Consider the following 57671-nt stretch of genomic DNA (forward strand, 5'->3'; position numbering starts at 1 on the left):
TATTAGCGTTAGTTAAACAGTCTTTAGCCAAAACTCAGCATTGGCAGGCTTGTTTTGAAAAAATAGTCACACGTGACAAGATTGATTTAGCCAAAGCGTGGCAGCAGTGTGATCGCTCGGATTTAATGGAAGGGCTGTATTTAAAAATCGAAAGCGAACATCACACAATCGATCGTTTAAAATGGGTGAGACAAGATTTTGTACAAGCTATTTTAGACGCTGGTCAACACCATTTAGAGCAGCCGTTTATTGCCAATCAACTGGCTGATAATGTCGATTTATACGCACCACAGTTAACCGTCAATTGGAATCAGCAAGTTGGCGTAGGGAGATAAATAATGGACTATTTACAATTACAACAGCAAGTGGCTAACAGTATTGCTAAAGATAATTTCGATGACTGGTTAACGTGTATTCCAGCATTAACTGCGCTTATTACCACACCACAAGACCCGTTGCATCATGGTGAAGGTAATGTTTGGATACATACACAAATGGTATTGCGTGCATTAATTGAACAAACTGAGTTTGCAAAAGCCACCGAGGAGCAACAATTTGTATCCTTTATGACAGCGTTGTTACATGATATTGCTAAACCAGAAACCACCGTGATTGATGAGGTCACGGGTAAAATCAGTCAACCAAGACACTCCCAAAAGGGGGAAATTCGTAGCAGAGTATTGTTGTGGCAAATGGCCGTCCCTTTTGAACTACGTGAACAGATATGTCGTATTATCGCTGTTCATCAAGTTCCGTTTTTTGCGTTAAGTGATACGCATCAGCGCTATTCACCCCAATACCTTGTGCATCGTCTGTCATGGCAATTACCGGTTTGGATGCTTTGCCTGCAAGCGAAAGCGGATATGCTGGGGCGTATATGTGCTGATAAAGCTAGAACTTTGGATGAAGTGGAGTTATTTAAACAACTCGCGCTAGAAGAAGAGTGTCTGTATCAACCTCGCCAATTTGTTGATGATCATACGCGAGTACACTATTTTCGCGGCAGTAATGTCTTGCCTGATTATGCACTATATCCACAACAAGGATCAAAAGTGATATTGATGTCTGGTTTACCGGCTTCGGGCAAAAATAGTTGGGTGAGTAAGCATTATCCAACATGGCCGGTTGCTTCTTATGATGATGCGCGCAGTGAACTCAAATTAAAGCATGGCGAAAATGAAGGATTAGTGATTCAATTTGTATTAGCTAAGGTGAAACAATGGTTACGAGATAAGCAGCCTTTTATTTGGAATGCTACCCATTTGTCACAGGATATGCGGCAAAAAGCACTCGATTTACTCTATGCTTATCACGCCGAGGTTGAAATCGTTTATATAGAACAACCGGAACAAGAGTTATATCGGCGTAATTTAAAACGCGATACAAGCTTAGCGAATAAAAAAATTCAGCGCATGTTTAGTAAATGGCAAGTTCCCTTACCGACCGAAGCACATCAGGTTAGCTATGTGATAAATCAGTAATTAACACAATTTTCAGCAATAGAATGGGGCTTTATTTAGCCCCATATTTGTCAATTGATAGCTATGAAAGGGTTAAACTCCATTATTTTTAATCACTTTTTGATACCAATAGAAGCTATCTTTTTTGATACGATTTAGTGTTTTTAAGTCATGATCATCTCGATCAACATAAACAAAGCCATAACGTTTTTTAAATCCTTGATGAGAACTTAATAAATCAATGACTGACCATGGGCAATAACCAAATAACTCAACACCATCTTCAATCGCATCATGACAAGCTGAAATATGAGCTTTAATATAATCAATGCGATAATCATCATGCACTTTATTATCTGGAGTTAATTCGTCTGGAGTACCTAAGCCATTTTCAGTAATGATTAGGGGTAAGCGGTATTGTCGATAATATTCATTGAGGACTAAACGTAAACCCATTGGATCAATTTGTGCACCGTAAGTGCTTGCTGTTAAATTCGGGTTTTTTTCAATTTTAAAGTAACCATACAGATCAAAATCGATATCATTATGTTTAGTGCCAAATGGATGCTTTGCATCTTCCGGCAAATAGCTTGCGACTAATGTTCGATAGTAATTGACCGCAATAAAATCCGGTTTAGCTTGTTTTAAAATGTCGGCATCTTCCGGCTGGGTTTGTGGATAGATACCACAACGTTGTAAATAGTGTTTGTAATAACCTGGGTAATCACCGAAACAATACATTTCTAGGGCATAATTAGTTTTAAAATTATCATTCATTTTAGCTGCCCAAACATCCATTGGTTTGTTACTTGCAGGGTAGGTCATGGTGGATGATACCGCCGGTCCCACTTTGCTTCCCGCAATTAGCTCATGACAATCATTAGTTGCCATCGCATGCGCAACAAACATGTGGTAATCCATTTGTGCTCTCACTTTTTCAGTATCTGCTGGTGCGACTTTATACATGTTCATTCGTTCATTAACTCGAATCATCAAATTTTGTTCATTATTGATTTGCCAATGTTTTACCCGATCGCCAAATGCTTTATAGCAGACCTGAGCATAGCGTCTAAACGCATCGACACAACGGCGGTCTTGCCAACCATTATATTTATCAACTAATGCAAAAGGTAAATCAAAATGATAAAGGGTGATAAATGGAATGATATCGTTTTTGATTAATTCGTTTATTACTCGATTATAAAAATCGATCCCAGCTTGATTTATTTCACCATCGCCATCAGGAATAATACGTGCCCAAGATATGGAAAAACGATAAGTTTTTAAGCCCAACTCTTTAAACAACGCAATATCACTCTCTACATGGTGATAAAAATCACTGGCAACTTTGCTATCGGCTTGTACTGCTGAGCGTTGAAATGAATTATAATCAGCAACTGTCATTCCCTTGCCATCGGCATCCCATCCACCTTCAATTTGAAATGCAGAAGAGGATGCACCCCACCAAAAATCCTTAGCAAATGTTTTCATATTTTTACCTCTAAACTTGAATAAATAATAATTGGTCTTGATAACTAACGTCGATATCTTTGGTGTAATCGACATTTTTATATTGTTCTGAATTAACGACAATTATTGATGTTGTTAAATCATATTGTTGTTGTTTAATCTTATCGATGTCAAAAGATACAATTTTAGTCCCTTGTTTAATGTGTTGCCCCACTTCAACATAAGATTGAAAATAGTTGCCTTGCAGGTTTACCGTATCGATACCAATATGGATTAGTAACTCTAATCCATTATCTAATTTTAAACCTATGGCATGTAAAGTGGGATAAAGTACTGTAACTGTGCAATCTGCTGGCGCAATGACTTCACCGATTTCTGGATATATAGCGACACCTTTACCCATCGCGCCAGATGCAAACACTTCATCTTTAACTTCACTAAGTGCAATAACATGCCCTTTGATAGGCGAGGTAATAGTCTGATCGGAAAGTAATAAATCTGGGCTATGCGTTTGGTTTGATGTAGACATTTCCTCGCTTGGTAGATCTTGAAATCCAACAATCATCGTTAAAATGCATGAACCGAAAAAAGCAAAAGATATGCCAATTAAATAGCATAAAAATGCAGTTGTACCGGCTTCAGCGTAAACAGGAATGGTTAATACCCCTTGATTGGCAAAAGCAGTACCGTACGATCCTCCCCAGCCCATTAGCCCTCCGGCGATAGCGCCACAAATAACCGCACAAATCATCGGTTTTTTTAATCTTAAATTCGCACCATAAATTGCGGGTTCAGTAATCCCAAATAAAGCGGTAATGGTTGCCGATGCCGCAACTGTTTTTAAATTTTTATTTTTGGTTTTGAAAAATACACCTAATGCCGCGCCAGCTTGTGAAAAGTTTGCCGCTCCAGCGAAAGCAAGTAAGTTCTGGCGACCAGTTTGCGCTACGTCATTAATGCCGATTGGCACAATTGCCCGATGTGCACCAAAGATGACTAATATACACCAGATACCACCAATAAATGCCCCTAATAAAATAGGGCTAACACCCATAATGTAGTAATAGATCCAGTTTATAAATTCGCCAATGTAGATGCCAATAGGACCGAAAATTAGTAATGTAGCTGGTATCATAATCAGTAATGAAAAGGTTGGTACCATGATAATTTTCAATACTTCAGGGATGATAAATTCTAAAAATCTTTGTACGTAACTTAAAATGAATATGGCTAAAATAATTGGAATAACGCTAGAGGTGTAACTTGCTTTGGTTAATTCAATAGTAAACAGAGTGACTTCTGTTTTACTTGCCATTAACGTGACAATTGATGGATAGCACAGCGTTGCCCCTATGATCATCGATATAAATTCGTGGGCTTTAAATACTTTTGCAGCGGTATAGCCTAGTATTATTGGCATGAAGTAGAAAACTGCATCTGATGCAGCATGTAAAATCGTATAGGTGTTGTAAGTTTTGATATCTGTTTGATAGTAATAATTACCAATCATAACAGCAATCGCTAAAATTCCTTTTAACATACCAGATGCGGCAATTGCCGGAATCACGGGCGTAAAAATAGCAGCAAAAGCGTTAAGAATTTTTACGCCAATTGATACTTTAGGTGGCGTTTGTTCGCTGGTCTCTAATTTTCCGAGTAATGGTATGATTTCTTGATAAATTTTGGTGACTTTATTTCCTAGTACCACTTGATATTGTCCACTGCTTTCTACAACCGAAATAACGCCCTCTGTTTGTAATAATTTTTCACGATTCGCTTTGTTGCTATCAACTAATTGAAATCTTAAACGAGTAAAGCAATGCGTTAAGCTAACAACATTAGCTTTACCGCCGACTAATTGTAAAATTTGTTGTGCAATACTTTGATAATCCATTATTTTCTCCATTACATTACCGAATGGTTACACACTGATAAAAACTAAAATCCGCCAAATAAGGTATAGGGAATATCGGTTATAAAAATTTATAGAAGATATTTTCTGCTAATTTGTAAAATTATTTTTATCGTTGTTTGACTTACTTCAAGCTAACATAGTTTAAAAATTTAGACAAGATGGATTTGTTTGTTGCTAAATATCTAATTTAGATATATTTTTACATAAAGTAATTATAAGAAATAAAATGTTGTTCCAATGAAAGTGGCAAAAAAAAGATCGTATTTGTTGTTGTGTATTGTGTTTTTTTTCTGGTATGCACAATATATTTATATTCCTTATCAAACCCCTTATTTAACTGCAATCCATATGACGACCAATTTTATTGGTATGGTGGTTAGCGCTTATGGTGTTTCACAGTTATTTTTACGCATACCGGTTGGGTTATTAGCCAATGTTAAAGAAAAGCATAAGATATTTATTGTATTAGGATCATTTTTAGCTGGATTTGCTTCAATTATTCGTCTTATACAGCCTACAGGTTGGGGATTTTTGATTGGTAATATTATTTCAGGATTTGCCAGCGCCATGTGGATATCATTTATGGTGTTGTTTATGGGGTTTTATCCTAAATCGAAAAAAAGTTATGCCACTAGTTTAATTATTATGGTGAATAATCTTGGTATTTTTTTAGCATTTTTATCAAGTACCTTGCTATTTGAATATTTTGGGATGCAATTTATCTGTTTACTTAGTTGTTTAAGCGGATTTATTGCTTTTATCTTAGCTATCAGACTGAAATACCCTGAAAGAATTCATCACAATTTTGAATATCATAATTTGCTTAACGTGTTTTTTGATCGCAAATTACTGTTTTTTTCTTTGTTGGCTTTGATTCAGCAGGGGATACAAATGTCGACAACCATGTCATTTACTAATCAGATATTAAGTGGATTAGGTGCAAGTTCAAGCTTAATTGGTTTATCTTCAATAATTTATATGTTGGCATCAGTCTTGTTTGGTAAAGTGGGGGCAAGTAACTTGGTTAATAAATTAAGTATATCTACTTGGATTATTCTGTCTTTTATGTTGCTGGCGTTATATTGCATTTTGATACCGCAGAGTTCATCACCTTATGCCATTTTATTACTACAAATTATTCCTGGAATGGGTACAGGAATATTATTTTCTTTTTTAACGTTTGAAGCAACATCTACTATTCCAGCTTATGCGCGATCGGCAGCGATGGGATTATTTCAAGCGATTTACGCATTAGGTATGACATTGTTTCCTGTTATTGTTGGATACGTAAGTTTACGATATTCAATGCGTATCGCTTATTTAATTTTAGCGATTATGGCTATCTTGGGGGCTGTTGTGTATGGGATTTATCATTTAAAAATAAATAAAAAACAGGATTGATGTTTTTTGTTACAGCCTTGATATATATGAATTTAAACAAAAGAGGTGAATGTTATCAGTTAAAGTAATATAACACCTGCTTGCATAGGGTTGAGTTAACCAAAGCCCATCAATGGTATTGATGTGATGAATCCATCTGATTATTGTTGTACAGATGAATTAGTACTGTGATAAGAACCAAGTAATGGCGATAAGATCAGCTGAGCCACCGGGACTTAAATTACGTTTTATCAACTCGTTATCAAGCTGATTTAATTTTTGTTGGCCATGAGTATGAATCACACCACCGTGTAAAATCAGTTTTTTAGCTTGTTGTTGGACAAAGGCTAATCCATCAAGTCCCCCTCTTGCAACCAAATTGGTATCTTGGTTAAATGCGAGCAGATATAATAAGGTTTGTAATAAGCAAGTTTCCTCATCGTAACCACTTTGCTGCATATTTTTTAAAATAGGTAATGAAATGTTTTTAACTGTTGCGTAACCTGACTCCGCTTCACCCCGTGCCCCAGGAAGATTATGCAGTTTATACAGCTTTTCGCCAATTGAATGAGATCGATTATGTTGTTTTAATTCCTTATTGACGATACCTTGGCATATTATTGATACTTGCTCGCAAATTGTTTGCATTTGACATGCTAAGCCGAGTTGTTCAAGTTTGCCTATAGCGCCAAGTAATAAACCGAAAGCAAATATACCACCTTTATGGGTATTGATTTGATTAGTTGCATTAAACATGGCTTGTTCACATTGTATGCCTATGGGTCTAATACCGTCTAAAAAAACAGTGGGGTCTTGATGAGCCGATTGTTTACCATATTGATAAAACTGTTCAAACCAAGTTGAAATAGCTGAAATGCTTTGGATAAATGTTTGAAAATCCATATCACGGTGTGCGCCATTATTGTTCATATCAACTAGCCCAGGCTTAGGCGATAAGCAAATTTCCTTAATTAATGCCTTAATAGCTAGTTGCGCAGGTAAACTAAAGTTGTTAGGGTTGATGAGTTGCGATTCTAATAATGTCACTTGCTGTGAATATTTACTCATTATTGTCTAATACCTATCATACGGTTACTGTATTTTGGTTGTATTAACGAGATGCTTAGGGTGTGCTAAGTTGATCTCGTTTAATGTATTTTAAGTCTATTATCTAAAGCTCTGTAATAGGTGTTAACCATTTATACTCAAATCGGCGGATTGCACTCCTATTTCATCCACCTAATTATTTAGCAACTAGATGGATTTATTATCACGACTAAAAATCACCATGTGAATGTGGCACAATCACTTCTCGAGTACCATTATGACTTGGTGCACTAATAATACCTTCAATCTCCATTTGTTCAACTATCCGCGCTGCTCGGTTATAACCAATTCTAAATTTTCGTTGTACACTAGAGATAGAAGCCCTACGCGTTTCAACCACAAACTCTACAACTTGATCAAATAGCGGATCGAGATCTTCATCAATGTTATCAGCATGACTGCTATCATTATCATCGGTTGATACCGTCACATTTTCAATATATTTTGGTTTGCCGCGAGCTTTCCAGTCTTGCACAACTGCATGAACTTCTTCATCACGTACAAAAGCGCCATGTACACGAATAGGAATCGAACTATTCGGCGCTAAATACAGCATGTCCCCCATGCCAAGTAGTGATTCGGCACCCATTTGATCTAAAATAGTACGTGAATCAATTTTACTTGATACAGTAAAAGCAATACGGGTTGGAATATTGGCTTTAATCAATCCTGTGATAACATCAACCGATGGGCGCTGGGTGGCTAACACAAGGTGAATGCCCGCAGCTCTCGCTTTTTGAGCTAGGCGCGCAATTAATTCTTCCACTTTTTTACCAACAGCCATAATTAAATCGGCAAATTCATCGACCATAACCACAATGTAAGGCAATTTTTCCAATGTTGGCATGTTAAGATCCATGCTATCGGTAGGTTTCCACAGTGGATCAGGAATAGGTCTACCCATCTCTTGTGCTTGTTTTATTTTTTCATTATAGCCGGCAATGTTGCGGACACCTAAAGCTGACATTAATCGGTAACGTCTTTCCATTTCGTTTACACACCAATTAAGTGCGTTCGCCGCATCTTTCATGTCGGTAACCACTTGCGTTAATAAGTGCGGTATACCTTCATAGATAGAGAGTTCAAGCATTTTTGGGTCGATCATAATAAACCTGACATCTTCAGGTTGTGATTTGTATAAGATGCTTAAAATCATCGCATTAACCCCCACAGATTTACCAGAACCTGTGGTGCCTGCAACTAATAAATGTGGCATTTTAGCTAAATCTGCAACAACCGATTGCCCTGAAATATCTTTTCCTAATACGATAGTCAATGGTGATTGTGCATTGCGAAATTGTGGGCTGTCTAATACTTCTCTAAAGTAGACGGTCTGTCGGTTTTTATTAGGTAACTCGATACCGACATAAGGTTTACCCGGAATAACTTCAACAACTCGCACTGAAGGCATTGATAGTGAACGAGCAAGATCGCGATCGAGTGTTGAAATTCGCGCAGCTTTAATACCGGGAGCTAGTTCAATTTCAAAGCGGGTGATCACAGGTCCTGGCATATAATCAACAACTTTGGCTTTAACACGATAGTCGGCTAAACTTTTTTCAATCAGTTCAGACATTGCATTTAATGCAGCATGATCGACTTCAATTCGCGTTGTCGGCGGTGCAGTTAATAAATCCAATGACGGTAGTGGCGTTGTTGGTTTTGGTAGTGGTTTATCATCACGTCTTAATAATGGGTGAATTAAGCTATCGTTTTCATCATCAATGGTAATTGGGGTATTGTGACTTTGTTCAACCTCTGTATCGTCTAGATAGATGTCATCTATGACAGGATTTTCATTTTTTAACGATTCAAGATCGACATCTTCGGGGATGTGCCTTTCAATCTCGGGTGTAGGATGTTCAATCTGAGTTTCGGGTTCTTGATGTGTTACTTGCTCAACGTCTTGAGTCGATGATTCTGGCTCGTTCGATATAAATTGGTTTGAATCGATTGTATTGTTCGCTAAGGTAGATTCGTTATTATTTAACGTAAATAACGGTTTGCTAGGCGCATCTGAAATGGTGTATTTATTTTCATCAAAAGGCTGCACTTTTTCTAAGTCTTTTGTTGTTTGATTTGCTGTTGCTTGTGGATCATTGGCTAAATTTGATTGTGGCAACGTAGCATTAGTTTGATCTTGTGAGAGCGCTAACTTTCGTTCATTCATATTTTTTATAATCACTTCCATACGCGCTAAAATATCGTTTGGATCCAGATCTTTTTTAGGTTCATCATTAACTGGTGTGCTAGATAAATCAGGTTGATTGTTAGTCGTTTGCTCAAGTGACTGTAACAATTGCTCTGCGGTTTGGATTAATGCTTCATCATCCTTATTGAGTGTTATAGGATTGTTTTGTTCAAGCTGATTAGTGGCATCTACATGATTAATCACTTTTTCTTCATTGGCTGTTATAGATAAAGGTTGCTCTGTATCTAAATTGACTTTATTGCTCTCTAATGGAATAACAACAGGCTGCTCTTTTGTTTGCGTTGTTAGTGCAATGTCTTTATCCCGCTGTTTGGTAACAGTGTGAGTGCTTGCACTGGCTTTATGTGATGAAAATAACCAGGTAATCGGCGTTAAAAGCAGCATGACTAACGCCCCAAGTTTTTCCATCAGTAGTAACCATGATAATCCGGTTAATAGGGTTATACAGGCAAGGCTAACAATGAGTAATATAATCGATGCGGTAAAGCCATTCATTATAGGTAATAGGCTTTCGATAACAATTGAACCTAGGTATCCCCCAGCTTGAAATTGTTCTGCATCACGAATATTTAAGGTAAAAAAACCAGTACTGCTAAAGATAAACGCTAAAATACCAATGATTCTGAATGATATACTAAAATAGTTAATAGGCGCATTAGCATGACGATAAAAATAGCTCACTAATTGCAAACTAAAAAATAGTGCAAAAAAAGGAACACTGTAAGCAATAAAGCCTAAAAATTGGAATAGTATATCCGATGCATATGCACCAATATAGCCGCAATAATTGCTGATAGGGGTATGCCAAGCAGTACGAGACCAGCCGGGATCTGATGCATTGTAAGAAAATAGTGATAAAAATAAGCAGGCAGATAACGCTATTATTATTAATAAAATGAATTGGCTAAATATCTGTCTTCTGGTTGTTTTTGGCTTTTTCAAGTACGTACCTAAAAACGATTGCAATTAAAATTGGTGGCATTTTATCATAAATTACTTTTGCTCACAGAGTGAATAAAATATAAAACGTAATTTATTGTGACTGTGAGCGATTAATTGCCATTAGATTTTTATTAAACCTTTGCCCATTTTTGACATAATTTTGGGCATTTTTAATATTTGCTGCAATTTCGGCTTCGGTAAGTTGCCGAATTATTTTCGCTGGTGATCCCATAATTAAGCAGCCTTCTTGATAAGGTAAACTATGAGTAACTAAAGAATTAGCACCAACCAGACAGTTTTTAGCAATTTTGGCATGATTTAAAATCGTACTTCCCATTCCGATTAAGACATTATCTTCAATTGTGCAGCTATGAAGAATCACATTATGGCCAATTGTAACATTTTCACCAACAATACACGGTATGTTAGTCTCGATATGCACAGTACAATTATCTTGAATGTTGCTGTTTTTGCCAATATGAATACTTGCAATATCACCTCGTAATACCGCGTTAAACCAGATGGATACCCCTTGCTCAAGCGTCACATTACCAATAATATCAGCCGATTTGGCAATAAAACAATCTGGGTGAATTTGTGGGCATAAATCATCTAATTGATAAATCATGGTTATTTCCTTTTAATATTTTTGACACTCAAAAATAAGCCAACCGCAAGAAAATTGCACAACACCATAGAACCAACCATTAACCACTCTGTGGTATTATCATTAATTGGTGTTACCGTTTTATGAATCGAGACTAGCATTGATAATGATATACCAATTGCTCCTGCTATGGCGAATCGAATGGTACCAGCAAGTGACGATGCTGTACCGGCAATATGCGGATAGAAGTCTAATACCACAGCCATACTATTACCACCAACTGTTGACATGCATCCAATGTAACCTGCAATACACACGACCAAATAGATAAATCCAAAATTAAATAATGTTCCAATCAAAAGTCCTATCGCCATGATAAATTGGATTAACAGCCCTAATTGCATCATTTTGATAGAACCAACAAGTTTAACAAAGCGGCTATTTAAGGTATTCATCAATACCATTACCACAATATTAAGTGCAAAATAGTAACCAAAATTGGTGGATGCAACGCCATGTAAGTTCATGTAAACAAAAGGCCCTAAACTTAAAAATGAAAATAATCCAGCACCAGCAAATGCGCCTATTAGCATGTAAGTTAAGGCTTGGCGATGTCGAAATAGCGTAATGAAATTACTTAATATTCGAATGATACTAAATTTATCACGTTTAGCTTTGGCAAGTGTTTCTGGAATATAACTTACCACCAAACCAAAGCAAATGATTGCCATTAGGCAAATGGTATAAAAGTTTGCTTGCCAATTAAACCAATACAAAATAAAACCACCAATGATCGGCGCTAATAATGGTGCTACGTTAGAGATTAACATCACAAAGGACATCATTTTTGAAAACTCATCACGGTCACGATAAATATCTTTCATTAAAGCATTAATCACTATTGTGGTTGCAGCAGCTGCAATCCCATGGAAAAAACGTGCAGTTATCAATTGATTAATATTGCCAGCAATAGCACAACCAAAGGCGGCAAAAACAAAAATAATCAGACCAATAATAAGAATATTTCGCCGGCCATAACTGTCTGTAAGTGGTCCAAATAAGAGTTGGCCAAAGGAAAACCCTAATAAATAGCAGCTAATGGTCAGTTGAACCGTTGCATCAGCTACATTAAAGTCGTGAGCAATTGTTGGCATACTTGGTAAATACATATCAATGGATAAAGGCATTAACATAGATAGCAATCCAAGGATAAAGATCAGTGCTTTTTTAGAAATTTTAAATTCTACTTGAGTATTTGAGTTTTGCACGTTTGGGTTCCTATAAAGTTCTTCAACTAAAAGTGCATGATGATGTGGCAACATAATCGATAATACCGTTAATTATGACTTAACGGTATTTATTGACTTTAAGAGGCAATCATTTATTCACTTTTATTGTTACGATAAAATTTGAAGCTAACTAAAAGAGTTGATTTCTTCTTCAGTAAGTGGACGGTATTCGCCCTCAGGAATATCTAGCATAATGGTGCCAATTTGTTTTCGATGTAACTGAACAACATGATTGTTGACTGCGGCAAACATACGTTTAACTTGATGATATCGACCTTCACTTATGGTTAGCTCTGCGTGATATGGGTCAATAATATTTAGTTTAGCCGGCTTTGTGAGTGACTTCTCACTTTTTAGTTGAATGCCTTTGGCAAATATCTCGATGAGTTCGATGCTTAGGGGATGTTCAACTGTGACTTGATAGACTTTTTCACAATGATGTTTAGGTGAAGTAATACGATGTGACCACTTACCATCGTCTGTTAATAGTACTAAACCTGTTGTATCAAGATCTAATCTGCCGGCTGCGTGCAACTTTTCAGCCATTGGTTCGTCGATAAAATATAGAATAGTTGGATGATCGGGATCATCGGTTGAGCAAACATAACCTTGTGGTTTATTAAGCATAAAATAACGATGTTCGGTGACTGGCACAATTTCGACGCCATCGTACTCAACAACTTGTGCAGGTGATATTTGGTGGGCGCCTGATTTTATTATTTCGCCATCAACAGTCACTTTTTGTGCTCTAAGTTCTTTATTCACGATTGTTCTGCTTATACCTAAGTGATGAGCTAGAAATTTATCTAATCGCATAATCTGAGTAATCTTCCTCTGTTTTAAAAAGGTGTATAAATATCAAAACGGTGATTTTTAGTTTTAATTTCGGCTGTTGGTTTTTGCTCGGCTAAAAATGGCGCATAATCAGGTCGTTTAACGACTACGCGTTTTTTAGCTAATTGTCGTGCCGGTTCAAGCAAGTTATCTGAATCTAAGTCACTACCCACTAACTGTTGAAAAATGCGCATCTCTTTTTTGACTAGTGCACTTTTTTGTCGATGTGGAAACATTGGATCGAGATACACCACATCGGGTTTTTCGTGCAATGACAATAGACCTGTTTGGCTTGAATTATAAAACATGTTTAACCGTTGCGGTAACCAATTGCCTATTATTGGATCTTGGTAACCTCGCTGTAAACCATCAGCTAATAATGCAGCCACAACGGGATGCCTTTCAAACATTGTGACATGACAACCGATTGCTGCTAATACGAATGCATCACGACCGAGTCCAGCTGTTGCGTCCACAACTGTTGGTAAATACTCACCTTTTACACCTACTGCTTTGGCAATGGCTTCACCACGCCCACCGCCAAATTGGCGGCGATGCGCCATTGCCCCTGATACAAAATCGACTTTTATCGCACCAAGTTTTGGCTCATCAGTTTTTTGTAATACGAGTTGATGGTTATCTGTTACTAATGCAAAGGGAATAGTTGGGTTTAAGGTTAACCACTGCTCAGCTAATAATTTTAGCTGAGCTAGGTTGGCGTTAGTGGATACCATAGTGACGAAGCAGAGCCTCAAGTTGGGGTTCACGTCCACGGAAATTTTTAAATAATGTCATGGGTTCATCACTGCCACCTTGCGACAAAATATTATCCAAAAAGGCATTACCCGTTTTAGCATTGAAAATGCCTTCTTCTTCGAAGCGTGAAAAGGCATCGGCTGATAACACTTCGGCCCATAAATAACTGTAATACCCAGCGGCATATCCGCCTGCAAAAATATGACTAAAAGCGTGAGGGAATCGTCCCCATTCAACTGTTGGTACGACAGCAACTTGTTTTCTAACCTCTGCCAGAGTGGTTAAGATATCAGGGTTTTTCTGGCTATGAAGTTTAAAATCAAATAAGCCAAACTCTAATTGACGTAAAATAAATAGAGCGGCTTGATAATTTTTCGCATCGAGCATTTTTTCTAGCATTTCTGGTGGTAAAGGCTCACCGGTTTGATAGTGTCCTGAAATGAAGGCTAATGCTTCAGGTTGCCAGCACCAGTTTTCTAAAAATTGACTTGGTAATTCAACCGCATCCCAAGCTACGCCATTAATACCTGCAACTGATGATACATCAATTTCGGTTAACATATGATGCAAGCCATGACCAAACTCATGGAATAGGGTGGTTACTTCGTCATGCGTAAATAACGCGGGTTTATCACCAATTGGTCGATTAAAGTTACAAGTTAAATAAGCAACGGGTTTTTGTATGTGACCATCGGCAAAACGCATGCGACCAATACAATCATCCATCCATGCACCACCACGTTTATGTTCACGAGCATACAAATCAAGATAAAAACTGCCTTTTAGCTCGCCACTAGTATTATATAAATCATAAAATTTGACATCAGGGTGCCACACTTCAACACCTTGTCGTTCTTTAGCGGTAATACCAAAAATACGATGGACAACTTCAAATAAGCCATTTATCACTCGTTGTTCAGGAAAATAAGGTCGGAGTTCTTCGTTATTAATGGTATAAAGGTATTGTTTTTGTTTTTCACTGTAATAGGCAATATCCCACGGTTTGATATCGCTGGCACCAAAAAATTCATAGGCATAGCGTTTCAACTCCGCTAATTCTTTTTCGCCTTGTGGTTTGGCTTTATTAGCTAAATCAGTCAAGAACTCAGTAACTTGATGGACTGATTGCGCCATTTTAGTGGCTAAAGATTTGTCAGCATAAGTATCAAAGCCAAGTAATTTAGCGAGTTCATCTCTTAACGTTAAAATTTGCTCGATGATTTGTGTATTATCCCATTTACCCGCGTTCGGACCTTGATCTGAAGCCCGGGTATTATAAGCTTGATAGAGCTCAAAACGTAACTCACGGTTATCACAATAAGTCATAACAGGTTGGTAACTTGGAATATCTAAAGTAATTAGCCAGCCGTCTTGTCCTTTTGATTTGGCTTGTTCTTTTGCTGCAGCAAGCGCACTTTCAGGCATACCAGACAACTGTTTTTCATCTGTTATTAGTTTTGTCCAGCCCATCGTTGCATCCAATACATTGTTGCTATATTGTGATGATAATTCTGATAATTTGGCAACAATTTCACCATAACGTTTTTGTTTATCATCAGGCAAGCCTATTCCTGACAATTCAAAATCACGTAACGCGTTATCAATTACTTTTTTTTGTGCTTTGCAAAGCTTATTGTAATTGTCGCTTTGTTTTAGTTGTTTGTAAGCTTGATAGAGAGGTTTATGTTGTCCAACCCATGTGCTGTATTCTGATAATAATGGTAAACATGCTTCATAAGCTTTACGTAATTCAGGGCTATTTTTTACAGAATTAAGGTGGCTGACCGGTGACCAAACTCGCCCAAATTTTTCATCCATTTCATCAATAGGTTGAATTAAGTTGTCCCAAGTATATTCACTATTTTGTTTTAGCACTGTTTCAATTGTGTTGCGACAATTGTTTAAAGCTTGCTTTACAGCAGGTAGAACGTGCTCAGGCTTGATTTGAGAAAATAGCGGTAATGGAGCATTGGTTAATAATGGGTTGGTCATGTTTCGATACCTTTCTACAAAGATTTTATCTAATGAGTGAACATTATGTGCGGGTAAAAAAACGCAAGTCAAGTATTTTGTGTTAAGGAATAGTTTATAATCCCATTAATTTGCGTTCACGCTGCCATTCAGTTGGTGTATAGGTTTTGATAGATAATGCGTGGATACGATTGTCATTAATGAATTCGGCTAAAGGTGCATAAATCAATTGCTGTTTTTTGACTCGGCTCAAATCTGCAAATAGTTCACTGACTGCAATAACCTGAAAATGACTACCATCGTCAGTCATAACATATACATTGTCAAGGTTAAGGGAACTATTTAATTTGTCTATAATTTGTTGTTTGTCCATGATTGTAACTCAGTATGAATATTCTAACTTTATATTAAGTTGTTTAAGCTAATATTTATGTTTGGTAATAACACAACAATATGAATTAAGCCATAATAACTGGCTGTAAGTCATACAGTGCAATTAGAGTTTGTAATTGCGGATTAATGCCCATTAATTTGGTTTGATATTTAGTACAAAAATAAACTAATGTTGCTAGTCCAGAAGAGTCAACTCGAGTTAACTGAGCAACATCAATCGTTGTAACGCCATTTAAAATACTACGCTGAGTTGACCATATTTCATTAAGGGAGTGAGCATCTAGCTCACCCTTTAAATATAAGACATTGTGTTGTTTGTCTGCTTTAATTCGCGACATCATAGGCTAGCCTTTTGGTTTAGCGTTAGGATCAATATTACGATTTGAAAGATCAGTTAATTGTTTGGTTAATGCATCAATACCATCTTGACGTAATATAGTCGACCACTCATTTTGTTTAGTGGTAATCATACTCACACCTTCAGCAATTAAGTCGTATGCTTTCCATTCCCCTGTGACAGAATTTTTACGCCATTGAAAATCGATACGTAATGGTTGCTGGCTTTTATCGGGTTGGATTAATAATACACGAATTGAAACTAAAGTTTTACCCGTTAGATCTTTTGCTGCTTCGACTTGATAAGTTTGACCGTTATACATCGATAGTGCTTGGGCAAAAGCTTGAACTAAATAGTTTTCAAATGCATTGAAATAAGCGGTACGTTGCGCCTCAGAAGCACTCTTGTAGTAATTACCTAAAATTAATGCACCAGCATATTTAACTTGCACATAAGGTAATAAATCAGTTCTAACTATTTCCTTCAATTTATTGGGATTGGTTTTGATTGTAGCTGATTGAGATTTAATGGTATTAAAAATCTTATCGGCTGCAACTTGCATATCTTTGTATGGATCGTTATCAGCAAGCGCAAATGTGCTGAATGCTAATGCGAATACGAAAAAAATTACTTGTTTAAATCTGATTAACATAATTACTCCTTACTTTCATTGGTATCTGGTGTAGTTTGTTTTTTGTCCTTATCGGAAGAACCGCCAGCACTATAAAGGAATTGCCCAATTAAATCCTCTATGACCATAGCTGGTTTAGTATTGTTAATAACTAAACCTTCTTGAAAATAAGCAGGCTTATTATCTTTTGCTATTGGCGTACTACTTGCACTATCCGCATCTAATGCATCAAGTTCATGTTCCGTACTTTGATCAAGTCCAAAGTTAATATCAATAAATTGTTCGCCTAATAAACCAGAGGTTTTAATCGATAAAGAACTGGAACTTGGGATCTTGTTATATTGTGTATCAATATCCATGGTGACATAGGGTTTATACACATCGTTGTCTGATGATTGTAAGGTAATATTACTGACTCGACCAATGACAACACCCCCAATTTTTATTGGCGAGCGTACTTTTAATCCACCAATATTATCAAATACAGCATAAACACGATAAGTGTTATGACTGCTAAATGATGTGGGGTCAGTCACTCTAAAGCATAAAAATAGTACTGAAAGAATAACCAGCACCATAAATAATCCAACGGTAATTTCGACTTTACGACTCATGTTTAATGACCTCAATGACTAAACATTAATGCGGTTAGGATAAAATCTAACCCCAAAATAACTAATGATGAATAGACAACGGTGTTTGTTGTTGCCCGACTAATTCCTTCAGATGTTGGTACACAATCGTAACCATTAAATAGTGCAATCCAAGTACTGGCGATTGCAAAGGCGAAGCTTTTAATAAAACAATTGCCTAAATCATGCCACCAATCAACATTACTTTGAATGGAGGACCAAAAAAAGCCAGCGTCAATTCCTTTCCAGTCTACGCCAACTAAAACACCACCCAAAATGCCAACAGTGACAAAAATAGCCGTTAAAAAAGGCATACTAAAAAAACCCGCCCAAAAGCGTGGTGCAATGATTCGTCGTAGCGGGTCGATTGCCATCATTTCCATGCTTGATAACTGTTCTGTTGCTTTCATAAGACCTATTTCTGCTGTTAAGGCAGAACCCGCACGTCCAGCAAATAATAAGCCTGCAACGACTGGACCTAATTCTCTGAGTAGAGCAAGCGCAACCATCATTCCTAAACTTGCTTCAGCACCAAAGGTGGTTAAAATAAAGTAGCCTTGAAGAGCAAGTACCATACCAATAAACAGACCTGATACAATAATAATAGTCAGTGATTGTACACCGACAAAATAAAATTGTTTGATAAGTAAGGGGAATTGTTTACCAAATTGCGGTTGGCCAATCAGTGCGCCAAATAGCATCATTCCCGAACGCCCAACCATTGCAATGGTATTAATGGTTGCTTGTCCCAGTTTTGCCAGTAAATTCAACATTATTTTATACCTCTGCTTAGGTCTAATTTGTAATCATCAGCAGGATAATGAAATGGAACCGGACCATCAGCCAGTCCTTCCAGAAATTGTTTTACACGCAAATCATCATTGTCACGTAACTGCTGAGCAGTGCCACCTGCAATAATGTGTTGTTCTGCAACGATATAAGCATAATCAGCAATACTTAATACTTCATTCACATCGTGACTAACAACAATACAGGTTAATCCCAGTGATTGATTAATCTCAGCAATAAGTTTAACTATAACGCCCATAGATATGGGGTCTTGCCCTGCAAATGGCTCGTCAAACATAATAAGATCTGGATCAAGTGCTATCGCTCTGGCTAAAGCTGCTCGCCGTGCCATACCGCCAGATAATTCTGAAGGCATCATCTGCGCTGCACCGCGTAAACCAACGGACTGTAATTTCATTAACACTAAATTGTGCAATATGGGCTCTGGTAGATTAAGGTGCTCACGAAGAGGATAAGCCACATTATCAAAGACTGATAAATCAGTAAATAGTGCACCAGATTGGAATAACATACTCATGCGTTTACGGACTTCATATAGTCTTGAACGGGACATGCTGGGTATGTCTTCACCATCAAATAAAATTTTTCCCGCTTGAGGTTTGAGTTGACCACCAATTAGGCGAAGCAGTGTTGTTTTACCTATTCCAGATGGCCCCATAATGGCAGTTACTTTGCCTTTAGGCACATTTAAATTCATATTTTTGTAAATCGGCCGGCTACCTCGATAGAAAGACATATCGTGTATTTCGACCAAATTTTGTTGTAATGTGTTCGTCACATTGATTTCCTACACTACCATAATGAAAGTTGAGCTTATTTTACTTGATATTTGCGAATAATGAAATCTATTAAATAGATTAACCAATTATTGACGAATTTTAGTAGATAAGAATAACTAATTAAATTTTAATAGAAAAGTTTACAATAATTTAGTGGTTTATAGACAGGTAATTATTAAAATTCAATAGAGTAAACATTTTGTCAATAATTATAAATGAGGGCCGTAACCCTCATCTTTTTTTTGATTCTAAAGTCATTACTTGTGATGATTGGTTACGTTAGTTATTCATGCCTTGCTTTTCGTGCTAAATAATTACCAAGACTTTGTACGAGTTGCACAGTGATAATTAATATCACAACTGTAATAATGACAACGGTTGTATCAAAACGTTGATAACCATAGGATATGGCTAAATCTCCAATCCCGCCAGCCCCAACTGCACCAGCCATAGCCGTTGCGCTAATTAAGCCTATTGTTGCTGTCGTCAGGGTTAAAATTAAAGAGCTAAAAGCTTCGGGCAACATAAAGTGCCAAATAATTTGTAATGGTGTTGCTCCCATAGACTCAGCGGCTTCTATAATGCCACTATTGACTTCTAGCAGTGAATTTTCGACTAATCGTGCAATATAAGGCGCGACGTATACTGTTAGAGGTACAATTGCTGCTGCTGTGCCGATCGAACTGCCTACAATGAGTTTAGTGAAAGGTAAGATCGCTACTAATAAAATAATAAACGGTAAAGAGCGTAGCAGATTAATTATTGGGTTGATGATCCGATATACTTTACGACTTTCTAATAATCCTGATGGTCGTGTGGTGACTAAACAGATACCTAGAGGAATCCCCAGTAACGAACCTAGTACCAAAGCAAAAAACACCATTATTAAGGTTTCGTACGACGCTTGAATAAATTGTTCAGCGGTTAGTGTAGTGGCAAAACAAGAACTTAAGTAATTGATAATATTATTTAAGGTTTCCATTTAATTCCTCTCCCATTGTTTAATCTCGGTGACTTGTACACCACACTGACGTAGATATAGTACTGATTCTTCAATATCATTGTTGTTGCCTTTTAATTGAACAAACATACTGCCGAGTACTGTTTTTTCAATTTCTGACATATGGGCAAACAAGATGTTGACGACTACTTTTTGTTTTAATATCAGCGAATTGATGACAGGCTCTGAGGCTGATCTTCCTAAAAATTCGAGTTTGAATAATTGGATATTATCTTTATCACCTTCTATTTCAATTAAGTTTTCAACAACACCAGTTGGGATCTGGTCATTAATCACAGAACTGACAAAGTTTTGAGTAGTATGATGCTTTGGATGACCAAATACGTCCAGTACATTACCATGCTCAATAATTTGGCCTTTTTCCATTACCGCGACTTTATGACAAATTTGCTCAATCACATGCATTTCATGAGTAATAAGTACTACAGTGATCTTATATTTTTCATTGATTTTTTTGATTAAATCTAAAATTGATTGTGTTGTTTGTGGATCAAGCGCTGAAGTCGCTTCATCACAAAGTAAAATATCAGGGTCATTCGCCAATGCACGGGCAATACCAATGCGCTGTTTTTGTCCACCAGAAAGTTCCTTAGGGTAGCTATTGGCTTTATCACTTAATCCCACAAATTCTAATAGCTCATAAACTTTTTGTTTTATTGTTTGCTTATCTTTTTTGATTAAAATTAATGGAATAGCGATATTTTCAAATACAGTTTTAGATTCCAGTAAATTAAAATGCTGAAAAATCATGCCAATTTTTTGTCTTACATGACGTAAGTCAGCATTTGATAATTGATTTAGTTGTTGATCTTGGACAATAACATTTCCTGTTGTGGGTTTTTCAAGAAAGTTAATTAAGCGAACTAAGGTACTTTTTCCCGCTCCACTATAGCCAATAATGCCATAGATATCACCTTTATCAATGGTTAAATTAATATTGTGCAGCGCCTGAGTGGTGATGCCGTTTCGCTCATATTGCTTAGAGACATTTTCAAATTTAATCATTATTTAATACCTGTTAATTGGTGTTCTATTTCAATTAATGCTTGCTTAGCAAGTATATATAAATAATTTACAGCTGGCATTATCATGTCTATGTTGATTTCAAATTTTGGATGATGAAGCGCATAAGGGCTTTGTGAACCGAGATTAATAAAAGCCCCCGGTACTTGATGTAGATAGTGGGCAAAATCTTCGCCACCTAGTTGCGGTTTAAAATCGATTACTTCATAACCCATTTGCTTAGCGATTGACTGGGCAAATGCAACCCATTTGCCATCGTTAATGACAGAAGGTGGACCATCAAACCATCTTAATTCGGCTTTTGCGCCCATGGCAATCGCGATGTTTTCAATAATACTTTGTAGTTGTTGTTTTACTTTTGCCCTCACTTGTGGCGTTAAAGTTCGCACAGTGCCTTCCATTTCTACTGTTTCGGGGATGACATTCCAAGTGTTACCACCTTGAAATTTTGTGATGCTAACAATAACTGCATCAAGTCCACTTATTGTTCGGCTAGAGATTGTTTGGATGGCACTAACAATTTGTGCCCCTATCACAATGGGATCGATTCCCGATTCTGGTCTTGCTGCATGGGCTCCGACCCCTTTTATTGTGATTTCAATGCGATCAACATTGGCCGAAAAAGGGCCAGCACGTGATGCCATCTGATTGATAGTTAAATTGGGGTTATTATGGAGCCCCAATATTGCATCAACCCCTTTCAATGCACCAATATCTATAAATTGTAATGCGCCGCTAAAGTTTTCTTCTGCGGGTTGAAATAATAAGCGAATCGTACCTTTTAAGTCTTGTTCGTGTTGTTTAAGCAAGTAAGCTGCACCCATTAGAATCGACGTATGTACATCATGGCCACAAGCATGCATGACATCGGGCGTTTGAGATTTATAATTGCAGGCTGTTTGTTCATTAATGGGTAATGCATCAATATCTGCACGTAATGCGAGCACTGGTGAGCCTGAGCCTATTTCTGCTATGACGCCTGTTTTTGCACCAAGCTCTAAAATTCGAATATGTGCCTTTTGTAAATAATACCTAATTGTTTTGGTCGTTTCATACTCTTGATTAGAAAGCTCAGGATGTTGATGTAATTTTCTAAAAAGCTGATGAATACTGTCTGCAATTGATTCACTCATGGTATATCCAACAAATAATTATAGATAGTATTAACGTAGCATAGCTTAATTTAGCAACCTAATAATCGTTTTTTATATCTTATTCCAAAAAGTTATAAGATAGAATAACTTGGAATAAATGAACTATTTTTTCTATGCTAGAGTAGGGTTAAGTTTATAGCTTATTGGGGATAGTTAATATGAAGCATCGTTTTACAAAATTGCATAAAAATATTTTGGTTTTATCGATATTAAGTTTTCTATTTTTACTAACAGCTTGTGATAATTCTTCAAAGCAAGCCAATAATCAAACTAAAAAAGAGATTAGTATGGGAGTATCACCCGGGCCTTATAATGAATTATTTAAAGACGCGGTGAAACCCATACTTGAGTCTGAAGGTTATAAGGTGAAATTAGTGAGCTTTCCACATTTACTTGAGTCAGATGTCGCTTTAAGTGAGGGCAGTATTGATTTGACCGTGGCACAGCACACCGCTTATATGAATGTGTTTAATACTCAGCGTAAGGCCAACTTGAAACCCGTTGTACATGTACCATCTGTACCCGCTGCGATATTTTCAAATAAATATAATTCGTTACAGCAAGTGTTTAAAGGCGCGAAAGTTGCTATTCCACAAGATGCATCTAATGCTGCCCGTTCGTATAATTTGCTTGAAAAAGCCGGTTGGATAAAGTTAAAACCGAATACCAATCCTATTATTGTAAGTAAAAATGATATCGAGCAAAATATTGCCGGCATTACTATTATTGAGATGGATTCGGCTAATATTCCTCGCGTGATGAATGATTTAGATTTTGCCGTTATTCCTGGTAGCATTGTTTACTCAGCGAATATTGATCCGAATAAAGCATTACTGTTAGAAACGATAATTCCAGATTTAGAAATTATGGTGGTCGTTAATGCGGGCAATGAAAATAGTCAATGGGCCCAAGATGTGAAACGTATTTATCAATCTCAACAGTTTAAAGATTATATGCAAGCGCACAACCAAAATGGTTATTGGGTGATGCCACAAGAGTAGTTTAATCGCTTATTTTAACAAGCTCAGTTTGTTACGAGCTTGTTAATATCTTGGCATGTTTTTGTCAACCATTAATGCCCAAGCATCTATACCTCCAGTCAAATTATAGAGATAATCAGTATCGAAGCCATTTTCAGCCAAATAATTTGCGACATTTAAACTTCTTACGCCATGATGACAATAAATTACAATATCAATTTCATCGGGGATTTTATCTAAATAAAGCGGGATCAGATTCATTGGAATGTGCATTGCATCCTCAATTTTGCAGAAATTGACTTCGCTAGGTTCGCGCACGTCAAGTAAAACCAGTTTGTGTTGTTGTTTTAGTTTTTGAGCAAGCTCAATAGCGGTGATGGATTTTATAGGTATCATATTAAAAACTCTAAAAAAATGTTGTGAACAAGTTTTAGCTAAATACTTTTTTTGAAAAAAAACAGCGCTAATTATTACAAGTTATCATCCTATTAATGATTAATAGGATGATAATGATCATTTAAGCGGCTAATGCTTTACTGATTTTTTCATAGAGATCTTTAGATAGATGTTCTATTTTTAGTAATGCATTAAGCGCTTGTCGCATTTGCTCTTGTCGTTTTTCATCATAACGTTTTAAACGAATAAGTGGATCGATTAAACGTGCTGCAACTTGAGGATTTTTCTGATTTAATTCTGTCAAAATTTCGACTAAAAATTGATAACCACTGCCATCTTGTGCATGGAAGGCGACAGGATTGTTATTGACAAATGCACCGATTAAAGAGCGAATGCGATTTGGGTTAGTTAGCGAAAATGAACGGTGATTTAATAGTTTTTTCACCGTTGCTAGTACTTGCTTATCAGGGCTTGTGGCATTTAAAGCTAACCACTTATCCATCACGAGTCCATCTTGATGCCATTTATTATCAAAATCGATTAGTAGATCTTTTTGGCAATTAAGTTGAGCTTTAACAGCCGTTGTTAATGCAGCAAATGCATCAGTCATGTTATCTGCATGATAATATTGCTGGCTAACTAGATGTGTTACTTGTGACTTATCATCAGCGTAAGCAAGTAGTGTTAAACACGCATTTTTTAATGAGCGTTTTGCAATATCAGCATGAATAATTTGATATTGTGTTGTTTTATTATGTTGATAAACCGCCTGTAATTCATCATAAAGTTCATTTGCAAAACAGGTTAATAGAAAGTGGCGCACTTGATAAATGGCCATTGGATCAACAACAGCAAAAAGATTAGCTATTTCATTTTCTGAAGGTAAAGTTAATATTTGGGCGATAAGAGCAGGATCGGTTGATTCTGATAATAACACTGCTCTAAAAGCATCTAACACTGTTTGCGGTAAGGTTAGATCCTTTTTATGTTGGTAATTATCAACATTACTACGTATATATTTTGCTAAAAGCATTTGTGCAGCATCGTAGCGACTAAATGCATTGGTTGCATGTTGCATTAAGAAAATGAGTTCATCATCTTGATAATGATATGTTAATTTAACCGGTGCTGAAAAATCACGCAACAATGAAATAATCGGTTTTTCATCTATATGATCAAAAACAAATTGCTGTTTAGTCTGGGTAAGATTTAATACATGGTTAATCGATTTACCTTGTGATTGCAACGCAATGACATCACCATTGCGTCGATACAGTTCAATATCAACTGGGATATGTAACGCTTGTTTTTGCTGTTGATCTTGGGTTGCAGGTGTATGTTGCTCAATTGTTAAAGTATAGCGTTGACTTGTTTTATCATAACTATCAGTAACGATGAGCTCAGGGGTACCTGATTGACTATACCATAATTTAAATTGGGTTAAATCAATGCCTGAGGCATCTTGCATTGCTGCAACAAAATCATCGCAGGTAGCCGCACTGCCATCGTGACGTTTGAAATAAAGCTTCATGCCAGCTTGGAATTTTTCTTCACCTAATAGTGTATGCATCATACGAATAACTTCTGCCCCTTTTTCATAAACGGTAACAGTATAGAAATTATTCATTTCAATAACTTGTTCAGGACGAATAGGGTGAGACATAGGGCTTGCATCTTCAGCAAATTGTACTGTGCGCATAATTTTAACATCATTAATTCGCTTAACCGCTCTTGATCCCATATCAGAACTAAATTCTTGATCACGAAAAACTGTTAAACCTTCTTTCAAACTGAGTTGAAACCAATCCCGACAGGTAACACGGTTGCCTGTCCAATTATGAAAATATTCGTGACCAATAACGCCTTCAATTCCTAAGTAATCATCATCAGTGGCTGTTTCGGGTTTAGCTAGTACATATTTTGAATTGAAAATATTAAGCCCTTTGTTTTCCATTGCGCCCATGTTGAAAAAATCGACGGCAACAATCATAAAAATATCTAAGTCATATTCTAAGCCAAAACGGGTTTCGTCCCAGCGCATCGCATTTTTTAAGCTGGTCATGGCCCATTTTGCACGATCTAAATTACCTTTATCGACATAAATTTCTAGTTCAACGTTACGTTTTGATTGGGTGATAAAATGATCTTTTAAAATATCAAAATCACCTGCAACTAAGGCAAATAGATAAGCCGGTTTTGGAAACGGGTCTTGCCACTGTACCCAATGACGATCGTTGTCAAGTTCACCTTGAGCAATGCGATTACCATTAGAAAGTAAATAAGGATATTGTTTTTTATTGGCCGTAATTCGAGTTGAAAATCTGGCTAACACATCGGGTCTATCTAAATAGTAAGTAATGTGGCGAAATCCTTCAGCTTCACATTGTGTACAAAGTGCATCCCCTGAAACATATAGTCCTTCAAGCGCGGTATTATCAATTGGTCTGATTTCGTTAACAATGGTTAAAGTAAATTCAGATGGAACATTTTTAATGATTAATCTTGTTGTTGTGATTTGATAATCAGTCCAAGGTTGTTCATCAATATTTACTGAAACCAATTTAAGTTCTTCACCGTCTAAAATTAAATTGTCAGCGTGAAGATTTTTTTTGATAACATGACTACGGGCGATAACTGTGGTTATTTCTGCCGCTAAATCAAAATCAAGGTCGATGTCAGTAATTGTAAAGTCGGGTGTTTTATAATCTAAGCGATGTTTAGCTGTAGGTTGTAATTTAAGTGTTTGGCTATTCATTGTTATTAAGACCTTTTCGTATTTGCTTAATTTGTTAGCTGTATTGTTTTTATTATAGCTGATTAAAAATAATCTGACTTAGATAATTAAGCTATATCTTCATTATTATTCTGCTATAATCTTGAGAATTTGATTTAAATTATTAACAATAAGTTCACATGTTACCAGCTATAATTACATCAATTTTAGATACGGATGCTTATAAGTTGCATATGCAGCAAGCCGTTTTTCATCGTTACCCTGATGTTACTGTTGTTGCCGAGTTCCGTTGTCGAAGTGATGATTTATTAGGAAAATATGCTGATGAAATTAGGCATCAAGTTAAATTAATGGAATCGTTAGCACTTTCTGATGATGAGTTTACTTATTTGTCGGGCATCTCTTTTTTTAAAACTGATTATTTAAATTGGCTTAGAAATTGGCGTTTTGATAGCCATTTATTGACGATAAGTAATGAAGATGGGGTGTTAGTCATTCGCATTGAAGGAAAATGGTTAGATGTTATTTTGTGGGAAGTGCCGTTATTAGCTGTAATTAGTGAAATAGTACATAAAGATCGCTCACCAAATATTGGAGTACCGGAAGCATTAAACCGACTCAAGCAAAAATTGGCAAAGTTTGCAGATCAAACAGCCAATATTGATATGTCCGGTTTTAATTTAATGGATTTTGGTACCCGTCGGCGTTATTCCTTTGCTGTACAAGAAGCTGTTGTGAGTTATCTAAAATCACACTTTGATAACTTTCATAGTACTAGTAATTATTTATTGGCTTATCGTTTAGGATTAACACCGGTTGGTACTCAGGCTCATGAATGGTTTCAAGCACATCAACGCTTAAGTTCAAACTTACAAGATTGCCAAAAAACGGCTTTGCAAGTGTGGTTAGACGAATACCCACAAGATTTAGGTGTTGCGTTAACTGATTGTATTACGATGGATGCCTTTTTACGGGATTTTGATTATTATTTTGCCTCTCATTATCAAGGGCTTCGTCATGATTCGGGTGATCCCATCGAATGGGGCGAAAAAGCGATCAGCCATTATCAAGCATTAGGCATTGATCCTAAAACGAAACTATTAGTCTTTTCTGATAGTTTAAATTTTGATAAAGCGCTCAATATTTATAAACACTTTAATCATCGAGTACAACTATCGTTTGGTGTAGGTGGTTTTTTAGCGTGTGATATTCCATCAAACGATGTAAATACTAAAGCGTTAAATATTGTCTTAAAATTAACCGAATGTAATAACCAATCGGTTGCTAAGTTATCTGATAGTCCAGGTAAAACGATATCGCAAGATTTAGCTTTTATCGATGAGTTAAAGCGTACATTTAGTGTCAAACATTAATAGTAATTAATGCGTTAAATGTTATTAATATGACAAAATCAACATGAGTATTATGGATGATATTTGCTTAATATTGCTTGATTACACGATGACTGTAATTTCAAGGTAAATCATCCTGAGATACTTAAATATTATTTGATAAACTACTATAGAGATGGATAATTAAAAATGATTTCAGTTGCACCTATTGTTGATGTGTTACAAGGCAAGATAGCTGTTGGAAGCACTATTTCAGTTCAAGGTTGGGTCAGGACCCGACGTGATTCAAAAGCTGGTATTTCGTTCCTCGCTGTGTATGATGGTTCATGTTTTGACCCAATCCAAGCGGTAATTGAAAAAGATCTACCGAATTATGAACAAGATATTTTACGTTTAACTGCGGGCTGCTCAGTCAAAGTCACAGGTACTGTTGTTGAATCTCCAGGACAAGGTCAGCAATATGAATTGCAAGCAACACAAGTTGAAATTTATGGCTTTGTTGATGATCCAGAAACTTATCCTATGGCGGCTAAACGTCACTCAATTGAGTATTTACGTGAAGTTGCTCACTTAAGAGCTAGAACCAATATTGTTGGAGCGATTACACGCGTTCGTCATACACTTGCTCAAGCTATTCATCAGTTTTTTGATGAGCGAGGCTTTTTTTGGCTTTCTACACCAATCATTACCGCATCAGATACTGAAGGTGCGGGCGAAATGTTTCGCGTTTCGACACTGGATCTGTTAAATCTACCAAAAACTGACAAAGGTAACATTGATTTTGATAAAGATTTTTTTGGTAAAGAGGCTTTCTTAACGGTTTCAGGGCAGCTGAACGCTGAAACTTATGCTTGTGCCTTGTCTAAAGTTTACACTTTTGGTCCTACTTTTAGAGCAGAAAATTCAAATACAACCCGTCATTTAGCTGAGTTTTGGATGATGGAGCCAGAAGTTGCTTTTGCAGATCTTGATGATAACGCCAAACTTGCCGAAGATATGTTGAAGTATGTTTTTAAAACCGTACTTGAAAAACGTGCCGATGATATGAAATTTTTTGCCCAGCATATCGATAAAGATGCGATTAATCGTTTAGAAAGCTTTATCAACGCAGATTTTGCACAAGTTGACTATACTGATGCCATTACTATTTTACAAAATTGTGATGCTAAATTCGAAAATCCAGTAAGCTGGGGAATTGATTTAGCTTCTGAGCATGAACGCTATTTAGCTGAACAACACTTCAAAGCACCTGTGGTAGTTAAAAATTATCCAAAAGATATCAAAGCATTTTATATGCGTATGAATGATGATGGTAAGACCGTTGCTGCTATGGACGTATTAGCACCGGGTATTGGTGAAATTATTGGTGGCTCACAACGTGAAGAACGCTTAGATATGTTAGATAAACGTATGGATGAAATGGGACTTAAAAAAGAAGATTATTGGTGGTATCGTGATTTGCGCCGCTATGGTACTGTACCTCACTCAGGATTCGGTCTCGGTTTTGAGCGTTTAATTGTATATGTTACTGGTGTACAAAATGTGCGTGATGTTATTCCTTTTCCAAGAACACCACGCAATGCAAATTTTTAATATAATTAAATTGTAAACCATTCGCTTACTAGGTTTATTAAAAAAACGATTTGTATAGATTTTATTGAAATAATGATTAAAAAATAATCAAACAGGTGTAATTTTAAGGTTAGACATCTTATTTACTAAAAAGTTCTCTTGATTTTAAAAAAAATTTATACATAATTTACGGTACTGTAAAAAGTAGATAAAAATAATAGAAGTACTATTGTTTTTGGATGAATGATTTTTGTACAAATGACACATGACTTAATGGATAGTGTCAATATTAAAATAACCGTGAGGGTAAAAAATGAAACGTAATCTATTAGCAATCGCTATTCCTGCACTTTTAGTTGCAGCTGGCGCAAATGCATCTATCGAAGTATGGAATAAAGATGGTAATAAAGTTGACTTTTATGGTCGTGTAAAAGCAGCTAACAACATCACTGATCGTAATCAAGTAAAAGAAGGTGATGATACTTCTGCTCGTTTAGGTATGTCAGGTCAAACTCAAATTACTGATAGCGTAACAGGTTATGGTCGTTGGGAATATGAAGCGAAAGCCGGTAAAGATTCTCATAACGAAGTGCGTTATGCATTTGCTGGTTTAAACTTTGGTGACTTTGGCTCATTTGATTATGGTCGTAATGACGGTGTGTTAAAAGCAATCACTGCTTATACTGACGTATTACCGCAATTTGGTGGCGATGCTGCAAATAATAATTGGAATGTGCTTTCAGCTAGAACAAAAGCGGTTGCAACCTACCGTAACAATAATTTCTTCGGTTTGACTGATGATGTAAGTTTTGCATTACAATATGCTGATAACGGTGATAATTCTAATACATATGATCGTTTTAAAAGTGATGCAGATAACAAAGTATCAAGAGAAGCTTATGGTGCAAATGCTCAATGGCGTATTTTTGATACTGGTTTAACTGCTGGTGCCGGTTATGCGCAATCTACTTCAAGTGATCATCGTCATAATACTTGGACTGCTGGTCTAAAATATGATAACTACAATTTATATTTAGCTGCTAACTATTTCCAAAGCAAAATTAAGAAAAGCAGAACAGTTGTATGGGATAATGGTGTAACTAAAGATTATGATAACAAGGTTAAAGGTATCGAATTAGTTGCTCAATATGGTATTGACTTAGAAATTGGTCGTTTAACTCCATCATTAGCTTATGTTCAACACAAAGTTAAGAGCCCTTCAGACCGTTTTTCGGATGCTGAATATATTTACACTGCAGATGGTTACAATTCACCTCTAGCTAAATATGTTTCTGTAGGTGCAACTTATGATTTAAACAAAAACTTTAGTGCTATCGTAGAGTATAAATTTAACTTACTTGATAGAGATGATGTTGGTGCTTATCAAAATACAAAAGACGTAGATTTGAGTAAGCGTCATCCGAGCAAACCAGGTACTAAAGATGTGTTAGGTGTTGGTTTAATTTACCAATTCTAATTTCTATTCTTAATATCTTATAAAAAGGCACTTAGGTGCCTTTTTTTATCATTATTGAAATTTATTTCATATCAAAACACATTTTATGCTTAAAAAATTTTATAGTAAGTATTAAAATTATCGTAAATTTTTAGAATTTATTAAATAAACATTGTTAAATATACTACGTGCATTATTTATTGGTCATTGTTGGTTAATATTAATATTGCATAAAACGTATAATTACTCTGGATTAGTAGTAATTTATGGGTCAAAAGCAAAATATTTTGCCTTATTTAGTAATATAAAAATACCTACGAGGGTAAAAAAATGAAACGTAATCTATTAGCTATTGCTATTCCTGCATTATTAGTTGCAGGTACTGCAAGCGCTTCTATCGAAGTATGGAATAAAGACGGTAATAAAGTTGATTTTTATGGACGTGTTTATGCACTAAATTATATCACCGACCGTGATAATCAAACCGGTGAAGGTGATAAAACCACTGCACGTTTAGGTATGTCAGGTCAAACTCAAGTTACAGAGAACATTACTGGTTATGGTCGCTGGGAATACGAGGCAAAAACTGGTTCAGATGCTGAAAACGAAACTCGTTATGCTTATGCAGGTATGAACTTTGGTGATCTAGGTTCATTCGACTATGGTCGTAATGATGGTGTGTTAAAAACGTTAACTTCTTATACTGACGTATTACCTGAGTTTGGTGGTGATGCATCGGATAATGATCTTTATGCATTAAGTGCTCGTACTAAAGCGGTTGCAACTTATCGTAATAGTGATTTCTTTGGTTTAGTAAACGGTTTACGTTTTGCTGTTCAATATGCCGATAATGGCGATAACAGCTCAACAAGCTATTTTAATAAACATGATCGTGATGGTCACGACAGTGCCGAAGCTTGGGGTTCAGTAGTTGATTGGGATGTGTTAGATACAGGCCTATCTATTGGTGCTGGTTATGCGCAAACTGGTGGTCATAAAGATGCAAAAGCTTGGTCAGCTGGTGTGAAATATGATAATAACAACCTTTATTTAGCCGCATTATATATTCAAGGCAAACAGAAATATGGTTGGGATAATGCTTCAGCTACCCATAGTGCCGATGATTTAAAAACTAAAGGTTACGAAGTCGTCGCACAATATGGTATCGACTTTGATATTGGTCGCTTAACCCCATCTGTTGCTTACATTCAACATCGTGTACAAGACGCTTCAAGCTTTTCAAGAAGTGGCGATGCAGGACTTAAAGGTAATGACTTAATTAAGTATGTTGATGTTGGTTTGACTTATGACTTCAACAAAAATCTACAAGCTATCCTTGATTATAAAATCAACTTGTTAGATAAAGATGACATTGGTGCTCGCCGTGCTTTATATGATGATAGTTCATTTAGTCGATCTCAAATTAAAGCAACGACTAAAGATACTGTAGCATTAGGTTTAATTTACCAATTCTAATTACCCGTAAATTAGGTTTTTAAAAGGCACTTAGGTGCCTTTTTTATTGTCTTAAATCTAAGCAAATAACGCTTGCACTTTAATACATACTCTGTTAAAAACTATCGAATAATCATCGATAGGGACAATAATGATGCTTTACACAACGCGTAAATTGGCTGCCAAAAAAAATATTGCTTTAGTTGCTCATGATCACTTAAAAAGTACTTTATTAAATTGGTGCAGAAAAAACCGAGCAGAACTTGCACATCATAATTTATGTGGTACCGGCACGACAGGGAATTTAATTAAAAAAGAGATAGGGTTAAATATTACTCCAATGTTAAGTGGTCCAATGGGTGGCGATCAACAAATTGGTGCATTAATTGCCGAAGGTAAAATTGATATACTCATCTTTTTTTGGGATCCACTTAATGCAGTACCGCATGACCCCGATGTTAAAGCATTATTGCGTTTATCAACAGTTTGGAATATACCCGTTGCGACGAATGAAGCAACAGCTAATGCGTTAATTCAATCAGCTATTTTTACCCAAGAAGTTGAAATTGAAATTCCTGATTACCAAAGATATTTAGCTGAAAGAGTAAAATAAGTGCCAGTACTGTCGCAAATTCGTAAAACCGGTAAACAAATATTACTACTAGATAATTTATTTATTGTTCTAGGATTTTATGTTGTTTTTCCATTGGTTTCGACACACTTTGTTAGTCAAGTTGGTTGGAGTGCTTTGTTTGTCGGTTTTGCTTTAGGATTCAGACAATTTGTTCAACAAGGATTTGGTATTATTGGTGGTGCTATTGCTGATCGCTTTGGTGCTAAACCGATGATTGTTTGTGGAATGTTTTTACGTTGTGTCGGGTTTATATCAATGGCTATTGCTAGTCAACCTTGGCTTTTATTACTATCTTGCTTACTTTCTGCTTTAGGTGGATTACTGTTTGATCCACCTCGCATGGGGCTGACCATCAAGTTTACCCGTCCACATGAGCGCGGTAAATTTATTTCGCTGTTAATGATACAAGATAATGCCGGTGCAGTGATTGGTGCACTTATTGGTGGTATTTTGATTGATTATGATTTTCATTTAGTTTGTTGGTGTGGTGCATTTATCTTTTTCTTATGTGGTCTTTTTAACCTCTTCTTTTTGCCTGCTTATCATATTGCTATTGGTAAAGCACCCATTGTCAATGGTATGAAAATGGTGCTTAAAGATAAAAAATTTACACGTTATGTCTTAACACTAACGGGTTATTATGTGCTTGGAGTACAAGTCATGTTGATGCTACCGCTAACTATTACCAATATTTCAGGAAGTTCAAGTTATGTGAAATGGATGTACGTGATTGAAGCAACTATCTCATTAATTTTGCTTTATCCTCTTGCTCGGTTTAGTGAAAAACATTTTAGATTAGATCAACGCCTTAAATTTGGATTACTTTTGATGTCGTTTGCCTTTATAATAATAGGATTTACATCCCAATTATCTATTTTGCTATCTCTTATAGCGCTTTTTTACCTTGGTGCAATTATTGCAGAGCCGGCTAGAGAAACTTTAGCAACCGTGTTAACTAATCCAAAAGCCAAAGGTAGTTACATGGGATTTAGCCGATTAGGGCTTGCTTTAGGCGGATTTATTGGTTATACCGGAGCAGGATGGCTTTATGAAATTGCAATCAAGATGGGTTTTCCACATTTGCCGTGGATTATTTTAACGTTAATTGGATTATTAACGTTAGGTTATTTACAATATCTATTTAAAGATGAACCACCTTTCAATTTAGTCAAGATGAAAAAAATTGATTAATTTCACCATATTTAAATAGAATTGCTTCACCAGTGTTTAATTTATGCCAAGTTTCATTTGAAGTTAACGGCATAGTTGAAATAATAGTAACAATATCATTTGGTGTAGTATGCTTTTGAAAATCGATTTCAACATCTTCATCAATTAACTTTGCTTTGCCAAAAGGTGCTTTGCGCGTAATCCAATGTAAATTAGTTGAACAATAAGCAAAGACATATTGCCCATTAGAAAGCAGCATATTAAATATGCCAAGTTGATTCAGTTCAAGTGCACATTGTTGGATATAAGTAAAAAGCTCAATATCATCAGTCGGTTGTTTTGGATATTTTTTATGTAACTGATTAATTAAGTAACAAAAAGCATACTCACTGTCGGTTAATCCAACTGGTTGAAAAATTCCCATATCCAGCTTTTCGTAATCAGTTAATTGCCCATTGTGGGCAAAAGTCCAATTTTTACCCCACAATTCTCGGGTAAAGGGGTGTGTGTTTTCAAGCGCTACCCCCCCACGATTTGCTTGACGAATATGCGCGATAACAGCCTTGGATTTAATTGGGTATTGTTGTACCATTTTAGCGATAGGTGAATAGCTACAAGGCTCAGGATCCTTAAACGTTCGACAGCCTTTACCTTCATAAAAGGTAATACCCCAACCGTCTTTATGTGGTCCTTTATCTCCGCCACGTTTAATTAAACTCGTGAAGCTAAAACAAATATCAGTTGGCACGTTAGCGCTCATACCCAATAATTCACACATTTTAAGCCATCTCTTTTTCAATTAGCATAATTAAAATATGAATAACTTTGATATGGATTTCTTGTACACGATCAGCATAACCAAAATGTGGTACACGAATATCGACATCAGCCAGTCCATTCATTTTACCGCCATCTTTACCGGTTAAGGTAATGATTTTCATCCCTTTTTGTTTAGCTACGTCTATTGCTTTTAATACATTAGCCGAATTACCTGACGTTGAAATACCTAATAATACATCGCCTTTTTGTCCAACACCTTCAACATAACGTGAAAATATAGAATCAAATCCGAAATCATTGCCTACACAAGATATATGACTGACATCTGATATAGCTATTGCAGGATAAGCTGGACGATTATCACGGTAACGACCGGTTAACTCTTCAGCAAAATGCATAGCATCACAATGGGAACCACCATTGCCACATGATAAAACTTTACCACCTTGTTTAAATGCGTTAGCTATAAGCACAGCTGCTTGTTGGATTTTGTGAAGATTGCCATCATCCGAAACAAAATTTACCAATACATTTAGTGCTTGGTTGAGTTCATCACGAATAGCATCAATATACATCTAAATTACCTCATAAATGAAAAATCTTACTACCATTGTAGTGCGTTCAAAACTGCTTGCAAGGGATAATAAAAATAAAATGATAGATAGTGAAAAAAGTTGAAGTAAATTTAATTTATTAGCATAAAAATCAATCATAAAAAATTAACAAAATTGTTTAATTAAAATTTTTTTATATTACTCAAACTATTTAAGTTCTCATAAATAAAATCTTTGTATTTATTTTCCAATAAATTGTTAATCAAAACGAGGTTGTAGCGTTATTTGCTGATAGGATAAGCCTTCAAATCATGATATAATCAGCAAATATTTTCACCTACAATTAATCAAAGTGAAATTGCATTTATAATCGAACGATAAGGAATCACTATGCAAACAGTTAAAGGTAAAGTTGCTGCACCAAAAGCGAAAGTCGCTATAATTGTAGCACGTTTTAATCATTTTATTAATGAAAGTTTAGTTAACGGTGCTGTTGACGCGTTAACGCGTATTGGTCAAGTTGATGAAAAAAATATTACGGTTATTTGGGTACCGGGCGCCTATGAAATTCCGCTTACTGCAAAAGTTGCTGCACAATCTAAAAAATATGATGCTATTGTGGCTTTGGGGACAGTAATTAGAGGAAGTACTGCACATTTTGATTTTGTTGCAGGCGAATCAAGCTCTGGCCTATTAAGTGCTAGTTTAGAATTTTCAATTCCAGTCGGTTTTGGCATTTTAACGACTGAAAGCATAGAACAAGCCGTTGAACGTGCTGGCACTAAAGCAGGTAATAAAGGTGCTGAAGCTGCATTAACTGCACTGGAAATGCTTAACGTTATCAAAACAATTAAGGAGTAATTTAGTGGCATTAGTTAATCCTCGTCGTCGAGCAAGAGAATGCGCCGTTCAAGCAATTTACTCTTGGCAAATATCTAGAAATGATCTTGCTGATGTTGAGACAAGTTTTATGACTGAACAAGATATGAAAGGTGTTGATACGAAATATTTTCGAGAGTTACTTCATGGTGTTGCTAAAAACACTACAGAGTTAGATGAAAAAATGGCACCTTATCTTACTGAGCGAACAGTAGATGAGCTTGGTCAAGTTGAGTTAGCCGTATTAAGAATTGCGCTTTATGAATTAACCAAACGTCACGATGTACCTTATAAGGTTGTTATTAATGAAGCTATCGATTTAACTAAAACTTTCGGAGCAGAAGATAGCCATAAATTTGTCAATGGTGTTTTAGATAAAATTGCGCCAACCATTCGTACACGATAACCAATTATTTTGAGATAAATATGAACGATAATACTGAAAAAAATAAACCAGCTATTTTTTACGCTACAACTAATGACCCTAAAAAGCATTCTCGAACTAATAAAGAAAAAATTAGTGGGCATAAAGATAATCGCAAAGATAATTCTTTTCAGTTTAACGCTAAAAGAAGAGATAAGCGTAATAATGATCGAATTGAAACGTTCAAACCTAAAGCGGCTAAAACAGGTTTTGTCAAACAAAGTATTATTGTTGAAGTAAATAAATCTACGTACGATTTACAAGATGAAAACGAATCCCCTTGGCGCAAAAAAGTACGGGATAATGATCAAAGCCCTACATTTGGTTATGATGGCTACCGCCAACGTAAAGAAGAAACTTTAGTTTATAGTGAAAACAGTTGTAAATCGGTTTTTAAGCACCGCCGCGCGGCAATTGTAAAATTGTTCATTACGCAAGAAATGACTTATCAATTTAGGGATTTAATTAATTGGTTAGTTAAACAACGTTTAGGCTACGATATTGTTTCAAATGAGCAAATTGCCAAAATAACTCAAACTTCGCATCATGGTGGCGTTTGTTTGATCGTTAAAAAACGCGTTGCTATCACTATGTTTGACTATTTAGACAAATATCATGATAAACAGCAAGATTGTATTTTAGCGATTGATGATGTAAATAATCCCCATAATTTGGGTGGATTAATTCGTAGCGCTGCATTTTATAAAGTAAATGCTGTAATGCTACGACAAACTAATTTACTCGATAGTGGCGCAGCTATGCGGGTGGCAGAAGGTGGAATTGAAGCAGTTGAATCAATAAAAAGTGATGATTTTATTGTTTCACTTGATCAATTCAAACAGCATGGTTATCAAATTATTGTCTTATTACCTTGTCAGGTAAAATCAATTGCCTCAACAGAATTAGCAAAAGTTGAGTTTCATAAAAAAACGGTATTAGTCATATTCCAACAAATTAATATAAAATTAGTACAATGTGCTGATGTTGTGGTTCATTTGAAGGGGAATGATAACATGCCTTCACTTAATATCTCTGTTGCAACAGGTATTACTTTATCCTCAATGCAATATTAAAATATTTGATGTTATTGTTGACTATTTACTATGTTGAATAGTCAAAGTAAAAAAATGCTACAAAAACATTAAAATAGCATCAATTCATTAGACAATGTTAATATTTTCTGTACATTGTTAGCAGGATTTCAATGCGTTGGTAATAGTCATGGTATCTAAACATAAAGTTGGTTTGATTTTCGGTAAATTTTATCCTTTACATTGTGGTCATATCTATCTAATTGAAAAAGCGATGACACAAGTTGATGAACTCCATATCATGTTAGGCTGTGAGGCAAATCGTGATAAACAACTTTTTGCAAGCGGTCGCCTACCTAAACAACCACAAGTGTGTGATCGTTTTTCATGGTTACAAGAAACGTTTAAAGATCGCCATAATATTCATGTCCATATTTTAGACGAATCTAACATTGAATATTATCCAAATGGTTGGCAAGATTGGAGTGATCGGGTAAAACAGATTTTAACTGATCATAAAATAGAACCTACAGTGGTTTTTACCAGTGAACCACAAGATATTAAAAATCATGAATTATATTTTCATTGTCCAGCCGTGTTAGTCGATGCTAATCGCGATTTTATTAACATTAGTGCGACTCAAATTCGTGAAAATCCATATCAAAATTGGTCTTTTATTGCCAAAGCTGCAAAACCTTTTTTTGTCAAAAAAATAGCAATTATTGGACAGGGAAAATTCAATGAGCTCCCTTTACAATTAGCTAATATCTATAACACACAATATGTATCAAATGGGTATATTAATTACATTGAACGTGAAATATCAACCCCTTATAATCAGCGTTATTTGAGTGAAACTGATTATATCCGTATTGCAATGTTACATGTGGAGCGGTTATCAAAAGCGATCGAAACAAGTAATAAGGTGCTTTTTACTTCAATCGATTTCGAAACACTGTCCCAATACTATACGCAAATCTTTCAAAAAGAACATGAGGTTTTAAAAGGTTTGAAAGAAAGCTATCATTTTGATTTAGTTATTCATCAACAAGATCTTGATTCGTCCAACACGATGTTACAAAATTTTGAAGCTATTTCTAAAATGGTTGAGTCATTATTGATTTAGTTCATCACATTTACAGTGGCTTATGCTAAAATAAGTCAACTCGATGTGATAGGTAAATTTTTATGTCTCAATCCCCTGATAAACAAGATAATAAAGAACAAGAAAAAATTGATTTTGGTTATACACAAGTTTTAAAGCAAGAAAAAGTCAAACGAGTTGCAGAAGTATTTCATTCCGTTGCTGATAAATACGATGTAATGAATGATCTTATGTCGTTTGGTATTCATCGTATCTGGAAGAAGGTTACCATTGAATATAGTAGCGTACGTAAGGGCCAAAAAGTATTGGATTTAGCAGGTGGGACAGGTGATCTAACAGCTAAGTTTTCTCAACTCGTGGGGGATGATGGGCTAGTTGTGTTGGCTGATATTAATGAATCCATGCTGAAAGTTGGTCGAGACAAGTTACGCGACAAAGGTTTATTCAAAAATATAGAATATGTACAAGCGAATGCAGAAGAACTGCCTTTTGCTGATAACTATTTTGATTGTATTACCATATCGTTTGGACTGCGTAATGTGACTGATAAACAAAAAGCATTGTGTTCGATGTGGCGGGTATTAAAACCAGGCGGTCGTTTACTTATTCTTGAGTTTTCTAAACCTCAATACAAAATTCTAAATAAAGCTTACGATTTGTATTCTTTCACGATGCTACCATTAATGGGTAAAGTTGTGGCAAACGATGCCGATAGTTATCGTTATCTAGCTGAATCTATTCGTATGCATCCTGACCAAAAAACATTAAAGAAAATGATGGAAGATGCCGGTTTTGTAGACGTTAAATATCACAATATGACAGGCGGCATTGTGGCTTTGCATACTGGTTTTAAATTTTAAGGCGACATGCGACAACGATTATGACATTTTTTCGACTTTATAAAATATTGGCAGTATTTCGTGCATATCGATTAGATGAATTATTGCCAAAACACCATTCAGTAAGATGGCCTAAATTTTTGTCAAAGTGTTTATTTTGGATCCGCCCCAAAGCAAAACACCAAGAAATAGGGGAAAGGCTACGTCAAGCTTTGCAAGAGTTAGGTCCAGTTTGGATTAAATTTGGACAGATGATTTCAACTAGGCGCGATGTATTACCTATACATATTGCAGATGCGCTGGCTAAATTACAAGATCAAGTCGACCCTTTTGATGGGAAAATTGCTAAACAACTAATTGAAAGCGCATTAGAACAACCTCTAGATTACTATTTTTCTAATTTTGATGAAAAACCGCTAGCATCCGCATCTATTGCTCAAGTGCATACAGCGATATTAAAGCGCAGCCAAGCTGAGATAATAATAAAAGTATTACGTCCAAATATTCTACCGGTAATTCGCTCCGATATTGACCTAATGTATTGGGCCGCTAATCAGTTGACTAAACGCGTTAAATCGGGTGAAAAATTACGCGCTTTAGAGATTGTACGCGATTACGAAAGTACCTTATTAAAAGAGTTAGATTTACAGCAAGAAGCTTATAATACAGCTAGATTACGTGATAATTTCATCAATAGTGATATTTTGTATATACCGTATGTCTACCAAGATCTATGTCGAAAAAACATATTGGTTGAAGAGCGAATTAGAGGTGTTCCAATAGCCGATATTGAACAACTCAAGCATAAAAAAGTTAATATGAAATTACTGGCTGAACGAGGTGTTCAAGCATTTTTTACCCAAGTGTTTCGTGATAATTTTTTTCATGCAGATATGCATCCCGGTAATATCTTTGTGGATATTACTGATGTACAAAATCCAAGATACATCGGCATTGATTGTGCTATTGTCGGCGTACTAAGTGAAGATGATCAACGTTATCTTGCTGAAAACTTTCTTGCTTTTTTTAATCGGGATTATCGAAAAATTGCTGAAACTTATATTGCTTCGGGTTGGGTGCCTGAAACAACTGACGCAACTGCTCTTGAAATGGCAATGCGTAATGTTTGCGAGCCTGCTTTTGCTAAACCATTGTCAGCGATCTCTTTTTCACAAATTTTACTACAATTATTTCAAGTAGCCCGTCAATTTAATATGGATATTCAACCTCAATTAGCTCTACTTGAAAAAACGTTATTTTACATAGAAGGATTAGGACGTCAGCTCTATCCCGAACTCGATTTATGGCAAACCGCTAAACCATTTTTAGAAAAATGGTATGAAGATAAGTATAGCGCTAAAAAAATATTACAACAATTTTGGACAGCATTACCGCAATGGCGCTCAATTTTGCCTGACTTACCTGTAAAATTAAATGATAATGCGCGCATGACAAAGCAGTTGAACCAACAATTAATGCAAATCCAGCAAGAGATAAAACAGAGTAAAAAGCGCGAATCTTATCTTTTGGGGTTCACGGTTGTTATCAGCCTATTATGTATAATGGCGCTGATCATTCATTAGCATGTTATTTTAAAATCGTATAAATTAAGTGTATAATTTGTTTACCTAAGCTTGTTGGAGAAAGTTATCATGATGCCAAGTTTACCCCAACTATTAATATTGATTGCTGTTGTTGTATTATTATTTGGAACTAAAAAATTACGTTCATTAGGATCGGATCTTGGTGCGTCTATCAAAGGCTTTAAAAAAGCGATGAATGACGATGATGACAAAAAAGATCGTAATGATTCACAACAAGTTGAAAATCTTGATTCTTCCGATAATAATACTAACAAAAAAGAGTAGCCTGTGTTTGATATTAGCTTTGGGCAATTACTATTAGTAATGATTCTTGGGCTGGTTGTATTAGGTCCCGAGCGCTTGCCTGTGGCAATTAAAACCGTTGCTAGCTGGATCAAAGTACTTCGTCGCATGTCAGCGACTGTACAATTAGAGTTAAATAAAGAACTTAAATTACAAGAGTTACAAGACAGTTTAAAAAAAGCTGAACAAAGTGGCTTAAAAACGCTCACTCCCGAGATTCAAGCTTCAATTGACGATTTAAAACGCGTTACCGAATCATTACAAAAAGAAATTGATTCAGCCGCTCACATTGATACTCAAACTCATTCTGATAAAGATAAATCATGACAGAAGACGCTACACAACCGTTAATTGGACATCTAATCGAGCTTCGGACTCGACTTTTACGCTGTATTATCTGTATTTTACTGGTATTAATTTGTTTACTCTATTTCTCAAATGATATCTATCATATTGTAGCTAATCCTTTAATTAGCCAATTACCGCAAGGCAGCAGTATGATTGCGACCGATATCGCAGCTCCTTTTTTTACCCCAATTAAACTCACCGCTATAGTCGCTATTTTTATTTCGATTCCCTATGTACTTTACCAAGTTTGGGGATTTATTGCTCCAGCCCTCTATCAGCATGAAAAACGTTTGGTTATGCCACTGATCGTATCAAGTACTGTACTTTTTTATATGGGGATCGCTTTTGCTTATTTTGTGGTGTTTCCATTAGCATTTTACTTTTTTATTCACACTGCACCAGTTGATGTTGCAATTAATACTGATATTACGAAGTATCTTGATTTTGTCATGACACTTTTTATCGTATTTGGTTTTGCATTTGAAGTGCCTGTGGCTATTATATTGCTCTGTTGGACAGGTGTTACCACTCCAAAAAATTTAAGAAAAAAACGCCCATATATTATTGTTGGTGTATTTGCTGTCGCTATGTTTGTGACCCCACCTGATGTATTTTCACAAATTCTTTTAGCGATTCCTATCTGTTTATTGTTTGAAATTGGTACTTTTTTTGCGAGGTTTTATCGCCCAAGAACCGCAGATATTAAAGACAATGAAGATGATAGCGAATCAAATAAAACTGAATAAGTCGTTATATAAAATATAAATGATAAGTAAAGGATAATTATTGATAATGAAAACTTCATTACCTGATTTTAGTCAAGCCAATGTACTAGTTGTTGGTGATATCATGTTAGATCGCTATTGGTATGGTGGAACCAATCGTATATCGCCTGAAGCGCCTGTACCTGTGGTTAAAATTGATGCATTAGAAGAGCGGCCAGGTGGCGCTGCCAATGTAGCAATGAATATCACTTCATTAAGTGGCAATGTTCGTTTAATTGGCTTAACAGGAATTGATGAAGCTGCTAAAATTCTCGATGAAGAATTAAGCAAACATCATGTTCATTGTGATTTTGTTGCTGTTTCTACTCATCCAACCATAACTAAATTAAGAGTACTTTCGCGTAATCAACAATTAATTCGAATCGATTTTGAAGAAGGATTTGATAAAGTTGATGCTAGCCCAATTTTAGAGCGTATACAAACTGCATTAACTACACATAAAGTATTAGTTTTATCTGATTATGCAAAAGGCGCGTTATCGTCCGTACAAAAGATGATTGATCTTGCTAATCAGGCTAATGTTCCTATTTTGGTTGATCCTAAAGGAACTGACTTTGAGCGTTACCGCGGCGCAACGTTACTGACGCCAAATATGTCAGAATTTGAAGCAGTGGTAGGGCAGTGTGATAGTGAGCAAGAAATTGTCGAAAAAGGGCTTGCACTTATCAAAAAATATCAACTTAAAGCATTACTTGTTACGCGTAGTGAAAAAGGCATGACACTATTACAGTTAGATAAACCAACTTATCATTTACCGACACAAGCTAAAGAAGTCTTTGACGTTACTGGCGCGGGTGATACTGTGATAGCCACATTAGCCGCGGCTTTAGCATCAGGTCAATCACTCGAAGATAGCTGTTATTTAGCCAATGCAGCAGCGGGTGTGGTTGTAGGCAAATTAGGTACTTCTACAGTATCACAAGTTGAGCTTGAAAATGCTATTCGTGCTCGAAAAGATAATGGTTTTGGTGTAATGACGGAAGATGAGCTAAAAGAAGAAGTTAAAAAAGCGAGACAACGCGGTGAAAAAATTGTCATGACCAATGGTTGCTTTGATATTTTGCATGCCGGTCATGTTTCTTATCTAGCCAATGCTCGAAAATTGGGAGATCGATTAATTGTCGCTGTAAATAGCGATGCATCGGTAAAACAATTGAAAGGTGAATCAAGACCGATTAACCCACTTATGCAACGTATGATTGTTTTAGGTGCGCTTGATTCAGTTGATTGGGTGGTACCATTTGAAGAACAAACACCACAACGACTGATCGCTAATATATTACCTGATGTATTAGTTAAAGGTGGTGATTATAAACCGGAAGACATCGCCGGTGGCAAAGAGGTGATTGATGCTGGCGGCATTGTCAAAGTACTTAATTTTGAAGATGGTTGTTCAACGACAAATATTATTAACAAGATTAAAAGTCGTTAAATATGGTTCTTAACAATAAATTTACAAAATTAATTGTTTTATTTTACATAATCGATGTTATTGGTTATTATATGAACATGTGACTAATAAATTTAATTATACAAGAATTTATTCAATGAAAAAGAATCTCATTATTTTAACTCTATTATCAACTTCTTTAATGGGGTGTGGCTTTTCAACTAAGGGACCATCAGTAGATATAAAACCTGTTCCAAATAATATTAATTTAAATAATGTTTGTGTTTATCGAAGTGTTAATACTCTTAGTTCATATGATAAAGCAGGTCAAATTATTGCTAATAAGCTTAATGAATTGAAAATAAGTAACAAACTTACCACTAAAGATAAATTAACAGAATGTTCTTATACTTTAAGCTATGATATTAGAAGAGCAATCGAAATACCAACTTATCTATCCATCATGTACGTTCAACTTGATGATAATGAAGGATATTCGGTAGGTTCCATAAAATATAGTCATATTGTTGAGGGAGGCTTTTTAACACTTAGCTCATCAAGTTTTACTAATACAGACAAAAAAATAAATGAGTTATTAGATAGGTTTCTCAATATTCAATCAGATAAAGGGGTAGCGAATGAAAAGTAAACTAATCTTTTTATCTATTTTATTTTTGATTTCAGGCTGTAGTGTTTCAACATCAGATTACAAGTATATTGGAAAAGAAAATGATCCGAATTTAGAATTTTCGGCTGATTTCGGTGGTGGAACCATTCCACCAGTGCACTTCAGTCTAAATATTGACAATCCTGAAGATAATAAATGTAATGATTTTAATGAAATAGGATATTATTATCCAGAAAGCAGTATTTTTATTTTGGCTAAAATAAATCCTGAATTAAGCGCGAAGGTACCTGCTAATAAGTTTGTTTCCATAGCAAGCAATTATGATGTTGCAAATAGTGAATATTGTTACGCTGAAACTAAACAATTTATGGCAGAAGAAGGAAAAAACTATAAAATTAATTTCAAGATAGAAGGTGGATACTGTAATCTGGAAATTCTTGATAAAAAAACATCTCAGCCAGTTAAAGTTAAAGTTAAAGATAAATGTAGCAAATAATCAAGTTAATTAGCGACTTGATATTCAATCAAAATTAAATGAAGCGAGATATAACTATCTCCTTCATTGTTATTCCACTAAATTCATTCATATTTTCAATTTTGCCGGTTTTAATTTTATTATAACGATTAACCAACGATTAATGATTAATCGTTAATAACTATCATTAAATTTTAAATTTAATACTTTTTTTATTATCTCGTTTGTGCAAAGCTATAGCTAAATGAAGACAACGAATATTAAGGATATTGAATGACGAAACATTATGATTATATTGCCATCGGTGGTGGTAGTGGCGGTATTGCGTCAGTTAACAGAGCGGCGTCATACGGAAAAAAATGCGCAATTATTGAAGCAAAATTATTAGGTGGTACTTGCGTTAATGTTGGTTGTGTACCTAAAAAGGTGATGTGGTATGGTGCGCAAATTGCCGAAGCAATAAAACATTATGGTCCAGATTATGGATTTGATACAACGATAAATCAATTTAATTGGGACAAATTAATCTCAAGTCGAAGCGCTTATATTGATCGTATTCATCAATCTTATGATAACGTGCTACGTAAAAATAAGGTAGATGTGATTCAAGGATATGCTAAATTTATTGATTCACATACGGTTGAAGTAAATGGTGAATGTTATAGCGCGGATCATATTTTAATTGCAGTTGGTGGTAAACCAACTATACCTAACATTCCTGGTGCGCAGTATGGTATTACTTCTGATGGCTTTTTTGCATTGAAAGCATTACCAAAGCGTGTTGCAGTTGTGGGTGCGGGTTATATAGCTTGTGAAATTGCCAGTGTATTACATTCATTAGGCGCACAAACTCATCAATTTATTCGTAAAGCGACACCATTACGTTCTTTTGATCCACTTATTGTTGAGACATTAATGGAGGTTATTAAGACAGAAGGCCAAACTTTGCATACGTTTGCTATTCCTCAGTCTGTTACTAAAAATAGTGATAATTCATTAACATTAACGTTAGAAAATGGCGAAAGTTATACTGTTGATTGTGTGATTTGGGCAATTGGTCGAGAACCAGCAACCAACGATCTAAACTTATCCGCAGCAGGGGTAAAAACTAATGATAATGGCTTTGTTATGGTCGACAAATATCAAAATACCAATGTTCCTGGTATTTATTCTGTTGGCGATGATACAGGTGCTATCGCTCTAACACCTGTTGCCGTTGCAGCTGGACGCCGCTTATCTGAACGATTATTTAATAATAAAGTGGATGAACATTTAGACTATACTAATATTCCAACAGTTGTATTTACTCATCCAGCAATAGGTACGGTTGGTTTAACTGAACCTGAAGCCATTGCGCAATTTGGTGAGCAAAATGTAAAAGTATATACCTCAACTTTTACTGCAATGTATACTGCGGTCACAACGCATCGCCAACCATGCCGAATGAAGTTAGTGTGTGTTGGTAAAGACGAAAAAATTGTCGGAATTCATGGTATGGGTTATGGTATGGACGAAATGCTGCAAGGTTTTGCTGTGGCGCTTAAAATGGGTGCAACCAAAAAAGATTTTGATAACACTGTTGCTATTCATCCAACTGCGGCTGAAGAATTTGTAACAATGCGATAATACTATTCAAATTTTAAAGTGACAACTTAATGAAAAAGCAGATCGGTTTGATCTGCTTTTTTTTACTAAAATGATTACTGATCTGCTTCGTTTTGCCAGCCTTTTTGAGCCAAAGGGTAAAAACCTACGGCAACCGCAATTAGTGCGACAAACGAAATATAAATGCCTGCACCTAAATAACTATATTCACCTAATAAATGGTCAGGACTTAATAAATAAATGGTCAACGTTGGTGTGATGGCACTAAATAATGCATATGCCAAATTGTAGGAAAACGATAAACCCGAATAACGAATAGCTGGTGGAAATGTTCTGGTACCAATAATTGGCGTCATGGCAATTGAACCAATAAATAGTCCAAATATCGCCCAAAGGCAGTACAGTTTTGCTAACGACATATCAGCAGTCAGTGAACTATAGAAAATGATACTGGCAATCGCAAGTCCGCCCCAGGTTATTACGACTGTTTTACTTGTTCCTAATTTATCATCAAGCCAACCAGAAATAACACAGCCTATTGTTAGTGTCAAAGCCGCAATACAGCCACCAATGCGCCAATCAAGATTGGCAAAGTGGTACATTCCACCAACAATTCGTCCTGGCGTGATTAATATTCCAACCATAATTGCAGTTGATAATGACCATGTTAACAGTGCAACAATGATACAAGCTGTTTTATGTTTTTTTAATACAGTAACAACAGGGATATTTTTTTCAATAGCTTTCCGTGCAGCTAATTCTTTAAAAATTGGTGTTTCTGAAAGAAATCGACGTAAATAAACTGAGATCACACCAAAAATACCGCCAATAATAAATGGAATTCGCCAAGCATAATCTAAAATATTTTCTTTGGTAAAATAAAGATCGATAATGATAGTGACAATAAAGCCAAGCATAATTCCACCCGTAATGCCTGATGTTAATGTGCCGACACCTAAACCATAGCGCTGTTTTGGCACATGTTCGGCAATAAACACCCATGCACCTGGCATTTCACCACCAATAGCTGCGCCTTGCAGCATACGCATCACTAATAGCAATAATGGTGCAAAAATGCCTATCATTTCATAAGTAGGTAAAACACCAATGATAAATGTCGGTAATGCCATCATTGCGACACTTAAAGTGAACATTTTTTTACGTCCTACTTTATCGCCAAAGTGCGCCATAATAATGCCACCAACAGGCCTTACCAAATAACCAGCAGCGAAGATACCCCATGCGAAAAGATCTAACGTCAATGGCGATAAAGTGTGGGGTAAAAAGAGTGGTTTGACAATGGTATCAATATATAGCGCATAGATAACAAAGTCATAAAATTCTAACGTTCCCCCTAAAGAGGATAAAACTAATGTTTTTAAATCCTTACTGTTTAATGGCCGGGCATTGGGTTGCCACTGCGCATTGATTTCAGATTGACTCATGAAAAGACCTTATAATTATTGTTAAATTAAGATAGATAATAAAAAAATATACTTTTTTTGATTAAAACTAAATATAAAGCGCTCATTTTGCCACAAAAAAATGTGTTTTTTTTTATCATAAAAAAATTTAATGGATGTTATAAAACCGACTATTTGATTTATAATTTACTATAGCTAAATTATGTATAATGTTTTTTTTAAATGAATATTAAAAAAATTCATTTATTAGGTAATAACTTGATGAAAAATAATGAAATAACACGTTGTAGTTGGGTTTCAAATGATTCGTTGTATATTGACTATCATGATAATGAGTGGGGTATTGCACAATACGATAGTCTTAAATTATTTGAAAAAATTTGTTTGGAAGGTCAGCAAGCAGGCTTATCTTGGATTACCGTACTAAAAAAACGTGATGAATATCGTCGCTGTTTTTTTAATTTTGATCCTAAAAAGATTATTCAATTAACAGCGCAAGATATCGATAAATTACTTACAAATAAGGGATTAATTCGAAATAAATTAAAACTTAATAGTATTATAAAAAATGCTAAAGCTTATCTTGCAATGCAAAATAATGGTGAAGATTTTTCACAATTTATTTGGTCATTTGTGGGTGGCAAACCAATCATTAATCATTTCAACGATATAAGCGAAGTTCCTATTACTACTGATATATCAGATAAAATGTCTAAAGCGTTAAAAAAAAGAGGCTTTAGTTTTGTTGGTTCGACGATCTGTTACGCTTTTATGCAATCGATGGGATTGGTTAATGACCATTTTCAATACTGTTATAAAAAAGGGTGTGAATCTAAATGCTAAAATTTATTAAATATGGTGTATTGGTTGTTTTAACATATTTCATTATTTGTAATATTGTTATTTATCTTTATGCACTTAAAAAACCTGAGAGTCACGCTGATGTGTTGATTGTCTTAGGCGCTCAAGTAGTTGGTAACCCAGCAGAAGCATCACCCAGTTTACAAGTTCGCTTAGATTCGGCAGTAAATTATTTAAACGATAATACCGAAACTAAAGTCATCGTTTGTGGTGGTAAAGGTCAAGATGAGTCAGCTACAGAAGCCAGTGTGATGGCTCGTTATTTGCTCAATAAAGGCATTGATTTATCAAGAATCTATATTGAAGATAAATCACTACGTACAGTGGAACAAATACATAATGTACTTAATATTTTACCACCAAGTAAAACCGTAATTGCGACTAACGATTTTCATCTATTACGCTCTATAATGTTAGCTAAACGATTTGGTATCGAAGATGTATCTGGTTTATCAAGTCATTTAAGTTATGACAACGTTGATAGATATTTAGCATTGATCCGAGAACCACTGGCATTACTTAATTCATGGCTCTTCGATCATCCCAACGATCCAAGACAGTCACAACCATAAAAAAATGGTCATGCTGCATACTCCCAAACTAATTAATTTATCAATAATTTGTTGATGACCGAACAATGATTTTGCTAGTTTGCTAACGGTAAACACTCGACAAATACTGTATTTGCAATGTGTACATGGTATGATGAACACATTGCTTTTTAATTTTTTAGAAAAAAGAACAATATGAAATCAGATACAATTGTTGCACAAGCAACACCGCCTGGTCGTGGTGGGGTTGGTATATTGCGTATTTCTGGCCCTAAAGCTCAAGAGGTTGCCAAAGCAGTTTTAGGCATTTTACCTAAGCCACGATATGCGCACTATCTACCTTTTTTAGCTTCTGACGGGACAACGTTAGATGAAGGCATTGCTTTATTCTTCCCCAATCCACATTCATTTACTGGTGAAGATGTACTTGAACTTCAAGGCCACGGTGGACCCGTTATTTTAGATCTACTGTTGAAACGTATTTTAGAAATTGCTGACGTGCGTATAGCAAGACCTGGTGAATTTTCCGAACGTGCTTTTATGAATGATAAATTGGATCTGGCACAAGCGGAAGCGATAGCCGATTTGATTGATGCCAGTTCTGAGCAAGCTGCAAAATCGGCAATTTCATCATTACAAGGGGTATTTTCACAAAAAGTTAATGCATTGGTTGAATCGTTAATTCATTTAAGGATTTTTACTGAAGCTGCCATCGATTTTCCCGAAGAAGAAATAGACTTTTTATCTGATGGCAAAATTGAAACTCAGCTTAATGAAGTGATTATTCGGTTAAATGAAGTCAGACAAGAGGCGAAGCAAGGTTCGTTATTACGTGATGGTATGAAAGTTGTCATAGCAGGGCGCCCCAATGCTGGTAAATCGAGCTTACTTAATGCATTAGCAGGGCGCGATGCGGCTATTGTTACTGATATCGCCGGCACTACCCGTGATGTGTTACGTGAACATATTCATATTGATGGCATGCCATTGCATATTATTGACACAGCAGGGCTACGTGAAGCCAGTGACGAAGTCGAACGTATTGGTATTGAACGGGCTTGGCAAGAAATAAACCAAGCTGATCGCGTACTATTTATGGTTGATAGTACTACAACAACCGAAACCAACCCAGAAAAATTATGGCCTGAGTTTATTGAACGTTTACCTAAGAATATACCGATGACAGTTATCCGTAATAAAGCTGATCTTACGGGTGAACGACTTGGTCTTAGTGAAGTAAATGGCTACTCACTGATTCAACTTTCTGCACGGACAGGTGAGGGTATTGAACTATTACGTGAACATCTTAAACAAGCCATGGGCTATACCAGTAGCACAGAAAGTGGATTTTTAGCCCGTCGTCGCCATTTACAGGCACTAGAAAAAGCCGCTGAACATTTAAATAACGGTAAGTACCAACTCACGACATTTCATGCAGGTGAACTATTAGCTGAAGAATTAAGGTTAGCACAAGAAGCTTTAAGTGAAATAACGGGTCAATTTACTTCGGATGATTTACTTGGACGGATATTTAGTTCGTTTTGTATTGGAAAATAACATAAATCGATAATTATTCTAATTATTGCCATAATTTTCACTGTATAAATTAAACTGGGCTGTATTTGAAATATAAGATTTAATGCTCAAAAGAGGTGAATATTATCAATATAACAAGGATAGTTTGTTGTATTAACATTAGATTCTAACTAGAAGAAACGTAATTATAATAACTTTGTATAGAATAGAAATAATCTAGTATGCGTGTAATGCGATTACTGTATAAGTTGGATGATTTATGAAAAACTATTTAGTCAAATTTTTCTTTTAATTATACTAATTTAATTAACTGGTTGTAGCCTTATGGACTATAAAAAAGTTATCCAATATGTAGAGCCAAGTGCTAATGAACCAAGGGCAAGGGTTATGCTTGTAGGGGATTATGATAGTTGGTATCATTTTAGTATTATCAATTTTGATATAATAAAACCTAATTTTGGTTATCTATATACTGAAGGTAAAACAACAAATAGACCAAAAGTAAAAAATTTGGGAATGAACATAAAGGTGAAAGGCAAAAATAAAGCTAATCAAGTTTACTTACCTGCTGGTCAAATAATAAAAATTGGCGTTTATGGTCAACCGTCTGGTATGAACGTTACTCTTTTTGTATTCGTGGTAAAACTATGACTCTAGAGCAAAATATTGATTATGTTCTTTCCTTTGATAAAGTTACATTAAATAATAAAAAATATTGCCTTCTTTAGCTATACAAAGTTATTAATAAAACTCAGCTTGAACTTATTAAAAATTAGTTATATATAATGCTATATAGGTACAACCGAAAACAATTATTTAAAAGAATGGTTCTTTGTGTAACGTTTAAATGATGTTAATTGAATTTTTATTCAATAATAGATTTTATCAGATTGATTAGAGAGGTTTATCATGAAATTAATAGTCGATAATATGAGTTGTCAGCATTGTGTTAAAGCCATTACTAAGGCGATTAACGATATCGATCCCAAAGCTAAGGTGACGGTTGATTTAGCCAAACATGAAGTTGATATTGAGGGGGGTAGCATTTCGCAAGAAGCAGCAATTGCAGCAGTCAATGAAGCCGGTTATGAGTTTGTGGGTATTTCATATTAATTTTAATCAGTTTAATGGTAGATAACTATCCGGTGATTTTACTGTGTAGCATGTGGCAAAATATTAAGTCAAATTAAAAGGGGATTTTCGCTAAAATCCCTTTTTTGTTTTCTGCTATATTTTTGTTGACTATTCATGGTTGCAATGTATTTCACTTAAAGCAATCTCAATAAAACCCCACTCAAAATCATGATAATGATAGATGCAATTATCAATGATTAAATCTACTTGACTAAGTCGATATTTTCGCCATAATTGCCGTAAATATTCAATATTTCAAAATGTTATTTACCTGCAATGCTTAAAAGGATAATCAATATGCAAGGAAAAACGTTAAATGCGATCGTTACAATCATTGTTGGGTTTGCAATGGTTTTTACCGTCAATGCTTACCAAATTGATTGTCCAAAATCGATTGATGTTAAAGAAAAAGTTGAAAACATGTCAGACGGATGGGGGGCAGCTGATAGGGAAGAATTTTGGAATAGTGGTTTTGTGAAAAACATTTCACATAAATCTACCGGTGTAGGTGTTTTTTTGGGAGAGCCTTTAGTGGTACAAAAATCTGAGGATTATGTGCTGAATAACAAGAAAGGTTTTAAGAAATATCGCAATGAATGGGACGTAAGTTTACGACCTGAAGATACTGATCGTTATTATGCTTCATGTTTCTATTATAACAGTGAGGTTGTATTAGTAAAAAAAATTGATACATCGATGAAAAGCTGCTGGACTGACGTCTCTTTAGATGAGCTTGGTAATGAGATAAATAGTGAACACACACTTTATTGCAGTACCAATAAAAGGGGTGATAATCATTAATGTTATGTGGGATCGCTAGTCATTGCAATCCCCCTAGTTTAACACTCTATTTCATCATGATTTTCACTCAATTAGGCTAAAATAATTGATTATGTGCCTAAAAATTTTAAAAGGATGAACAATATGCAAGGAAAAACGTTAAATGCGATCGTTACAATCATTGTCGGGTTTGCAATGGTTTTTACCGTCAATGCTTACCAAATTGATTGCCCAAAATCGATCGATGTTCGAGAAAAAATGGTAAACATGCCAGAAGGTTGGGACCTGATTGGTAAGAGCAAATATGCTGATGCTTCTGATATCGATAAGACTATCCTTTCACAGGACTTTTGGGGTATTAATGTTTATCTAGACGATCCGGCGGCGATACAAAGACCCCATCAACGTTTGCTAAGTAAAAAGAATGGCGTTAAAAAATATCAGTTTATCTGGGAGGTTGAACAATTTAAACCTAATGAGAACTTTTATGTTCGTTGTGACTACTCTGGAAGTAGGGTTAAATTGGTGCAAAAAATTGACTCATCGATGAAAAGCTGTTGGATTTTTTATTCTGAGGATAAATACGGCAATAACGTATCTCATGAAAATACACTTTATTGCAGTACAAATAAAGCCGAAGATGTTAAATAATCCTATGTGGGATTGCAAAGCTTGGCAATCCCACACCCGTTCAACTCTCAAACTGTCATGATTTTCCCTAATAACGGGTAATCAAGCATCAAGTAATCCATTATTTTGCTCGCTAGCTTTTACCACCATTGATAAAAATGGTGGGTTGGACCAATTCCTTTGCCAATCGATAAATCATCGGCATGACTAATTGCACCTTGTAAGTAGTTCTTTGCTTGTTGAATGGCATCTGGCAAGCTGTGTTGCGGTAATAATGCGGTAATTGCAGCTGATAAAGTGCATCCTGTACCATGCGTATTTTTAGTTTGGATACGAGGCGATACCATTCTAATTGTTTGGTTTGGAGTAATTAAATAATCTGGGCTTTCTTGACTAAGTAAATGCCCACCTTTGATTAATACCGCTTTACAACCTAATTTTAGCAAGGCATGTCCTTGTGCCTGCATTTCGTCCTCATTTTGGGCTTCTTGACAATCGAGCAGGGCAGCCGCTTCTGGTAGATTCGGGGTGATAACGGTGGCTAATGGTAAGAGTAATTCACGGATTGCATTCACCGCATCAGATTTCAGTAGTGGATGACCGCCTTTAGCCACCATGACAGTATCAAGTACGATGTTGGCAATCGGATGTTTTTTTAAGAGATGATGAACCACTGTCACAATCTCTTTATTCATTAACATGCCCATTTTTACACTATCAATATTGATATCCTGATACAGAGTATTAAATTGGGCTTCTACAAATTCAGGCGAGACAGGTAAAACAGCATCGACGCCTTGCGTGCTTTGTGCGGTTAATGCGGTGATCACTGACATGCCATAAGCACCTAACGCCGAAAAGGTTTTCAAATCTGCTTGTATACCCGCGCCACCGCTAGGATCGGAGCCGGCAATGGTTAATGCAACTGTTGTCATTCTTTGATTTCCTATCTTGCTTGTTGAATTTTGGTCAGTAGCGATTGACTGGCATTAGCAATATCTGCTTGACCACAAATAGCGGATACTACTGCGACACCTTCAATACCAGTTTTTATGACCTCAGTGACATTGGATAAACCAATTCCGCCAATGGCAACCGCAGGACACTGTTTGAGTTTCACAAGTTCAGCTAATTGTGCAGTACCTATGGCGGAGGCCGCATCTTTTTTGGTTGAAGTTGGGAAGATTGGCCCAATACCCAAATAATCAACCAATTGCCATTCAACGGCATCAAGTTGTTGTTGATTACTAACAGAAAAGCCGAGCCATTTATTTGCACCGATTAATTGACGAGTAACGGCAACAGGTAGATCACGCTGTCCAATATGTACGCCGTCAGCGTCTATCGCTAATGCGATATCGACATGATCATTAATAAGTAGCGGTACTGGTGTGTCTTTTAAAAGGTGTTTGAGCTGCATAGCTGCATGATACCAATCTTTACCTGATAGTTCTTGTTCTGATCTTAATTGTACGGTAGTTACACCATTTTCGATGGCAATTTTGGTGGTATTAAGCATACCTTGAATACCGCCACACAATTGCGGATCGAGCACTAAATAGAGGGTTAAATCGAGTTGTTTTTTCATCTGCTTGCCCTATTTTGAACCATCAACAAAAAGTGAAAGCTGATCGATAAGCGACACAGCAAAACTGCCTAGTCCTTGCTGTTTATTGGCTCGCTCACCAGCTTTTTTCATCATATAACAAGCACTGGCTGTGGCAGCTAAACTATCAGCACCACAAGCAATAAACGCAGCAACCATCGCGGATAATGAACAACCTGTACCGGTAACAGACGTTAATGCAATATCTCCACCCGCAATGCGATAGGTGTTCTCGCCGTCAGTGATATAGTCAATATCGCCTGTCATGGCGACAATGGTTTGATAACGACGAGCCAATTGTTGAGCTGCCGTTAATGCAACCGTTGTCGAATCTTGGCTATCGGTACCTTTAGAAGAAGAATGTTCGCCATTTAGCGCTAAAATTTCAGAGGCATTACCCCGAATCGCTGTAGGTTGGTATTTTAATAATTGTTGAGCGATATCAGTGCGATAAGCTAAGGCAGGTCCAACGGCAACCGGATCAAGCACCCAGCGTGTTCGGCTTTGTTGGGCTTGTTCGGCAGCTAACAGCATACTTTCAGCAATATTGCTATGCAGTGTTCCAATATTGATTAATAAGCTATTGGCAATATCGACAAATGATTTCACTTCTTGTTTGGCAATAATCATCGCTGGCGATGCACCAATTGCCAGTAAGATATTGGCGGTAAAATTTTGCACGACCTCATTGGTGATGCAATGCACTAATGGGCGTTGCTGCTTAACAAGGTGAATAAATGGTGTGGCGTGCTCAGCCTGAAAGGTTTTTATCTCTGACATATTCTTTCCTTAACGATTAATACAACTTATAACAGGTTAGGAAGAATTTGCCAATCAGAAGGTTAACGGCTTAGACTTCCCTACGCTGGTATAATCCAGATCAGGTTCAACGGGTAAAATCTCAGTTTTTTGTATCAAACAAAAAACACCCCGAGTCAAAACAATTTGTGTATTATGAACTGAGTATCAGTTTTAAACAAGATTATTGTAATAATCTTTCAATATCGGTTATGGCTTTTCTATCAGGTAAAAAGATGATTAAGTGGTCATTATCTTCAATAGTTAAATCAGTATTAACAATAATCACATCTTCACCTCGTACTACTGCACCAATTGTTGCAGCTGAAGGTAATTTTAATCCATTGATATTTTTACCAACAAGTTTTGATGTATCACTATTGCCTTTCGCCACAACTTCAATAATTTCGGATTCCCCTTGTCTGAGTGAAACGACTTTGACGATACCCGTTTGTCTTACATGGCTTAAAAGCTCAGAGATTGTGGCATGCTGTGGTGAAATAGCAATATCAATCACACTATCATTGATCAATTCTAGGTAAGCTTGCCGTTGAATCAAAACAATCACTTTTTTAGCGCCCATTCGTTTAGCCAGCATTGATGACATAATGTTAGATTCATCATCACTGGTGACAGCGATAAAGAGATCGGTTAATTCTACCTGTTCTTGTGAGAGGAGTTCTTGGTCTGAAGATTCGCCATGTAATACGGTTGTATTGACCAACTGTTCAGCAATAAACTCAGCTCGTTGAGCATTACGTTCAATTAACTTTACTTGATAATCGTTTTCTAAGCGTTTGGCTAGAGCGACAGCAACACCGCCTCCGCCACTAATAATGATACGTTTATAGGGCTTTTCTAAGCGTTGTAATTCACTTGTTACGGCTTTTATGTTCACCGGAGGGGTAATAAAATAGACCATATCACCCGCTTCAATTAAGGTTGAACCGATTGGGCGAATAAAACGATTTTTTCGATATATCGCAACCACTCGAGCTTCTACATGCGGTAAATGCTCTTTTAGTTCAGATAATTCACTGCCCACTAATGCACCGCCATAATAAGCAGTGACTGCAACCAGACAGACACGATTATCATAAAAAGAGGCAAATTGTAAAGCGCCTGGATATTGTACTAACCGGCTGACATG

55 protein-coding genes, 2 pseudogenes and 1 riboswitch (2 of these 58 running past the window's edge) are annotated in these 57671 nt (G+C 36.0%); of the genes and pseudogenes, 30 read left to right on the forward strand and 27 right to left on the reverse strand.

From position 1 onward, the window contains the following. Window positions 1-335: the 3' end of an RNA ligase family protein gene (locus J3U59_RS06665; protein ID WP_267333707.1), read on the forward strand. It extends 523 nt beyond the left edge of the window; the window shows 335 of its 858 coding nt (coding positions 524-858); its start codon lies off the left edge, out of view; it ends in the stop codon at window positions 333-335. 3 nt (window positions 336-338) lie between these two features. Continuing rightward, complete coding sequence (locus J3U59_RS06670) at window positions 339-1481, forward strand: AAA family ATPase (protein ID WP_267333706.1); 1143 nt, start codon at window positions 339-341, stop codon at window positions 1479-1481. A gap of 72 nt (window positions 1482-1553) precedes the next feature. Here J3U59_RS06670 and J3U59_RS06675 read toward each other — a convergent pair whose 3' ends face one another. Together J3U59_RS06675 and J3U59_RS06680 are read right to left on the reverse strand one after the other, a co-directional pair. Further along, window positions 1554-2951, reverse strand: a complete 1398-nt coding sequence (locus J3U59_RS06675; RefSeq protein ID WP_267333705.1) for a glycoside hydrolase family 1 protein — start codon at window positions 2949-2951, stop codon at window positions 1554-1556. A 10-nt stretch (window positions 2952-2961) separates the two neighbouring features. After that, window positions 2962-4824 carry a beta-glucoside-specific PTS transporter subunit IIABC gene (locus J3U59_RS06680; protein ID WP_267333704.1) on the reverse strand — a complete coding sequence of 621 codons (1863 nt, stop codon included), beginning with the start codon at window positions 4822-4824 and terminating at the stop codon, window positions 2962-2964. A gap of 258 nt (window positions 4825-5082) precedes the next feature. Between J3U59_RS06680 and J3U59_RS06685 the strand changes: the two genes are divergently transcribed. Then, entirely contained in the window at window positions 5083-6246 is a 1164-nt protein-coding gene (locus tag J3U59_RS06685; RefSeq protein ID WP_267333703.1) for an MFS transporter, read from the forward strand. 159 nt (window positions 6247-6405) lie between these two features. Here the strand turns inward: J3U59_RS06685 and citG are convergent, their stop codons facing one another. From citG to J3U59_RS06770, 16 genes and pseudogenes are all read right to left on the reverse strand, one after another. Continuing rightward, window positions 6406-7293 (reverse strand): triphosphoribosyl-dephospho-CoA synthase CitG, encoded by an 888-nt coding sequence (citG, locus tag J3U59_RS06690; RefSeq protein WP_267333702.1) that lies wholly within the window; start codon window positions 7291-7293, stop codon window positions 6406-6408. A 208-nt stretch (window positions 7294-7501) separates the two neighbouring features. Then, a pseudogene (locus J3U59_RS12040) lies at window positions 7502-10441 on the reverse strand (DNA translocase FtsK 4TM domain-containing protein); the annotation flags it as partial. A gap of 136 nt (window positions 10442-10577) precedes the next feature. Further along, window positions 10578-11114, reverse strand: a complete 537-nt coding sequence (locus tag J3U59_RS06705; RefSeq protein WP_267333701.1) for a gamma carbonic anhydrase family protein — start codon at window positions 11112-11114, stop codon at window positions 10578-10580. A gap of 2 nt (window positions 11115-11116) precedes the next feature. Continuing rightward, the gene (locus J3U59_RS06710) at window positions 11117-12415 is read right to left on the reverse strand and encodes a Bcr/CflA family multidrug efflux MFS transporter (RefSeq protein ID WP_416379587.1); all 1299 of its coding nucleotides are present in this window, start codon (window positions 12413-12415) and stop codon (window positions 11117-11119) included. Window positions 12416-12508: 93 nt separating this feature from the next. Then, window positions 12509-13198: a 16S rRNA pseudouridine(516) synthase RsuA gene (rsuA, locus tag J3U59_RS06715; protein WP_267333699.1), complete on the reverse strand. Its 690-nt coding sequence runs from the start codon at window positions 13196-13198 to the stop codon at window positions 12509-12511. Window positions 13199-13221: 23 nt separating this feature from the next. Beyond that, window positions 13222-13971: a class I SAM-dependent methyltransferase gene (locus tag J3U59_RS06720; RefSeq protein ID WP_416379586.1), complete on the reverse strand. Its 750-nt coding sequence runs from the start codon at window positions 13969-13971 to the stop codon at window positions 13222-13224. After that, window positions 13937-15964 (reverse strand): oligopeptidase A, encoded by a 2028-nt coding sequence (gene prlC, locus J3U59_RS06725; RefSeq protein ID WP_267333697.1) that lies wholly within the window; start codon window positions 15962-15964, stop codon window positions 13937-13939. The genes J3U59_RS06720 and prlC overlap by 35 nt, the downstream gene beginning before the upstream one ends. A 94-nt stretch (window positions 15965-16058) precedes the next feature. Continuing rightward, window positions 16059-16316 (reverse strand): BolA family protein, encoded by a 258-nt coding sequence (locus J3U59_RS06730; RefSeq protein WP_065634759.1) that lies wholly within the window; start codon window positions 16314-16316, stop codon window positions 16059-16061. 85 nt (window positions 16317-16401) lie between these two features. After that, entirely contained in the window at window positions 16402-16677 is a 276-nt protein-coding gene (locus J3U59_RS06735; RefSeq protein WP_267333696.1) for an STAS domain-containing protein, read from the reverse strand. A 3-nt stretch (window positions 16678-16680) separates the two neighbouring features. Further along, a complete protein-coding gene (gene mlaC / locus J3U59_RS06740) occupies window positions 16681-17325 on the reverse strand; it encodes a phospholipid-binding protein MlaC (protein ID WP_267333695.1) in 645 nt (214 codons plus the stop codon). Window positions 17326-17327: 2 nt separating this feature from the next. Beyond that, window positions 17328-17918 carry an outer membrane lipid asymmetry maintenance protein MlaD gene (gene mlaD / locus J3U59_RS06745; RefSeq protein ID WP_267333694.1) on the reverse strand — a complete coding sequence of 197 codons (591 nt, stop codon included), beginning with the start codon at window positions 17916-17918 and terminating at the stop codon, window positions 17328-17330. Between the two features lie 11 nt (window positions 17919-17929). Continuing rightward, complete coding sequence (gene mlaE, locus J3U59_RS06750; protein ID WP_267333693.1) at window positions 17930-18709, reverse strand: lipid asymmetry maintenance ABC transporter permease subunit MlaE; 780 nt, start codon at window positions 18707-18709, stop codon at window positions 17930-17932. Then, window positions 18709-19524, reverse strand: a complete 816-nt coding sequence (mlaF, locus tag J3U59_RS06755; protein ID WP_267333692.1) for a phospholipid ABC transporter ATP-binding protein MlaF — start codon at window positions 19522-19524, stop codon at window positions 18709-18711. Before mlaF ends, mlaE begins: the two co-directional genes overlap by 1 nt. 284 nt (window positions 19525-19808) lie before the next feature. Continuing rightward, window positions 19809-20507 (reverse strand): methionine ABC transporter permease, encoded by a 699-nt coding sequence (locus J3U59_RS06760; RefSeq protein WP_267333691.1) that lies wholly within the window; start codon window positions 20505-20507, stop codon window positions 19809-19811. After that, the gene (locus J3U59_RS06765) at window positions 20508-21551 is read right to left on the reverse strand and encodes a methionine ABC transporter ATP-binding protein (protein WP_267333690.1); all 1044 of its coding nucleotides are present in this window, start codon (window positions 21549-21551) and stop codon (window positions 20508-20510) included. It abuts the gene before it with no gap. Continuing rightward, entirely contained in the window at window positions 21551-22702 is a 1152-nt protein-coding gene (locus J3U59_RS06770) for an amidohydrolase (protein ID WP_267333689.1), read from the reverse strand. The genes J3U59_RS06765 and J3U59_RS06770 overlap by 1 nt, the downstream gene beginning before the upstream one ends. 179 nt (window positions 22703-22881) lie before the next feature. Between J3U59_RS06770 and J3U59_RS06775 the strand changes: the two genes are divergently transcribed. Further along, window positions 22882-23724: a MetQ/NlpA family ABC transporter substrate-binding protein gene (locus J3U59_RS06775; RefSeq protein ID WP_267333688.1), complete on the forward strand. Its 843-nt coding sequence runs from the start codon at window positions 22882-22884 to the stop codon at window positions 23722-23724. A gap of 42 nt (window positions 23725-23766) precedes the next feature. Here the strand turns inward: J3U59_RS06775 and J3U59_RS06780 are convergent, their stop codons facing one another. Both J3U59_RS06780 and pepN read right to left on the reverse strand, forming a co-directional pair. Next, entirely contained in the window at window positions 23767-24096 is a 330-nt protein-coding gene (locus J3U59_RS06780; protein ID WP_416379593.1) for a rhodanese-like domain-containing protein, read from the reverse strand. Window positions 24097-24220: 124 nt separating this feature from the next. Further along, entirely contained in the window at window positions 24221-26854 is a 2634-nt protein-coding gene (pepN, locus tag J3U59_RS06785; RefSeq protein ID WP_267333686.1) for an aminopeptidase N, read from the reverse strand. Window positions 26855-27012: 158 nt separating this feature from the next. Here pepN and pncB point away from each other — a divergent pair, with 158 nt between their 5' ends. The 6 genes from pncB (at window position 27013) to mdtH (ending at window position 34493) form a co-directional block, all read left to right on the forward strand. After that, window positions 27013-28206 (forward strand): nicotinate phosphoribosyltransferase, encoded by a 1194-nt coding sequence (gene pncB / locus J3U59_RS06790; RefSeq protein WP_267333685.1) that lies wholly within the window; start codon window positions 27013-27015, stop codon window positions 28204-28206. Between the two features lie 171 nt (window positions 28207-28377). After that, window positions 28378-29778, forward strand: coding sequence for an asparagine--tRNA ligase (gene asnS, locus J3U59_RS06795; RefSeq protein ID WP_416379592.1), 1401 nt, complete (start codon window positions 28378-28380; stop codon window positions 29776-29778). A gap of 292 nt (window positions 29779-30070) precedes the next feature. Continuing rightward, a complete protein-coding gene (locus J3U59_RS06800; protein ID WP_267333683.1) occupies window positions 30071-31234 on the forward strand; it encodes a porin in 1164 nt (387 codons plus the stop codon). Window positions 31235-31543: 309 nt separating this feature from the next. After that, window positions 31544-32689 (forward strand): porin, encoded by a 1146-nt coding sequence (locus J3U59_RS06805; RefSeq protein WP_267333682.1) that lies wholly within the window; start codon window positions 31544-31546, stop codon window positions 32687-32689. Window positions 32690-32822: 133 nt separating this feature from the next. Continuing rightward, the gene (locus tag J3U59_RS06810) at window positions 32823-33281 is read left to right on the forward strand and encodes a methylglyoxal synthase (protein WP_065634807.1); all 459 of its coding nucleotides are present in this window, start codon (window positions 32823-32825) and stop codon (window positions 33279-33281) included. Further along, window positions 33282-34493: a multidrug efflux MFS transporter MdtH gene (mdtH, locus tag J3U59_RS06815; protein WP_267333681.1), complete on the forward strand. Its 1212-nt coding sequence runs from the start codon at window positions 33282-33284 to the stop codon at window positions 34491-34493. Here mdtH and J3U59_RS06820 read toward each other — a convergent pair. Both J3U59_RS06820 and lpcA read right to left on the reverse strand, forming a co-directional pair. Then, window positions 34471-35250 carry a class II glutamine amidotransferase gene (locus tag J3U59_RS06820; RefSeq protein ID WP_065634773.1) on the reverse strand — a complete coding sequence of 260 codons (780 nt, stop codon included), beginning with the start codon at window positions 35248-35250 and terminating at the stop codon, window positions 34471-34473. The genes mdtH and J3U59_RS06820 overlap by 23 nt on opposite strands. Window position 35251: 1 nt before the next feature. Continuing rightward, window positions 35252-35827 carry a D-sedoheptulose 7-phosphate isomerase gene (gene lpcA / locus J3U59_RS06825; protein ID WP_267333680.1) on the reverse strand — a complete coding sequence of 192 codons (576 nt, stop codon included), beginning with the start codon at window positions 35825-35827 and terminating at the stop codon, window positions 35252-35254. 369 nt (window positions 35828-36196) lie between these two features. Here lpcA and ribE point away from each other — a divergent pair, with 369 nt between their 5' ends. The 13 genes and pseudogenes from ribE to gorA all read left to right on the forward strand — a co-directional run bounded on the left by ribE (window position 36197) and on the right by gorA (window position 47222). Then, window positions 36197-36667: a 6,7-dimethyl-8-ribityllumazine synthase gene (gene ribE / locus J3U59_RS06830; RefSeq protein ID WP_065634775.1), complete on the forward strand. Its 471-nt coding sequence runs from the start codon at window positions 36197-36199 to the stop codon at window positions 36665-36667. A gap of 4 nt (window positions 36668-36671) precedes the next feature. After that, window positions 36672-37091 (forward strand): transcription antitermination factor NusB, encoded by a 420-nt coding sequence (nusB, locus tag J3U59_RS06835; protein WP_267333679.1) that lies wholly within the window; start codon window positions 36672-36674, stop codon window positions 37089-37091. 20 nt (window positions 37092-37111) lie between these two features. Then, window positions 37112-38182 carry a TrmH family RNA methyltransferase gene (locus J3U59_RS06840; RefSeq protein ID WP_267333678.1) on the forward strand — a complete coding sequence of 357 codons (1071 nt, stop codon included), beginning with the start codon at window positions 37112-37114 and terminating at the stop codon, window positions 38180-38182. A gap of 148 nt (window positions 38183-38330) precedes the next feature. Continuing rightward, window positions 38331-39266: a multifunctional transcriptional regulator/nicotinamide-nucleotide adenylyltransferase/ribosylnicotinamide kinase NadR gene (nadR, locus tag J3U59_RS06845; RefSeq protein ID WP_267333677.1), complete on the forward strand. Its 936-nt coding sequence runs from the start codon at window positions 38331-38333 to the stop codon at window positions 39264-39266. Between the two features lie 62 nt (window positions 39267-39328). Next, window positions 39329-40105 carry a bifunctional demethylmenaquinone methyltransferase/2-methoxy-6-polyprenyl-1,4-benzoquinol methylase UbiE gene (gene ubiE, locus J3U59_RS06850; RefSeq protein WP_065634779.1) on the forward strand — a complete coding sequence of 259 codons (777 nt, stop codon included), beginning with the start codon at window positions 39329-39331 and terminating at the stop codon, window positions 40103-40105. 20 nt (window positions 40106-40125) lie between these two features. Then, on the forward strand, window positions 40126-41667 hold the full coding sequence (ubiB, locus tag J3U59_RS06855) for a ubiquinone biosynthesis regulatory protein kinase UbiB (protein WP_267333676.1): 1542 nt from the start codon (window positions 40126-40128) through the stop codon (window positions 41665-41667). A 69-nt stretch (window positions 41668-41736) separates the two neighbouring features. After that, window positions 41737-41952, forward strand: coding sequence for a twin-arginine translocase TatA/TatE family subunit (gene tatA, locus J3U59_RS06860; RefSeq protein ID WP_416379585.1), 216 nt, complete (start codon window positions 41737-41739; stop codon window positions 41950-41952). 3 nt (window positions 41953-41955) lie between these two features. Next, a pseudogene (tatB, locus tag J3U59_RS06865) lies at window positions 41956-42249 on the forward strand (Sec-independent protein translocase protein TatB); the annotation flags it as partial. A gap of 44 nt (window positions 42250-42293) precedes the next feature. Then, window positions 42294-43064 (forward strand): twin-arginine translocase subunit TatC, encoded by a 771-nt coding sequence (gene tatC, locus J3U59_RS06870; RefSeq protein ID WP_267333674.1) that lies wholly within the window; start codon window positions 42294-42296, stop codon window positions 43062-43064. Between the two features lie 46 nt (window positions 43065-43110). Next, complete coding sequence (hldE, locus tag J3U59_RS06875) at window positions 43111-44535, forward strand: bifunctional D-glycero-beta-D-manno-heptose-7-phosphate kinase/D-glycero-beta-D-manno-heptose 1-phosphate adenylyltransferase HldE (RefSeq protein WP_267333673.1); 1425 nt, start codon at window positions 43111-43113, stop codon at window positions 44533-44535. Between the two features lie 115 nt (window positions 44536-44650). Then, complete coding sequence (locus J3U59_RS06880; RefSeq protein WP_267333672.1) at window positions 44651-45142, forward strand: hypothetical protein; 492 nt, start codon at window positions 44651-44653, stop codon at window positions 45140-45142. Continuing rightward, complete coding sequence (locus tag J3U59_RS06885) at window positions 45132-45617, forward strand: hypothetical protein (RefSeq protein WP_267333671.1); 486 nt, start codon at window positions 45132-45134, stop codon at window positions 45615-45617. The genes J3U59_RS06880 and J3U59_RS06885 overlap by 11 nt, the downstream gene beginning before the upstream one ends. Window positions 45618-45869: 252 nt before the next feature. After that, complete coding sequence (gene gorA, locus J3U59_RS06890; RefSeq protein ID WP_267333670.1) at window positions 45870-47222, forward strand: glutathione-disulfide reductase; 1353 nt, start codon at window positions 45870-45872, stop codon at window positions 47220-47222. Between the two features lie 74 nt (window positions 47223-47296). Here gorA and J3U59_RS06895 read toward each other — a convergent pair whose 3' ends face one another. After that, window positions 47297-48646, reverse strand: a complete 1350-nt coding sequence (locus J3U59_RS06895; protein WP_267333669.1) for an MFS transporter — start codon at window positions 48644-48646, stop codon at window positions 47297-47299. Window positions 48647-48886: 240 nt separating this feature from the next. Here J3U59_RS06895 and J3U59_RS06900 point away from each other — a divergent pair, with 240 nt between their 5' ends. From J3U59_RS06900 to J3U59_RS06930, 7 genes are all read left to right on the forward strand, one after another. Next, entirely contained in the window at window positions 48887-49468 is a 582-nt protein-coding gene (locus tag J3U59_RS06900; protein ID WP_267333668.1) for a DNA-3-methyladenine glycosylase I, read from the forward strand. Further along, entirely contained in the window at window positions 49462-50058 is a 597-nt protein-coding gene (locus J3U59_RS06905; RefSeq protein WP_267333667.1) for a YdcF family protein, read from the forward strand. Before J3U59_RS06900 ends, J3U59_RS06905 begins: the two co-directional genes overlap by 7 nt. 174 nt (window positions 50059-50232) lie before the next feature. Beyond that, window positions 50233-51594 carry a tRNA uridine-5-carboxymethylaminomethyl(34) synthesis GTPase MnmE gene (gene mnmE / locus J3U59_RS06910; RefSeq protein WP_267333666.1) on the forward strand — a complete coding sequence of 454 codons (1362 nt, stop codon included), beginning with the start codon at window positions 50233-50235 and terminating at the stop codon, window positions 51592-51594. A 303-nt stretch (window positions 51595-51897) separates the two neighbouring features. After that, on the forward strand, window positions 51898-52224 hold the full coding sequence (locus J3U59_RS06915; RefSeq protein WP_267333665.1) for a hypothetical protein: 327 nt from the start codon (window positions 51898-51900) through the stop codon (window positions 52222-52224). A 258-nt stretch (window positions 52225-52482) separates the two neighbouring features. After that, entirely contained in the window at window positions 52483-52686 is a 204-nt protein-coding gene (locus tag J3U59_RS06920; protein ID WP_267333664.1) for a heavy-metal-associated domain-containing protein, read from the forward strand. Between the two features lie 318 nt (window positions 52687-53004). Beyond that, window positions 53005-53508, forward strand: a complete 504-nt coding sequence (locus J3U59_RS06925; RefSeq protein WP_267333663.1) for an STY0301 family protein — start codon at window positions 53005-53007, stop codon at window positions 53506-53508. Between the two features lie 123 nt (window positions 53509-53631). Further along, window positions 53632-54138, forward strand: coding sequence for an STY0301 family protein (locus tag J3U59_RS06930; RefSeq protein ID WP_267333662.1), 507 nt, complete (start codon window positions 53632-53634; stop codon window positions 54136-54138). Window positions 54139-54257: 119 nt separating this feature from the next. Here the strand turns inward: J3U59_RS06930 and thiD are convergent, their stop codons facing one another. From thiD to trkA, 4 genes are all read right to left on the reverse strand, one after another. After that, complete coding sequence (thiD, locus tag J3U59_RS06935) at window positions 54258-55052, reverse strand: bifunctional hydroxymethylpyrimidine kinase/phosphomethylpyrimidine kinase (protein WP_267333661.1); 795 nt, start codon at window positions 55050-55052, stop codon at window positions 54258-54260. An 11-nt stretch (window positions 55053-55063) separates the two neighbouring features. Further along, a complete protein-coding gene (thiE, locus tag J3U59_RS06940; protein ID WP_267333660.1) occupies window positions 55064-55705 on the reverse strand; it encodes a thiamine phosphate synthase in 642 nt (213 codons plus the stop codon). Between the two features lie 9 nt (window positions 55706-55714). Continuing rightward, a complete protein-coding gene (gene thiM, locus J3U59_RS06945; protein WP_267333659.1) occupies window positions 55715-56503 on the reverse strand; it encodes a hydroxyethylthiazole kinase in 789 nt (262 codons plus the stop codon). A 60-nt stretch (window positions 56504-56563) separates the two neighbouring features. Next, window positions 56564-56666, reverse strand: a riboswitch (TPP riboswitch). 39 nt (window positions 56667-56705) lie between these two features. Next, window positions 56706-57671: the 3' portion of a Trk system potassium transporter TrkA gene (trkA, locus tag J3U59_RS06950; protein WP_255307739.1), read on the reverse strand. Its footprint extends 438 nt past the window's final position; the window shows 966 of its 1404 coding nt (coding positions 439-1404); its start codon lies off the right edge, out of view; it ends in the stop codon at window positions 56706-56708.

It is taken from the genome of Gilliamella sp. B3783 (assembly GCF_026536125.1).
In the GTDB taxonomy this organism is placed as follows: Bacteria; Pseudomonadota; Gammaproteobacteria; order Enterobacterales; family Orbaceae; genus Gilliamella.

Excerpts from the sequence above, each read along its gene's own strand:
- J3U59_RS06670 (WP_267333706.1), top strand. The coding sequence starts at position 339 with ATGGACTATTTACAATTACAACAGCAAGTGGCTAACAGTATTGCTAAA.
- J3U59_RS06675 (WP_267333705.1), bottom strand. The coding sequence starts at position 2,951 with ATGAAAACATTTGCTAAGGATTTTTGGTGGGGTGCATCCTCTTCTGCA.
- J3U59_RS06680 (WP_267333704.1), bottom strand. The coding sequence starts at position 4,824 with ATGGATTATCAAAGTATTGCACAACAAATTTTACAATTAGTCGGCGGT.
- J3U59_RS06685 (WP_267333703.1), top strand. The coding sequence starts at position 5,083 with ATGAAAGTGGCAAAAAAAAGATCGTATTTGTTGTTGTGTATTGTGTTT.
- citG (WP_267333702.1), bottom strand. The coding sequence starts at position 7,293 with ATGAGTAAATATTCACAGCAAGTGACATTATTAGAATCGCAACTCATC.
- J3U59_RS06705 (WP_267333701.1), bottom strand. The coding sequence starts at position 11,114 with ATGATTTATCAATTAGATGATTTATGCCCACAAATTCACCCAGATTGT.
- J3U59_RS06710 (WP_416379587.1), bottom strand. The coding sequence starts at position 12,415 with ATGTTGCCACATCATCATGCACTTTTAGTTGAAGAACTTTATAGGAAC.
- rsuA (WP_267333699.1), bottom strand. The coding sequence starts at position 13,198 with ATGCGATTAGATAAATTTCTAGCTCATCACTTAGGTATAAGCAGAACA.
- prlC (WP_267333697.1), bottom strand. The coding sequence starts at position 15,964 with ATGACCAACCCATTATTAACCAATGCTCCATTACCGCTATTTTCTCAA.
- J3U59_RS06730 (WP_065634759.1), bottom strand. The coding sequence starts at position 16,316 with ATGGACAAACAACAAATTATAGACAAATTAAATAGTTCCCTTAACCTT.
- J3U59_RS06735 (WP_267333696.1), bottom strand. The coding sequence starts at position 16,677 with ATGATGTCGCGAATTAAAGCAGACAAACAACACAATGTCTTATATTTA.
- mlaC (WP_267333695.1), bottom strand. The coding sequence starts at position 17,325 with ATGTTAATCAGATTTAAACAAGTAATTTTTTTCGTATTCGCATTAGCA.
- mlaD (WP_267333694.1), bottom strand. The coding sequence starts at position 17,918 with ATGAGTCGTAAAGTCGAAATTACCGTTGGATTATTTATGGTGCTGGTT.
- mlaE (WP_267333693.1), bottom strand. The coding sequence starts at position 18,709 with ATGTTGAATTTACTGGCAAAACTGGGACAAGCAACCATTAATACCATT.
- J3U59_RS06760 (WP_267333691.1), bottom strand. The coding sequence starts at position 20,507 with ATGGAAACCTTAAATAATATTATCAATTACTTAAGTTCTTGTTTTGCC.
- J3U59_RS06765 (WP_267333690.1), bottom strand. The coding sequence starts at position 21,551 with ATGATTAAATTTGAAAATGTCTCTAAGCAATATGAGCGAAACGGCATC.
- J3U59_RS06770 (WP_267333689.1), bottom strand. The coding sequence starts at position 22,702 with ATGAGTGAATCAATTGCAGACAGTATTCATCAGCTTTTTAGAAAATTA.
- J3U59_RS06775 (WP_267333688.1), top strand. The coding sequence starts at position 22,882 with ATGAAGCATCGTTTTACAAAATTGCATAAAAATATTTTGGTTTTATCG.
- pepN (WP_267333686.1), bottom strand. The coding sequence starts at position 26,854 with ATGAATAGCCAAACACTTAAATTACAACCTACAGCTAAACATCGCTTA.
- pncB (WP_267333685.1), top strand. The coding sequence starts at position 27,013 with ATGTTACCAGCTATAATTACATCAATTTTAGATACGGATGCTTATAAG.
- J3U59_RS06800 (WP_267333683.1), top strand. The coding sequence starts at position 30,071 with ATGAAACGTAATCTATTAGCAATCGCTATTCCTGCACTTTTAGTTGCA.
- J3U59_RS06805 (WP_267333682.1), top strand. The coding sequence starts at position 31,544 with ATGAAACGTAATCTATTAGCTATTGCTATTCCTGCATTATTAGTTGCA.
- J3U59_RS06810 (WP_065634807.1), top strand. The coding sequence starts at position 32,823 with ATGCTTTACACAACGCGTAAATTGGCTGCCAAAAAAAATATTGCTTTA.
- J3U59_RS06820 (WP_065634773.1), bottom strand. The coding sequence starts at position 35,250 with ATGTGTGAATTATTGGGTATGAGCGCTAACGTGCCAACTGATATTTGT.
- lpcA (WP_267333680.1), bottom strand. The coding sequence starts at position 35,827 with ATGTATATTGATGCTATTCGTGATGAACTCAACCAAGCACTAAATGTA.
- ribE (WP_065634775.1), top strand. The coding sequence starts at position 36,197 with ATGCAAACAGTTAAAGGTAAAGTTGCTGCACCAAAAGCGAAAGTCGCT.
- J3U59_RS06840 (WP_267333678.1), top strand. The coding sequence starts at position 37,112 with ATGAACGATAATACTGAAAAAAATAAACCAGCTATTTTTTACGCTACA.
- nadR (WP_267333677.1), top strand. The coding sequence starts at position 38,331 with ATGGTATCTAAACATAAAGTTGGTTTGATTTTCGGTAAATTTTATCCT.
- ubiE (WP_065634779.1), top strand. The coding sequence starts at position 39,329 with ATGTCTCAATCCCCTGATAAACAAGATAATAAAGAACAAGAAAAAATT.
- ubiB (WP_267333676.1), top strand. The coding sequence starts at position 40,126 with ATGACATTTTTTCGACTTTATAAAATATTGGCAGTATTTCGTGCATAT.
- tatA (WP_416379585.1), top strand. The coding sequence starts at position 41,737 with ATGATGCCAAGTTTACCCCAACTATTAATATTGATTGCTGTTGTTGTA.
- tatC (WP_267333674.1), top strand. The coding sequence starts at position 42,294 with ATGACAGAAGACGCTACACAACCGTTAATTGGACATCTAATCGAGCTT.
- hldE (WP_267333673.1), top strand. The coding sequence starts at position 43,111 with ATGAAAACTTCATTACCTGATTTTAGTCAAGCCAATGTACTAGTTGTT.
- J3U59_RS06880 (WP_267333672.1), top strand. The coding sequence starts at position 44,651 with ATGAAAAAGAATCTCATTATTTTAACTCTATTATCAACTTCTTTAATG.
- J3U59_RS06885 (WP_267333671.1), top strand. The coding sequence starts at position 45,132 with ATGAAAAGTAAACTAATCTTTTTATCTATTTTATTTTTGATTTCAGGC.
- gorA (WP_267333670.1), top strand. The coding sequence starts at position 45,870 with ATGACGAAACATTATGATTATATTGCCATCGGTGGTGGTAGTGGCGGT.
- J3U59_RS06895 (WP_267333669.1), bottom strand. The coding sequence starts at position 48,646 with ATGAGTCAATCTGAAATCAATGCGCAGTGGCAACCCAATGCCCGGCCA.
- J3U59_RS06900 (WP_267333668.1), top strand. The coding sequence starts at position 48,887 with ATGAAAAATAATGAAATAACACGTTGTAGTTGGGTTTCAAATGATTCG.
- J3U59_RS06905 (WP_267333667.1), top strand. The coding sequence starts at position 49,462 with ATGCTAAAATTTATTAAATATGGTGTATTGGTTGTTTTAACATATTTC.
- mnmE (WP_267333666.1), top strand. The coding sequence starts at position 50,233 with ATGAAATCAGATACAATTGTTGCACAAGCAACACCGCCTGGTCGTGGT.
- J3U59_RS06915 (WP_267333665.1), top strand. The coding sequence starts at position 51,898 with ATGGACTATAAAAAAGTTATCCAATATGTAGAGCCAAGTGCTAATGAA.
- J3U59_RS06920 (WP_267333664.1), top strand. The coding sequence starts at position 52,483 with ATGAAATTAATAGTCGATAATATGAGTTGTCAGCATTGTGTTAAAGCC.
- J3U59_RS06925 (WP_267333663.1), top strand. The coding sequence starts at position 53,005 with ATGCAAGGAAAAACGTTAAATGCGATCGTTACAATCATTGTTGGGTTT.
- J3U59_RS06930 (WP_267333662.1), top strand. The coding sequence starts at position 53,632 with ATGCAAGGAAAAACGTTAAATGCGATCGTTACAATCATTGTCGGGTTT.
- thiD (WP_267333661.1), bottom strand. The coding sequence starts at position 55,052 with ATGACAACAGTTGCATTAACCATTGCCGGCTCCGATCCTAGCGGTGGC.
- thiE (WP_267333660.1), bottom strand. The coding sequence starts at position 55,705 with ATGAAAAAACAACTCGATTTAACCCTCTATTTAGTGCTCGATCCGCAA.
- thiM (WP_267333659.1), bottom strand. The coding sequence starts at position 56,503 with ATGTCAGAGATAAAAACCTTTCAGGCTGAGCACGCCACACCATTTATT.